The sequence below is a fragment of the Rhizobium sp. S152 genome (assembly GCF_030380735.1).
GTDB lineage: Bacteria > Pseudomonadota > Alphaproteobacteria > Rhizobiales > Rhizobiaceae > Rhizobium.
In genome coordinates, this window is record NZ_JAUDRZ010000002.1 from 1 (window position 1) to 56,816 (window position 56,816).

Here is a 56,816-nt window from a genome sequence, read left to right on the forward strand (position 1 = left end):
CACAGCAATCATGCGAAAACTCATCGTCCTCGCCAATGCACTGCTCAGCAAAGGCAGAAAATGGGTTCCATCCCTGCCTTGACCAACACGGATACTCTAGAGAGGGACCCATGAAGAAACTATTATTGATTCTATGTGCAACGGTGGCTACTACCGGAAGCGTGCACGCTCAGGCAAGAGTAACCGCCACTCATCGCAACGGACTCATCGAGAGCTATCGCGCCTACATTGGCCAAGCAGATCTTTTCAATTCCAATGGCGTCAGGCTGACACAGCCGTGGCAGATCATCCGCCAGGATCGAGCGAATTTCCATCAGTACGGTGTGCGCGACCGCGACGATGAATCCGACTCGTTCTTCGGAGATCCCGTCAATCGACAAGCCCTTGAGCAGATGCTCCGCAACGGCACCATGACCCGAGACGCGGCCAACATGATCGTTCGCGGCAATGTCTGGATCGACGTGGACATCTATGGCGGCCAGGGAACTGGTCGCTGGATAGACGTCTCTGTGTCCGATTGATCCGCCGGAGCCAACCAATGAAAACCGTGGCAGCGATCCTAGTCGCCTTAGTGATCACAGTTGCGCCTAACGCTGGGGCACAGTCGATGTCCGGCGTTTCGATTGGGGGTAGTCGTGACCAGCTAGCCACCCTTGGCAGCCGCCCAATCGCCGCAGAGGCGATGGGTCCGCATAGCCTTGAGAAGTACAAGCTTTCTGGCGGGAATGACCTCTCGGCTACCTACCATCGTGCATCCGGGAAGATCGTCTATCTGGAGACGGATTGGGGAGGCGAGGCAGCCGGAGCATTCTCGGATTTCGAAGGCTTCAAGTACGGCAAGACGACGCTCAACCAAATCCGGACGAAGCTAGGCAGCAATGGACTTGCCTTCAAGGATCGCCCACCGGTGACCCCGACGACAGACGGTGGCCTCTTGCTGTTCAATTCGTACGAGGTCAAAGGTACGGAGACAATCGCGACGTTCGTCACGAGCGTTTCAGCCGCCGCCGTAAAATCCGCCAAGGAAAAGGGCACGAGCCCTGAAATCGGCGATATCGCGACATTGGAAGCGGTCATCCTTGGTGAGACGGATTACCTGGAGACGATCTGGGGCGCAGACAAGATTACGTCTCCCGGTTACGCGCCTATCGAGTGGCCGGGCACTGGTTCAAGTACCCGGGCGATTTCTACGTCGTCCGATTTCAAGAAGCCCAACGCTGCCGATTTTCCCGTTGCGCGGATCTACAGGGGCAAGACCGCGAAGCCTGACTTTACCGGCGAGAACGCACACTTCCGCGATTTCCGCACGCGTATCCAGCAAGGCATGGCGGAGGGTCCGAAATTCGCCGGTGAGTATTCAGTTATCCAGTTCGGCTGCGGAACCGGATGCTCCGCGGTCATCCTTGCCAACAATCGGACCGGGCAGCCCTACTCGTTTCCCAGGGGCGGCGAGGACAACATGTATCTCACTCTGAGGTATCGGCTGGATAGCCGGTTAATGGTCGCGCAGTGGGGCTCATACGACAGCGGCAAATGCTATATGGAATACTTTGATTTCGCCAACGGTGCCTGGAGTGAGCTGGGTAAGCGCGAAATAGGCCCTCTCGATTCCTGCTACAACGACATCGAGCAGAACGGACCATGACGAACTCCCGCTTCCTTAGGAGCCTGGTGGCTGTCTTGGCAACCGGGGTCTTCTTATCTTCGACCCCAGTGATGTCCGCTGAAATCGCGAAGGTAAATAAGAACGCTTGCAAGGTGTCCTTAGCTGGTCCAATCGCGGCTGGGGATCTCTCCAAGCTTAAGAAGGTCGCGTTACCTGGCTCGTCGTTGTGTCTCGACAGCCCTGGCGGTGATTTCATCGAAGGTTTGGCGATCGCGGAGTGGCTGACCGGAAAGAACGTGACGACAGTCATAGATAACGGGGCCTTATGCTATTCGGCTTGCGCTATCGCCTTCATGGGCGGCAGCGATTGGGAAAAGATTTATTCGCCAAGGCGCAAGCTGCATGTCGGCGGGCGGCTGGGTTTCCACGCCCCTTATCTGATAGCGCTCAGCAAGACCTACTCAGGGCCTGACTTGGAGGCAACGTACTCGGAAGGTCTTCAGGCCGTTGCCCGCATGATGAAGCTGGGCGCCGACATGGGTGAAGATGGATTCATTCCGGAACGGGTCATGTTAAAGCTACTAGCAGCGGGTCCGAGTGAACTTTACATGGTCAATGACGTCATAAAGGCTCGGGAGCTGGGTATTGAACTGATCGGCATCCCTCAAGCACGGTGGACAACTGCCGCGCTCTGCAATGCTTGCATAGTCCGAAATGAGCGACGCGCCCGAACCGATGCCTGCGAGCAACCGGTTGCGTCCACGGAGATCTCGAAAGATATCACGCAAACGACGTTCTACGGTTTTGCGGGCGAGGGGTCTTATTACTGCGCGGTCCGGCTGTCCAAGAAGAGCGGCAAGGCATCAATCGCCGCCACTCTGGATGAGGACGAGATTTCCAGTAAGGACACGAAATTCATTCCTCTCGATGATGACGACGCGTTGCCGGTCGGGCTGCAGGAATAACGCATCGATCCCGCTCAAGCTCTTCTAGTCACACACCTAAAAACGATGCGGGCGCTCGACCCGTTAGGGGAGCGCCCGCATGTTGTTGCTAGCGGCAAAAGCCAACTGAATGGCAGGCCGCCTGCGTGGAACGGTCATGTATAGACCTGATCCGAGTCGAGCAACTAACATTTTTGCAGCGCTGCCATGCGACACCGGGACCTCCCCTGCTATTGCCCTCAATCCAATTTGTGCTTGACGCTGTCCCATTTTGTGGACGACAATTCACAGGACGCAATCGGTTCCCCTAAATGAGGATAGCATTTTTTGAGACTGGCTGGCTTTCCGCCATGTTGGTCAAAGCATATATTTTGCTCTTAAATCGAGCACAGAAGTCGCCCTTCAAAGTGTGGAGGGCTTAATGGGACACTGGGAAACCGCTGGCCGTTCAGACGAATGGTACACACCACACAAGGTCTTCGAGGCTTTGGGTGTGACCTTCGATGTCGATGTCGCCGCCCCAAATGGAGTTCGGACGTTTGTACCAGCGAGTGACTTCATCACCGAGGAAAGCCTGGAGCGGGACTGGTCTGGATTTGTCTGGATGAACCCACCATTTGGCGGACGAAATGCCTTGAAGCATGGCTGGACAAGTTCTTTCGCCACGGGAATGGAATTGCCCTGGTGCCCGACCGCACCAGCGCACCCTGGTTTCGGGATGCATGGGACAAGGCTGATCTCGCGCTGTTTACTCCAAAGCTGAAGTTTTACAGGCCTGATGGCTCTCAGGGGAAGGCTCCAGCAAATGGTACTGCGTTGTTCGCAGCTGGACCCAGAGCGGTCGATGCGTTGAAGCGAGCCGCGAAGATGAGGCTGGGAATTTTAGCCGCGCCGGTCACAACTGAGGAGATAAGCGAGATCGAAGTTCGACGGCTCACCGTAGCTCATCTCATTCGCGAGCACATGCGGGAGCAAGGGTTCGAAGCCACAGGCATGGGAGATCAGGCAATGTTGGCTATCGTCAAGGCCTTCGAGGATCAAGGCTACAGACCGAGATCACCAGTGAGCATTTAACGGAGGTTTCGCGCTTTGGCACCGAGTGAAATTACATGGAGCCGTTGCACGAAATTTAATGATCTCAACCTAGTGTAGCTGCCACTCCAGTTACACCAGGTTGAAAATGCTGAACGAAACCGACATTGCCTTCTTCCGGCGACGTATCGAAGAGTTGCTGCGCGACGGGCACCTGACGGATTGGCAGCGACAATTCCTTGGTGACGTCGGCGGCAAAATTTCCCGCTACGGCGTTCGCACAAAGCTGTCCGACAAGCAGTTCGCCGTTCTGCGGCGGCTGACCAATACCGCTATCGAGCGACCTAGACTGGTCGTGGTCAATGACGTGCCTAGCCCTGTATCCGAGCGCTCAGTGACGCGGGTGCCAACCAGACGCGGCAACTCATCCAGAGCAGGAGGATACCTGCGAAATCCGTTCAGGGTGCGAAACCCATTACGCCCGCGCAGACTGTTCCGACGCTCATCATCCTTCAGGTTGATGTCGAGCATGGGCGGAAGGGCGGCAATTGTCCTGCTGGCAGCTCTGATGGTCGTGGGCTTGATCGGCAACCTTTTGGGGCTGTCCCCTGATAAGGTCGATACGTCGCAATCTACTCCTTCCGCCGTCAGCAGTGACGTTGGCGTCAACAAAATCCCGACCGTTGGCAATGCGAGGTTCACCGTCACCGATGGGGACACGATACGGCTGAGCGACGGTACTAGAGTCCGATTGGTGGGTTTCAACACGCCAGAGAAATTCGAGCCTCAGTGTTCCGCAGAGGCGGCCCTTGGCAACCTCGCCTCGGCCCGTTTGAAGGAACTGGTTGCCGGGGCAACCACGACCCAGGTGAGTCTTGTTGACTGCGCGTGCAAGCCGGGAACTGAGGGCACTAAGAAATGTAATTACGGCCGCAGTTGCGGAATGCTTTCGGTCGACGGTCGCGACGTTGGCAAGACACTGATAGCCGAGGGTCTCGCCGTACCGTTTGTCTGTGGCGCCACGGGATGTCCGCCGACCCCACGACCGTGGTGCGGGTAGTACGATGACAGTGATGAAATCTTTGGACGCCTCGCAGAAGCGACCTTGGTCGGCAACGCGGCCAGTGATCGCGATTGCCTTTCTCGCAATGCCCTTGCTTGCATTCCACGCTGCCGTAGCCAACACACCGTGCAGCGGACGGAAAGGTGGGATCGATCACTGCCAGGGCGACACCTTCATCTGCCGCGATGGATCCGTCTCCGCGAGCAAGAAATCGTGCCAGGCAACGATGGGTGCGGTCGGGCTGCTAGGAACCAAAGCTGAAGAAATGCAGCCGAGCCTTACAGGCGAATGCTCTTGCCGGGGTGGAAACTACTGTACCGGGCCACGGGGAGGGCGGTATTGCATCACCGATACCGGCAAAAAGAGCTATCTACGGAAGTGACGCTGCATCTACCAAGATAGTGTGGGAACGGGGCCGATTGCCAGTCGACGGAACTCGTATCCGCCGTGCTCTTCCCAATCGCTAACATACTGGCACCCCATCACGTCTTCGCCGTCGGCTTCCACCACACGCCGCAGCACAATCGCTTTGGCTCCCGTTTTAACGCGATGTCTGTCCTCGAACTGGTGATATGTTCCCTCGTCGAAATCCCCCTTTGGGTCACGCATCTGCATCCAGTAACCACTTGCTGTGGTCGAATTCGCTATCTCGTCGAGGGTCGTCATTCCGCCTGTCGGCATCTCGTTTCGGAAAATCGGATGGCCATTACGAAGGCCAATAGGCGATCGCGATAAAATTTCGAGCATTCGCCCCATTGCCTCTTTGCGAGCTTCTTCTGCCGAATGAGCGGTAACGGCGAGGAACTCCTCTATGGCAAGGCGAAGACCGTCCGTGATTGCATTTTGCTCTGCAGCAGTACGCATCTGCAGCCTAAGTTCGCTGAACAGGCTCGCGAACTGACCAATTTCAACCTGCTGCCGTTCAAAAGCAGCATATTCACCCGTGAAGTGGATGTAGACGGGGGAACGAGTCTTGTCTTCCGGCCTCCAGAGCATGCCTGAAAACGATGGATGCCCCGAAGAAGTTGGGGAAGATCCAAAACGCCACAGCGTGCTCTCAGTTGCACAGCGCAGCCACTCAAGGATCTCACTTTGGTCCAGATCGTCGATCTCAATGGTGGTGTCGCGACCTTCGTTGAGATCATCAGTGTCAAAGAGTTCGATGTCGTAGGGCTGGCTGCGAACAGATCCGTCCACAGCGCGGATATGGATGACATACGGAGCGAATAGCGGCTCGCAATGAAACTCGACGTGATGCCATTTACCGGCAATTACCACCACATCGTCTGGGCTATCTCTTAGCTTTTTCGCCAACTTAACCAAAGCTTTGCGATAGCCATCGACGAAGCTTTTGAACGCCTGATTTTCGGTCGGTGCTCCGTGCATGAAAAGCGAGATGTTCAGCCCACTTATTTCGATGGCAGCGTCTGGACCGCCGAGAACGATCTGGCCCCGATACTCGGTTCCCTGCAGGGCAACCTCATCAGCGAGCATTCTGTTGACGTTCAAAGAATACAGTTCATTTTGTCCGAACATTTCAACTCCGACGCACAGGTATGCCTGCGCGAGATGTTGACAATCTCGCAGGTAACATACGGAAAATGTGCGATTTTTTGTGTGGTACAAGCAGCGAACTCGTCGCTTCTCCACGTTTCGATGACAAAAGTGTTGACCGAAATACTGATGGCCGCAAGCCAAAAAATGCAGCGTTGGAGAAGTTTTCACACTGCTAAGGTCTTGGCCAAATCCGCCTACATCGATTCGTCCGTTGCCTGAAGCCAACTGACAACTGGACGGATCGATGGGCCGATCAGATCGACGCCATGTACGCCTTGATTATTTCGGCGGCCGGGCGTGGATCTACGGCGTTTCCGAGTCCACGCAACTTATCCACTCGGGAGGGTATCCCATTTCCCAACCAGCGAACTCCGGGTGGAGGGAGCGCCCGCCATTTTCCGTCGGGGCACTCAACATATTGCCTGCCGCGAAAACTTGCGACGGAAGCGGTGAACCCCCGGCTCCGAAACTCATGTTCGGTCCACCCTTTTCCCCATCCGAAGCGCGAAGCGTGCTCCACAAAGACAGGACTACGTTTTGAAGTGTGACCTGCCTCTTCTTGCCGTCCGGTGTCTTTCCCGACAGAGACGTTCCCTTCGGGACAGTTTGTCCGCCACTCGGCGTTGTTGTAGTCGGCCACAAACCAATAGCGATCTCGGAAGTGGTCCGCACCCGCGCTCGCGGCTTCCATCGGGACTGCCCCCATGGCGTAACCCATGGTTTCCAGATCACTTCGCACGAGGGCGAGCCAACGAGCTGCCGCCGCAGATTGCTCTCCAAAAACGACTGAAGGCTGTCGCTCCGAGATGAGCCGCTTGAATTCCGGCCAGAGGTGTCGAGGGTCGTCGAAGCCTGCCTGTTTGCCCGAGACCGAGAACGGCTGGCATGGGCAACTCCCCGTCCAGATCGGACGCTCGTCGTCCCATCCAGCAAGCCGTGCTGCAAGGCTCCATCCTCCAATCCCGGCGAAGAAGTGACATTGGGTGTAACCGATGAGGTCTCCTGGTTGGACATCGACGATGCTCCTTTGATCTACATCGCCTGGAGCGATTAGGTTTTTTGCTATGAGCTTGCGCAGCCACTGCGCGGCGAATGGATTGTTTTCGTTGTAATAGGCGGTCATGGAATTGACCGCCGCGCATAAGGAAGCTGCGAGTCTGCGATCTGGGCATCGGCGGTACCCGGATGCCAATGTTCATTGCGTACTGTGTCTAGATACGCTCCGATGATCGCTGCGGCCGGGCGCGGGTCGACCGCATTCCCGAAGCCGCTGATTTTTCCCATTCGGGCGGGTACCCCATGAGCCATCCAATCAATGCCGGGGTTAACGCGCCGCAGTTTGCCATCTTGCCCCCGACGCCAGTCGTCTTCTCGCCCAGCATGAAAAGGATGTGGGATCGGATCAGGTTCAAGTTCCTGCTGTTTCCGGGCTGATGGCTCGCTGCAAAGCTCAGTGACGTCGGTCGAGGCCACAAACCAAAATCGGTCGCCAAGGACGTCCGCACCTGCGCTCGCGGCCTCGATAGGGATTGCCCCCATGGCGAAATCCATGGCTTCCAGATCACTTCGCACAAGTCGGAGCCATTCAGTCGCGTTCGCAGACTGTTCTCCAAAGATGACTGCAGGGCGGCGCTCCTGGATGAGGCGCTTGAATTCCGGCCAAAGGTGACGCTCGTCGTCAAAGCCTTTTCGCGCTCCAATCGCGGAGAAGGGCTGACAGGGGCAACTGCCGGTCCAGACGTGCTGGTCGTCGGACCATCCGGCGAGGCGAAGGGCGCGGGACCACCCACCGATACCGGCGAAAAAGTGACACTGGGTATATCCTTTGAGGTCGTCTGGTTGGACATCGGCGATTGATCTTTCATCGACATCGCCGGGGGCGATTAGGTTTGTGGAAATTAGGTTTCGTAGCCACTGCGCGTGGTAGGGGCTGATTTCGTTGTAATAAGCGGTCACGCGACGACCTCCCGGTGAAGGGCGAGGGACGGCGCGAAAATTTCCAGGGATTTCGGGGAGACCGTAGGAAGCGATCCGTTGTCGAACGGCAGGCAATAGCCGTCGGCAAAGCGCACATCGCAAGCGATGGCCGCACGTATTAGGAAATGCATATGATGGGGGAGCCGGTTAACTTAATAAAATTGTCAGGTCAAAACGGTGTGCCCGGCAAGCGAAAAAAATGAATGCTCGCAATATTTTTGGAGCTGAGATGACTAATCGGGGATCAAAGAATTCTGAGCGTTGAGACTGGGAATGCTGCGGGAGCACAAAATGAGCGACAACATCATCGCCGGTTGGGTCGGCATTTACTCTCGGCTAACGATGGCCAATTTCATACGTGTTGACACACAGAGTTTGGCAGTTGAAAACACCGTTACTATTAGGGGAGAAAACTAATGGCTGACGAACTGAGCACACCGCCTGCATCCGAAGTGGCCGGTGCCGAAAATATTGAAAAGGCGCCTGTCGCCAAAAAAACTCGTGCGCCGCGTCGCGCGAAGGCTGCTGAATCCGAGACGGTAGCTGCACCGAAGACACGACGGGGTGGTCGCAGAAAGGTTGAGGCTGTTGAAACAGCACCTGTTCCTGCGGAGCCGAAGCGTAGAGGACGTGGTCCGACGAAATCTGCAGTAGCTGGGAAGACATCGAAGTCCGCACCGACCGTCACACAGTCCGACGACCTCGCAGAACTCCTTCAGCTTGAGGAAGAAAACAAGCGTCTCCGCAAAGCGCTGGCGGAAAAGCTCCGTGCGGAAAACGCTGATTTGCGCAGGCGTATTGGATCTTGAGCAGCTAGCCGCATACATTTGCTGATGCTCCATGACATGAAGGACTGCACGGAGAGCAATCGTTTATCCGTGCAGTCTAACGTCCTATGCACGGAGACGATATTCAATGAAGATGCCTTGGTCATTCTTGACACGACGTCGCTCGACCGAACCGTCGCCAAATGAGATCGCGGAGGCCAAGGAAGCATTCGAGGCGGGCGACGCGTCGCCCGAACCGGTGGAAAAGCCTGCTGTTGCACTCCAGGACCTGGCGGACAAGGCCCTAGCGACCGGCGTCTATAATACGCCCGAACCTCCCGATCTAGCGGGAAGCGCCGATGCTGAAGAACCGTCGGTCGAAAGCGCCGAGCGCAAAACATCTCGCTCAGAAGCAGAGCCAAATCCGCGAGGTAGCGTTTCAACGCGCCGCAAGCGGCATGGAAGGATAGGGGCACCATCCGTCAATGCTGGTGCGTATCGCTCGAAAGGCACGGGCCAAGACAGGCAGACTTCGGGATCAGAGCCAAGCGCGACCGATGCTGCACATCTAAATCTTTCCGCACTAGACGGAGAGATTAAACAGCTTCGAAGTCAACTTGCGGACAAACTGAGGCTGCAGAACGCTCAGCTCGAACAGATGCTTCAGCGCTTCGATCCGCTCCCACTGCGAACACCGAAACGCCCTTCCGAAAACCTTTAGCATTCCCTTCAAAAGGCCGTGTAATCCAAGGCAGGAGTGATGGCGCCCTCCGCCGATGCGGAAACCACCGTCGCGACCCAAGGAAAACGTGCACGATGGCTCGTGATCGCCCTGCGATTCCAAGGCTTAACCGTGCCATTTGCGGGACAATCTCATTAGCCAGGTTGCTGCTAGCATAAACCGTGCCTTCGGGGCGCGACGATCACCGAACTGGAAGTTTACCTGCGCCGTCTCTCAGAGTCAGAACGCATCGCTGCGTCCTTGGCGAGTTGGATGAGGTAGGCAACAAACCTCCTGTCGCTCAATTCAGCCAATTTCTTCGCGGCATCGAGATGATCGATTAGATGAACCTGCGACATTTGAACCTCCTTACGTCAATTCGCACATTCATGATTTCTAAAAGACCTTAACTGAAGCTTACTTTGAGTGGAGTTGTCCGGTACTGTACAAATAGCCAGAGTAGTGGACCACTCGCTTGCTTCAGCGTTAAATTTTGGATGTGCAAAATTTCTCGATTTACTTACCCAGGTCAGCTCTTAGCGCCGTCTGAACGGATGCTGAAGGAATATCTCGGTTCCAAACTTCGGTTTGTTGATGACCAAGATTCTGCGAACGATTTTCTAAGTGGGCTCCTCTGAGCAAAGCGTGCTTCACGCTTGGTAACGCGGTGGAACCGCGCTGCCATGGCGACGTTCCAGTCTAGTCTTACAAAGGAGATCATCATGGCTAAACGACCGCCCCCCGCTCAAGACGAAACCAAGATTGAAGAAGTTGGTATTCCCGCCCAGTCGTCAATCAGCCCCGAGACGGATGAATCCACGATTGAACGCATTCGGTCCCGCGCGTACGAAATATGGCAAGCCGAAGGCAGCCTAGACGGTAGTCACGAGGATCACTGGCGCCAGGCCGAGCACGAGATAATGCATGAAAATGATCTTCTGGACGGTGACGACGTGCCGAACCTCGCCGCAGTGCGCGAGGCCGCTCGTCAGCATACAGACGCATTCGTCGTTGCAAGCGATCTCGAAGATGCAGACGAGCGCGAAGCCACTCCAGGTGTCCGCGAGCAGCCCTGAGTTTACCGCAGGCTCAGAGCACGACAACGAGCGCCGATGACGCAGTACCCAATAGAAGGGCAGTTGAGCGCTCCATCTGTCCACGATGGTTCAGCTCTTGGGAACTAAGCAACTCAGCGCACGTTGCCGTCATGCAATCTAACTAGAGGAGAAAACACCATGATCTCTGCAGAACAAGTCCGCGAGCATATGGAAGTCATCGGCGCTGATGGAGCGCATGTCGGCACAGTCGACCACATGGACGGCACGTCGCGCATCAAGCTGACGAAGTCGGACTCCGATGATGGTCAGCACCATCTCATTCCGCTAGATTGGGTCGACCACGTCGATGAGCACGTTCATCTGAGCAAAAATGCTGAAGACGTCCGCAGTCAGTGGTCTTCGGTAAACTAACTGCCTCAGGAGCCGCCTCTGCGCGGCTCCTTACCTTATACTCTTCGGCCGCCCCTTCGTTCGAGACCAATCAGCCACTATGCCACGAGTTGCCATTATCGGATCTGGACCCACCGGTCTCTACACGCTCGCCGGATTGATCTCCAGCGCCACGCCGCTTTCTATCACTATCTTTGAGGAAACGCCTGATGCGGGAAAGGGCACGCCCTACCATCCGGCAGTCAACGACCGCGCCATGCTGGCAAATATCGCCAGCATCGAAATCCCTCGAATTGAGCAGACACTCGTCGAATGGCTGTCTTCGCAAAGCGACAGTGAGCTTCAGGAGCTGGGTGTAGAGAAGACAGCGATCGGCGAGCGCGAGTTTTACCCTCGAGTTGTTCTCGGTGAATTCCTGGCAGCACAATTCTGGGCTCTGGTGAGCCGGGGGCTCTCGCGAGGCCATTCCATCGATGTGAAAGCCAGCCACCGCATCCTCGACATCAAGCTTGGCAAGGATGACATATCTCTCAAGTTCAAGAGGCACGGCGGGGAGGATGCAACGATGTCATTCGACCATGTCGTAATGGCCACCGGACACGATTGGCCCGAGAACACGGAAACGGCGCCTGGCTATTTTGTGTCGCCATGGCCAGCGGCGGCGATCAAGAGAATTGGCGCCGTCAATGTTGGTGTCTTGGGCACTTCGCTGAGTGGTATCGACGCCGTTGTTTCCGTCGGCACCGCACATGGCATGTTCCTTCGGGACGATAATGGCACTCTACGATATGAACCTAGACCAGCAAGCACCGGCCTTAACATCACAATGATGTCACGCAAGGGTTTGTTGCCAGAGGCGGACTTCTACTGTCCGATCCCCTACGAGCCTCTCACGTATTGCACTGAAGAGGCAGTAAAACTGCTGATCGAGCAAAAGGGGGAGCGGCTTCTCGACGAAGTTTTCGAGCTGTTCCGGCGAGAGCTTTCCGTGGCCGATCCGGACTATGCTGCCAGTATTGGACTGGCATTGGCGTCGGTTGAGGACATCGCAGATCGCTATTTCCGAGCGCGACAGGCTGCAGACCCTTTCGTTTGGGCAGCGCAGAATCTTGCTGAGGCGAAGAAAAACAAGGCCGAGCGGAAGACCGTCCGGTGGCGTTACGCAATCCTGAGGATGCATGAGGTCATCGCTCTCGCTATCCCTCAACTCAATGACCGGGACCTGAAGCGCTTCCACAAGCACTTCAAGACAGTTTTCGTTGACGACTACGCGACGGTTCCGCACGAATCCGTCGAGCGGCTCCTCGCCCTGCATCAGCAAGGCAAGTTGTCCGTGAAGGCATTGGGCGACGTCTATGACATTCGACAAGATGATAAGCCAGGCGCCGTGGTGATCGGTGATGGAAACGAGAGCAAGTACGACGCCTTCATCGATGCGACCGGACAACACGCGCTCTCCGCTTCTGATCTTCCTTTTCCTAGCCTTCGCCAGAACGGCGCCATCAAGGAAGCGAAAACGGTAAAGGCCGAAGCCAGCACGAACGACGAGACCCGTCGAACAGGCGGCATCGAGATTGACGACGATTTCCGGCCCCGGGTGGAGGCTGGGCTGTGCAATAATCTCTACTGCGTCTCAGTCCCGTTTCTGCTCCACAAGATGCCGTTTGTCCAAGGCATCACCAGTGCCCATGAGATGGGGAATACGGTAGCGGCGGCGATCATCGATGCAGTTGCGAACCCGGACCTTCTCGCGCACTCTAGGTAACGATCACCCGACGAGGACCCTGTCTCCAACGGAAATGACGCCCTTGGAGCCAACGTCGGCATACACACCGAGACACCGCTGGCGGTTCCTGACTATCGTTCGAAGGATTTCGGGATCCTCCGGGAGTTCGGCCTGGGCAAGCATGGTCATACCGCAACGTTTGGTTTTCTCCGTGACCGTACCCCGGTAAGTGCCGATGGCAATTTGGTTGCCGACCCAGTCGTTCTCGTCAGCACTGGTGTCCACGACAATGTTTGGGCGGAACCTGCTAACGTTCAGGACCACCTGGGGCAGGAGCCCAGCCAAGTCAGAAAGTGACCTCGTTGAGAGCAAATGGATAGGGCTAGCGATGTAGCGGGGGCTCAATGTGATATCGCCTGCGTCCGTGGCGAGGTTGCTACCAGCTCGCCGGATTGCGCAGCGGAAGCCGAAATGGTCAGACAGCGCCGTGTCCAACTCACGATCAGCCACGCTGAAGTTCCAAGCGGTGGATGAGACTACAACGTCACCATCGACGATGCGAGCAGCAAGCTGTAGCGCTGGACGCCAGTGGGCGATCTTTTCCGGTGCGGCTATTTCTCCCGAGACGGCATCGACGAGAAGATAACTGCGATCACCGCGAACGCCATCAAAGGTGACGTCCAGGGTGTCGAGGCGTTCCCCGCGCAGCGAACTGACTGGGTAACGCCATAGCTCCTGAACTGTTGCTGGAACCTCTATCGGGTCGCTCCCCAGATCCAGGCTAACGCAGCAACAATACCGACCGCAGTAAGCGGGCGTTCCCTGACCGTGTCTTCAATGCTCTGGATTAGCGATTTGGCTTCAGCCTTTCCAGCAGCAAGCGCACCGCTAGCTACTTCGGAAGCCTGGTCCGACAGGCGACCGGCATCCCGGCGCAGAGAGTCGACACGTCTGCTTTTATCGCCGCCAAGCTCTCCGGTTGCCCTGAGTGCTTCCTCTACAAGCGGATAATCCTCGCGCCCAGTACCTGACTGGCCGTCGATGGAGCTGGCGACGGAGGTTTGAGTGACCGATACAGGATCGGAAGCAGGAAAGGTATCCTCGAGGCCCTGATCAAGAGCTTCCGGCTCGCCAGAGTCCTGCTGGGCCTTTTCGATGTTGTAAGATTGGACTGCCGGGGATTGCTTGGGATCGATCATGGTGTTCCTCCTGTTTGGGTGAGAACATCCAATTGCGAATTCGGTTCCTATTAAATCTCACACCGCGTACGGTTGACGTGCCATATGTGCGCCCTGGTTCGTTAGACTCTCTTGGCTATTTCGTCGAAAGTCATTCTTAGTTCGGTGAGCGGGCCTTTGTCGGCGCCGAAGATCTCAACGGACATCATGGCTCCAGGGGCGTCAGGTAAACCGTTTTGCACCATTTCGCAGAGCAAGGTCTTAGCATGCGAGCGAGCGTCATCGAACGTGTCAAAATCGTGCGCATGCTCGTTCGCGTCTGCGCCGGTCCCATCTAGGAGCTGGAAAATGTACCTTGGCACGTTTTCCTCACACATTCATATCGGAGGCGACGGCTTCGAAAACGGGCTTCCGTTTTTTGGCTGCCATCAACAGATCCAGCTCAACCGATGAAGGTCCAAACCGTTCAAAGAGATTTTCGGCAACGTCGTAATCCAAGCCGTACTTCGCCTGAAACTCCTCGATGGAGTATGGCTTGCCTCGCGCCGGTCGTGCACGCTTTGATACGCAGTCCATCATCAGCAGTCTCCTTCAGTTTGCCGCAGAATGCCTTTGAAAGCCATTTGTTCCGCCGACGGCGTGCCCGTTCCGATTTAAACAGGCGTCGCTACGCGCTTTGAAGAACATCTTTGCGAACCCAAACGCTGACGCTCCCCCCATTTGTTGCGAAATCTGCCCGACCTTGATCGTCGGTGGTGACTTCACCCTCTTTGTGACCCAAGAAGTCGATGAAGACTGCGTTGGAATGGTTGGAACCGAGATCAACGGATAAGTGTCCGGGTTCTCCGTTGGACATGACAACAACGCAACCTGGCTCAGTCTCGGTTCCTTGCCGAGTGAACCCCATTATGCTGTGGTCGTCGAAGTGATCGACCTGGGAACCATTCGCGAACCGCTGTCGTGCTTCGATCAACTTGGGCAAGCAGCCGATTGCTGGCATTTCGACTTTGTGCTGGTTACGGTCCTCGCCTTTGTCGCTGTATTCCGCGCCGTACAAATCGGGATAGAATACGCAGGGGACGCCCTGTTCTCGCAGGAGGATCAGGGCGTAGGCGAGGGGCTTGAACCAAGGCTCGACTGTTGCTTCGAGCGATTGCAAAGGCTGCGTGTCGTGGTTGTCGACCAGGGTCACGGCGTGATCTGGAATGGACGAAACGAGCGATCCATCGAAGATAGTGCGCATGTCGAAGTTTCCACCTGCCTTGGAGGCATCATGGAAGCGGTGATGTAGCGCAACGTCGAAAAGCATCAGCTGTTTGTCGACGAGTTCCAGATAATTGGCGAGCGTTGCCATATCGGGATGCCAATACTCGGCGACTACAAATAGATCTGTGCCGATCGCGTCGCGCATGTGGCCAACCCAATCCTTGAAGAACCAGGCTGGGATATGTTTGGCTGCGTCAAGGCGGAAGCCGCCAACACGCACCTGCGCGGAAAACCAACGTCCCCAGTATTTCAGCTCTTCGTATACAGCCTTGTTGCGAAACTCGACGTCTGCCCCCATCAGGTAGTCGAAATTGCCAAGCTCGTCATCGACTTCGTCGTTCCACTGACCTTCGCCATACTCATTCATGAGCCTGAAGACGCCGGTCTCATCAGGCTGCTCAATCACGTCAACTCCACTGAAGCACTGCTTGTCCCAAATGAATTCTGAATGTTTTCCCTGCCTGCCCGGAAAAGTGAACCGGGTGTAGGCAAGCGCTCTGACGTCCTCTTCTTCGATCTGCGTCCGGTCTTCAGAGTTCACCCGCCTGACAACCACGCTTTCCTCTTCGTCGGCTCCCATTTTGTGGTTCAGCACGACGTCATGAATCGGCCGGATCCCGTGGTCGGTAAGGCTCCTGCAGGCATTTTCGAGGGCTGCTCTGTCACCGTATTTGGTTGCAACGCTTCCCTTTTGTTCGAACTCGCCCAGGTCAAAGAGATCGTAGGTGTCATATCCGACCGAGGCAGCGCCGGACGCGCCTTTATAGGCAGGTGGCAGCCACACGTCTGTGATGCCAATCTTCGCGAGATCGTCAGCTTTCTCGCCCACCTCCTTCCACAGGCGACCATCACCAGGCGAATACCAGTGGAAGAATTGCAGCAGTGTGCGTTTGTTCATGTAGTCCTCGGAAACAGTAAAGGATGCTTGTTCTGCAAGGACGCTGCATGCGTGCCGCGGAAGCGAGCAGGCAGCCGCTCGGTCGCGAATTTCTTATCGATGGTCGCGCGGGACACGACTGTTCGTTACCAACTCTTGGAGCGTGGCGAACTGACCGAAGAGCTTTAGCAGGTCACGGCGCTGTTTATCATCCAGGCGGTAGCGGTCGGCGAAATCTTCGACGCGGAGAACTCTACGAAGCCTGTCGGTCTTGGTGAAGTCGTTCTGGAAATGCGTGCTCATGTAGCCCCTCGAAATTGCGCGAGAGAAATGTCCATCATCGGGTTTGGTTCCAAGGCGTGGGACGAAATTTGCCGGGCCAAGACGCGGCGTACGCATGCGTACAAAATTTTGCCGAGCAAACAACAAGCCCCAGGTAGTCGGCATGTCCAAAGAAGATATCCAGGAAGCAGCACGACGAAAGTCCATGACGGACCAAAAGCGGCGCGAGAAGTTTCAGGCGATCCTCAGGGTGGCGGTTGCGATGATTGAGACTGAAGTCGAAGCTCGCCGCATAAAGACAGAACGCTTACGCGCTGCAAGGACGGCCGCAGCTCGGGACAAGGGGGGCTATAGCTTGTTCGAGGACGGACACACTATTCTCGCTAACAAACCGCCGACCACGAGCGGCCCTGTATCGATCGGGAACTGCGACCGGTTACAACACTGAGGTTTAGACCTTGGATCATCCCCACGAAACTCAGACCGCACCACACGGTCTTCGCCTTGCGAATCTGTATGCACCGTCATATCTATTGAAACGCGGGCCTGTAGCTCAATTGGTCAGAGCCGTCGGCTCATAACCGATTGGTTGCAGGTTCAAGTCCTGCCGGGCCCACCAAGCGACTGCCTCATTATGGTAGGCATTGCGTTAGCTTAGCCGTCAATCAAGATCGCCGATGCTCGCTGCGCGAGGGTCTCCCCGGCCGATCATCCGCATGAATGGGCGAACCAAACGCCCTCTGTCCCAATCGACATGCGTTTATGTAGTGCCCCTTCAGTGGACAAACCGGCACGCTCGAGCAATGCCTGCCGATACGGCTTGCCAGACCTTGCTCGATACCGAAGACCCTCAGGCTGTTTTGGAAGGGCGACACTCTAGAAAAAAACGCGAGAGCGTATTAGACGGAGACCGCCTACCGATCGGTTAGGTATCTCGCTTGCCAACTGCATGTGACAAGCAACATCGAGACGATGCTGTTGTGGTTGCTGCAAGCGGTCAGCTAATGCCAGATAAGAGCTTGTTCGGTATGCCAAAAAGCAATTTGAAGTCCGCGCTCCAAACTATCTACACCCGGCTCAGTGCACTCGGTGACTCAGGCCCGGAGGGTTTCGAAGGCTTATTGCGGGACGTGTTGGCAGACCTAACCAAAACTCCGTTTCATGTGGCGAAATCCGGGCCACAGGCCGGATCAGATGTTCGAAACGAACCTTCGAACGGCTTTCGGGTGGGGTTGGAGGCCAAAAAATACGCGACAAATACCCCCCTTCCATTAGACGCTTTAAAGGCCAAGATATTCGACGCCAGCCTGCAGTCCAACATGGTCGATCTTTGGATTTTGGCTGCTAGCCGGGAGATCACGATCACCAATAGGGAAGCCTTGCATGAAGCAGGCGAGTCAGTCGGCATCAAGGTTATCGTTCTTGATTGGCCAAAGAAGGCAAATAAGCTCCCTGACCTAGCAGTCGTTCTCGCGGCCTCCAAGGCCATGACTTTGAGTCATATGCCAGGGGCGGATCTCGACCAAGCGTTGGATGTCGTATCGGCTGATATCCGATTCAGCTACCGTAGAGTGGGCTTAATCGAAGAGTTCACGACTGCTGACGTAGGGTTTGCCGCAGCCTCCGTGGCCACCGCGAGCTGGATGGATGCGGCTCAGTCAACCAAGGCAAACGCACAGTCGAGGTTGCGTGGTCATAACGATCTAAAGGGCAGTGATAGCCTCGTAGTTGGACGAACTGAAATTAGCGGTCGGTTAGATGACTGGTGGGAAGACAAGGCTGGGACCGCCGCGCTCCTTGGAGATGAGGGCGTGGGAAAAACGTGGTCGGCACTTTCGTGGTGGAACTCCAGGGATTGGGGCGGTAAGCGGCCGTTGACCATCTATGTATCGTCCCGTGACGTGAACGAGAACAATCTGGAGCCGTTGGTTTGTCAGGCGATAGCCAAGCAGACGGGCGTAAAAGACACTGCGTTCTGGGAAAAGCGACTAAAACTCTGGAAAAGTGAGGGATCTCAAGAACGCCGCATCCTGATTATCCTCGATGGTCTCAACGAAAACTTCTTTAAATCCAATTGGCGTGACACTATCCAACCACTATTCGAAACCAGTCTTGGAGCATTTTTTTCTGTTGTTCTAACGTGCTGGCCCTCTCGATGGGCTGAACTGAACCAGCTCAAGCCATTGGAGCCAGCGCCGCGCGAAATCGTGGTGCAAGGTTTTAGCGATAAAGAACTTGATAGCTTCTTGGCGGGGGCGACGCCTGCACGTAACCGCGATGAGTTTTCCCCCGACGTCCTGAAGCTAATGCGGATTCCGCGGTTGTCGCAGCTCGCACTACGATGCTCCAAGGAAATGAAGGATATCGGAGACGTGACCGCCGAGCGAATCGCGTACGAAGACTGGAAGCACAGAGTTGACAGGGGAACGTTGACGACCCCGTGGTCTGATTTTGAGTTTCAGAACTTCATCGCTGAGATTGGCAGCGAGCTGAAAGAGCAACTGGATACGCTTTCAATTTCCCAAAAGGAGCTGATGGAACGGCTTGGGCGCGATAGCGGCGCGGCTGCGGAAAGCCTTCGCGATACCGTAGCCGCACTAGTGGCTGGCCGATGGTTTGAAAACACGGATAAACCCAATCGGTTTCGAGTGAACAAGTCGCTCGCGCCGTTCATGCTGGGGCTTGCTCTATCATCCCAGCTTCGGGCCTTGGACACGAAGGAAGCTGCGGAACTCAAGATTGCCGACTTCATGGACCCATTTAAGGGGCAGTCACTAGCGGCCGCGATTTTGAGATCCGCGACAACCGTGGCGCTCGTAAGTCCGACCGTTTCAAGAAGCTCGCGAAGAGCGTTGGCCGAGAGGTGGCTGCAGGAGCAAAACTTTGGTCGTGCGGATTTCGACGCATGGTGGAAGATCTTAGGCAACGATCCCGAGCTGTTTTGTGACTTGGCTGAGGCGTGGTGGTTAAAGCCTGGATCTGGAGGTCTCATTAGTGACGAAGTGCTCATCAAGGGATTCGCAAATGCGAGCGACTTCGACCACGTCAGAAAATCGCTCCAGAAGAGACTAGAGACCTGGCTGGGATGGGTCTGGCGCGACCCCGATGAGGGCGCATTTCTCGGGCGTGTCGATCATAACAGTGAACGCTCCCGAGCCAACCAAGAGCGGGTTCAGTCAAACTTAACGGGCTGGTTACAGAGAGGCGATCGGGATCAATGGCCCGAAATCGTGATGAAAGACGACGGACACGTCAGTTGGCTGAGTCATCGGGCTGTTGGTGTCCTTTCGTACCTACCGCTCGCCACTTCAATCAACGCTATCGTGGCCTGGGCGATAAGCCGCGCCGTGATGGGACAAGATCGCCACTTTGATGAAATCGCGTGGGTGCTGAGGCTCAATAATCGGAGTTATCCCGAGGGGCGAAAAGCGATCTGGTCGCAGATGACGCGCCTCCTGGAGACCGGCTCACCGCTTGGAAGACAAGCGGCCGTGTGGCTCTTAGATGCCATTGGCGATATTGAAGCGGCTCGGCGTGCAGGGGAAATCCGCGCCGCCGACACCACATTGGCGCACGCCAACGAAATGATAATCGAGCCGCCGCATCTTTTCGCGAGCCCCTTGGACGCGCCCCCATTGCAGGCCAAGCAGATGCTCGAGAGCGCGATAGACAAAGGGATTGCTTTCCACTCGTTGCCGCCGATCCAGGCCCTTTTCGGTCAAGGACGCAGCGTCGAGATCAAACCAGCGCTGCAAGAAATTTTCAATCTCGCTGCATCTGGGTCGAAGCAGGAAGCAAATTTCGCTATGGAGCGTGTCCAGGAAATCGCCCTAATGCTTACTCCACACGAATGTGAGGAACTAGCAAATCGTTTTGACAGCAGTGCGGCAGATCCAGGAGACAGCACCTTTGAAATCGACATGGCGATCCTTAAGATTGCCGGTCGATCCGCTTTAGAGCAGTACAGCTACATCGCCTCGTTGAAATTTCCGTTCAGCCACCTGCACGCTTTGACACCGTTTCTCGTTGAAGCAACGGAAGATGAGACCGAACTGATCGGACGCGCACTGCCCGCTGAAGCTACGCCAGAGGAATTATCGGCCATCCTCAGCTGGATTGAAGCGGGCGATTGGTACCAAGCTGTTCGGAATTGGTCATTCCTCGCGAAGTCGTTGCACCATCCAAACGACGAGTACCGGCAAAAGGTCTTCACGGCAGTCCTGCACAGTGAGAACGAAGAAGCGGCAATAGCGCTTGCGCTCTCCGACTGGAGCGCGACTGCAACGCACCACCGCGTGGTTCGAGCAATTGGGTCGGCAATTCTACTCCGAGCTTACCGTTTGAATGGTGATAGCTCAATTCTGTCCAGGGTCGACCCCGAGGCTTGGGGCTATCTGCTAGGGAATGGTGATACCAGCGATGAAACCTTGGATCACTTTCTTTTCTTCACGAAAGATCAGCTAGCGAAGGTTTTGGCCACTGGTTCGAAGAGCTATCCGCAACGCACATTCCACCTCGACCGAGCATCTAGTTTGCTCGTTCAGCACCGAACGGACGAGGTAATCGTACTTGTTTCCGATTGGTTGAATGCTCACCAACGCGTGATCGGCACCGAGCTGCACGAAGAATTCCCTCTCTATACCCTTTGCAAGGCCATGCTTACCACCGGGCTGCCGGAAGGTCTCGATTTGTGGGCTCGCGTTTCCGAAATTCAAGACAATGGAATCGCAAAAATCGCCGACGTCCCGTTCCTTCCCCTGTGGCTCCCGGTGGGACAGCTAAGCGCGACAATGATTGAAGACTTCACCTTAAAGCTGGTCAACGATTATGACCTCCGGATTTTTATGAAGAATGGCATCAAGCGGGGCCATAACGGCATCCTCGCGCAAACGATCAGAGACGATCTGGCAAGCCCGAACGCCTCCTCTAACGCAAGGGGTTGGAGGCTTCTCGGTTATAGTCATCCAGACCCGGTCTTCGACAGCATATGGAATGATTATGCGCCACCAGAGGTAGGTTGGTTGAAGGAGGTGGCAAGAATATCCCGCCGGGAGTACGATCTCGCGGCATATTCGTTCGCCAGGTTTCGCGAGGCGCTGACGCTTTTCTCGCCGAGCGAGATAGACGGTGCCTTCCACGCTATGATGGACTACTTCGATTACCGCCATTCGGTATGGTTCGAACGGATGTCCGCGACTACAGAACCGCGAAATACCAAATTTGATGTGTTTATGAGTGTTTATCATGATGCGCTCGACACCAAGCTGAAAAAGCACAAGACAGATTCGTCCGACAAGCTTTTCGGGCAAAAAATCATGAAGAATACTCTCTGGCCGTGGGCTTAGGTTCCGCTAGATGGCGCCATTTCTTCAAGGAGATACGCCAAATAGCTTTGAACTGTGCGTCATGACCTAAATTTTGAGTCCTTTGGCGTTGCCCCTTCAATGGTCCCGATCCGATATCCGCTTACGGAGTGCAGTTCCCAGTTTGTTCGGTCGCTGCCTTGGAGGTTTGGCTTCTCTCTATCTCTTTGACCGTCCAGCCGCCCTTGGGCCTCTTCCACCCCTTGCTGGCCGCACGGAAATCAGCCTCGCTTGCTGCCTTCCTTTTCGCTTCTATTAGGCCGGTCGCGTAGACTGTGATGCGGAAGCGGCCAACGGTGAATACATAGCGGTCCAAATTTGCCTGTCTTCCCGTGGCGAACCCATGTCGGAACGATATTTGCGCGACCGCAGCGTCCGCTCGATCCCGAAACGATTGAGGCTGGCTATCCCACCATTTTCGAAACGCGATGTCCGGTCGCTTCATGGCGGGAGATTTTACCCGATCAAGCACCGCTGTCCTGCCTTTCATATTGCGGCGTCCATCCGCGTGTCATCCCACGGCTCAATGCGCATTCTGCAAGGGCGAGCTGCAGGCGCAGGTGTTTGATATCTGCCAAGAGTGTCGCGACGGTCGCTTTGGGATCGTCGTCGTGAAAGGCGAGGGCGGCCTCTACTTCGTACTCCAGGTCCTGCAACTCCTTTAGAGAAGGCGCCCTCATTCGCCTCGCTCCTGGAGAACCCGATGGAAGGCTTCTATCGAGTCTTCACTCGGTCCCGACAATTGAAACGCAAGAGGACGAGTCATCTGGTGATCAGTGTTTCCATGATCGAAATACCCCCACGCAGACCCGGTTGAGGGGTCAAAGGCGACGTCAAAATTTCCTCGTGGGCTCGCCGTCGCTGCGTCGAAAACTTGGCAGGACTGGATGAGCAATTGCGCTCGATTGGCTCGCATCAACAGCACGGCCATCAGTAGCGGGTGGATCTCCGCAAGGCTCGATGCCGATGGAGTGGTCCAGTAAATGTCCTGCGGTTTTCGAGGACGAGCGAAATCCTTCGGCGCACTGGTCATGGCCTACTCCACTTCAAATGAAACAGTACGTTCCTATTTTGTTCTTTTTCGACTGGGAGTCAAGATTGGCCGCGGCTCATTGTTAATGGCGCTACATGAGCAAGGCCAGATAGTATTCGCGGTACCCAACTTCGGGATGGTTGAAATCCAGCTTGCGAATCTCGCGTTAGATCTCTACCCAGATAGATGATCCGCAGGCAGATTTTTCCGCCATGTATTGTGGCGGCTATAAAGAGCGTTGAGTGGGATTTCCTCTACGCGCCTTATCCTTACGGTTCGATAAACCGTGTTCCGACGAAAGAGTGCTTGCGGATCGCCAATCAATGACAGCAGAGATCTATAAGTTTGGACTGAAAGACCTGAAGGCCTGCGTCGATCTCTCCGATGTCGCTTTTCTTCTTGAAGTCGAGCCGAAATTTCTTTCAAAGCAAATCTATAAGACCGATCCAGCAGTTAAATATCACTCGTTCGAGCTTCCCAAGAAGGACGGCTCAAGCCGCCCGATAAGCGCCCCAAACAAGAATCTCAAGTTTATTCAGTCTCGCCTAAGCCGACTTCTCTACCAGTGCTATTTTGACATTCATGGGAAACCCGAATTTCCGGGGCGCGTGATCTCGCACGGTTTTCAGAAACAGCGTGACCTCTCGATCTACACAAATGCTTTGCGCCATATGGGAAAGCGACATGTGTTCAACGTGGATATCGAAGACTTTTTCCCAAGCTTTAACTTCGGCAGGGTCCGTGGATATTTCATAAAGAACGACCGCTTTGCTCTAAACCCCACGGTTGCGACAGTATTGGCTCAAACGGCGTGCCACGCCAATGTTCTGCCGCAGGGCGCTCCGACCTCGCCCATTGTTTCGGAGCTTCTAAGTCAGATCCTCGACCACCGACTCCAAGCGGTGGCGCGAAAGTACCGCTGCACTTACTCGCGATATGCTGACGACATAACGTTCTCAACCAATCTGCCAGAGTTTCCGCCTCAGGTCGGATCACAGGAGGCCGGAGTTTGGACGGCGGGCGCGTCCATTGAAAAAGCCGTAGTATCCAGCGGCTTGAAGTTGAACGCGACCAAGACCCGTATGCAGTCCGGACAGCAACGACAGGCGACTACGGGCCTCACGGTGAACCGAAAGGTCAACGTTGGGCGGCACTATTATAAAGGCGTGCGCTTCTGCGCTCATGCGATGATGACTACCGGGAAAGCAGAGGCTCCCGGATATTTAAAGGTCGACGAAAAGCAACTCAACTCTCATCAGATTTGGGGTATGCTATGCCACCTTCACGACATCAAGGGACGTGAGCACAACCACGCACCTATCCGGCATTTCAGCAGCAGTCGTCCGGCGCCGCATTATCTGAAACTGATGAGGGACTTCTTCCATTTCCATCGAATACATACCAGCCCAAAGCCGCTGATCATATGCGAGGGGAAGACCGACTACATCTACCTAAAGGAAGCCATCCGTTGGAACATTGGTGATCCGATGGTGGCTCCGCTTCTAGATGTCGTTCCACACACTAAGAAATCCAAGGGCGATCACTGGAACGTCGACTTCGTCCGGCACAGCGACATGGCCGGTGATTTACTGGAACTTGCAGGCGGAGGAGGGGACCTTAGAAAGTTCGCCGAATACCATCTTGCAAGGGTCGCCAAGCTTTTCAACGCTGACGCCGCGAAACCAGTCATCATTATCGTAGACAACGATAGTGGAAGCGAGGAATGTGGAGTTGGATCAAGACCGCAACGGGGTCCACCACAAAAATTGATGGATCCAAGCCGTATTACCACGTCGCGCAAAACCTCTACGTCGTACCGATACCAAGTGGCGGCCAGGCTGACTTTTATATTGAGAAGCTATTTCCCGACAATTGGCTCAAGGAAAAGCTTGGCACCAAGAGCCTCAAGCTTAAGCAGAAGAAGAGTGAGAAGCTCGGACCCAATGAGTATGGCAAAGGGGAATTTGCGACGAAAATAATCCGAGCGAACCGGGGCAAGGTCGATTGCTCGGGTTTTGTACCGCTGCTTCATACACTTTTCGAGATTATCCAAAAGTAGTCCAGTGACGCAATCTCGTCATTTTGCTCAGATCGCGTGTTGATTGCGAGTTTGGAGAGACCTTTTGTCGGGCTTGTTCGATACCTATGCCAAAATAGTCTTCATCGACACAATGGTTGTTCTCGAAGGCAAACCGATATCCCAGCTGCCATGGCACGAGATAGATCCGGCAGGCCCAATCCTTGTCATGGTGGTGCCACAAGTCCAGACCGAGATCGACAAGCGCAAGCGTGATGGCCGGTTGGCTGATCGGTCCCGAGCGTTTAGTCGGTTGATTGGTCCTTCGGTAGAGCTGCAACAGACCGTGCGGATCAGCGACAAGAGGGTGGTGGTCGACCTAATGCTGGCATCGTGTGCGCGGGTCGACTACGACGTCCTGGACCTCGACCGGGAGGAGGGCGACCACAAGGTGGTTGGCCAGATCATCAATGCAAAAGGCGTCGATCTGAAACGCTCAATATTGATCAGCCACGATATCAATCCCGTATCCCTCGCCATCCAGCACGGCATTGCTGCCAAGCGTCTTCCGGAGCATTGGTTGCTGCCGCCGGAACCCAGCCCCAAGGAGAGGGAGAACCTTCGGCTCAAGGCCGAGCTGTCTGAGTTGAAAAAGAGCGAACCCGAGATCACGGTGGAGATCACTGTCGATTTACCGGACGGCTTCACTCCCCTACGCATACTTGATCCCGACGACCGCGATAAGAGCAATCTGACTCAGGCAGTCGAAAAGAGGTATTTTGCAAAGCTGCAAAAGCGCGGAACAGAGCAGTTCATGAATCAGCCGCGTTGGGTTCCGCCGGATAGATGGCGCGAGGACAAGGTGCCGAAATATGTTTCGAACCTTCCCAGACACCTCCAGTCGTTATTCAATCAGGTCAGCTTTACGGTGGCAGTCAACAATGTCGGCCCTGTTACCGCGAGCAACCTCGTCGTAGAAATCAGTGTAGAGGGCGGGCGGTTCGACACGTCCTTTCACTATGGAAGGCTGTTCCCACCGAGTCCTCCACAGGCGAACGTCTTAGCCGCTGCGCTTGGGCGTCAGCCCGCATTTCCTCAGATGCCGCGGGTGCCTGGTGACCACGAAGTGCACTGGGGCGTGCCTCCTCGAAGGGGAAACCACGGGGAGCTTCACTGCCGTGAGTTTCGTCAAGGCCGCAGCTGGGTCGGAGAAGGGTTCGCTGAAATCAGCAGTGATTCAGGGGGGACGTTGAGCATCGTCGTCAGGGTGACAGCATCTAACCTACACGGCGATGTCCGTGGATGCTGGACCAGGGAACTGGTTCTGAGGGAGGCAGTGCTAGCTGACGTCTTCGACATCGATAGTTTGCATCTTGTGAGCAAATACCCGCTACAAAAGCGGGTCGATGAATCCACCAGCGATAGTAACCGCAGATGGATCTCGCTTGACGACTGAATGGCACCAAGAGAATTTTCATCCGTCGGCGGGAGTCGTTTCTGGATTGAAAATCCGAAAAACTTCCGAAAAATGCCATGACGGTTTCTTCTCCTGTGGGATAACTGGCTAAACAGCGATTATCGCTATGGTTTTCCTGTCGAGTTCCTCCTATGTTCTGGATCGGATAGGTCGCGAATTCTGCAGGGAGAACCGTGAAAAAGCTGCATCCAAACCAGCTATTGGGCGAGGAAGGTCTTCACCTCTTCGCCAGTCGTGTCTTGAATGCGGGCATCGCTTTCCATCCAACAGGCCCACTCGACGCTGGCGTGGACGGTTTCCTGGAGCTGCGTGATCGCGAAACTGGCGAGGTGAGAGCGCAGTATATCGCTGCCCAGCTCAAAACCACTGATCATCTTGCGGAGGACAGCGGCGAATCCTTCGTTTTCCGGCCGGAACAACGTGATCTCGATTATTGGCAGAACGCCAACGTTCCCGTCATTTTAGTCGTCATCCATCGCAAGAGCGGCCTGGTCTTCTGGAAGTCGATCCAAACCTATCTGCAGGTTCCCGAGAACAAGCTTTCGCGCAAGGTTATTTTCAACCGTCAGTCAGATGCGCTGACAGAGGAGACCGTGCCACGCTTCGCCGCTCTTGTTAGCGACTTCGCCCGTCCGGGAATGGTCGTGCCATCTGTTAGATCGGCTGAACATCTCGAGACAAATCTGCTTCGTGCAAGCTTCCCCTTCCGCATAAATTTGGCAGCGACCGAACTAAACATGGCGGAGGTCCGCAAGGCTCTGTTGCTCCGGGACGAATTCCCGCCGAACGACTGGATCATCCACGATGGTCACATCGTATCTTTCCGAGATCTGGAAGACCCGCTTTTCGAGAAAGCTTGTGATCATGGCAATGTGGACGTCATCGAGACCGAGGAGTGGTTCAATTCCGGCGGAGAGATAACACGGCGGCTATTCGTCCAGCTTCTCAATCGCTGCCTTGGCGAACGCACCCGTGAGCGGTTGGTCTATGACCGATTTAAGAAGTATTTCTTTTTCAAGGGAAAACTGAAAAAGCGCGATCGGGTCATTTACACATTCTTGGACAGACAAGGCGCTGGAAAGCGATCAGTTGTCACCGAGCATGGGAAGCGGCTGGACGGAAGCGGACCTGCTTATGTTCGTCACGCTGCCTTTTATCCGAATTTCATGGAGATCGACGGCGATTGGTATCTCTCTGTTGATCCTACCTATCACTTCACCAGAGATGGTTTTCTCGAGGACAACTATGCGGCGGAGCACCTGACCAAGATCAAAATGATCGAGACAAACTCCAACGTTCGTGGCCACCTGCGCTTATGGAGAGCCCTTCTGACAGAGCAGGGCGACATGCTGAAGTACGAATATCCTTATCTCAGCTTTGAGGTGGTCGATCCGCTAGCCCATGAATTTGGCGTGCCGGATGAGCTTTGGGGCAACCGCGAAGACTCGGAGACGATCAAGGCTAGGAAGGCAGGGCAGGTTGAGTTCGATCTTTAATCTGAAACACTACGGCGAGCCGCTCCTGGAGTTCGGCGGCGAGGGGCGTCATCTGGACGTCCGGTTTGGCCTTATCGATCACGGGCCTGTCGATTTCAGCCTAGACAGAACGAAGTCACTCAAGATCGGCGTAGTCGGCAGTTCTCGCACGGTGGACGGCCTGAGGGAGTGGTTCAGGCAATGTGAGAGTGAGATCGCGGCAAAGCCTAGTCGCCAACCCAATTTATTCCCGGCATTTCCTGGCATTGGTATCGGCGGGCCATTCCGCTGCTGGTTCGAGATCGACGATCAACATCAGCGTATTCTTTCCACATCCGGTATCAGTGAGGTCGTCCGGGAACTTGCGGATCAAGAATCGATCAAGAAGGCGGTAGCGCTCTTCCTGGAGGAAATCCGTGATCTGTCGCAATTGGACCGACCGCCCCAGGTAATCATTTGCGCCTTGCCGATTGAGCTGATCGAACGCGTAAAAAACCTGCAGGTCTCAGAGGACACAGAACACGAGAGCGGCGAGGACGAGGAACCCGTTGATAACGACGAGCCCAAAAGCCGCCTTTACGCGGACTTTCGAGGGGCGCTGAAAGCCGCGTCAATGGCAATGAAGATACCGATCCAGCTTGTCTGGCCTTCAACCTATGACAACAGCGCTGTCATCAAGCGAAAGCTTGCCAAGCTGTCAAACCGGCGTGTTCAGGACGAGGCTACTCGCGCGTGGAATTTCTTCTGTGCCCTCTACTACAAGGCCGGTGGCACGCCGTGGCGAATGATCCGGGATCGAAGGGCCTACGACACGACGTATCTCGGCATCAGTTTCTTTGAAGACCTTTCGGGAAGTTCACTTCGAACCAGCTCCGCCCAGCTATTCGACGAGCGAGGCGAGGGGCTCATCTTGAAAGGCGGCACGGCGCTTGAGGACAAGCATGATCGCCATCCTTATCTGAGCACAGATGATGCCTATTCTCTTCTGAAACGATCCCTGGCCGCGTATAAGCGAGAACATCTAAACTTCCCGGCCCGGCTGGTGATCCATAAAAGTTCTCGGTTTCACGAGGATGAATTTGACGGTCTCAACACCGCGTTGGAAGAGGCGGGCGTCACGATGGCGGATTTCATCTGGATGCCCCGTCGGTCGCCAATCAAGCTGGTCCGGCAGGGCGACTACCCGCCGCTGCGGGGAACCGCGATGCGGATAGATCAGGACACATCGCTGCTGTACACGCGTGGAAGCGTCGACTTCTTCGCGACTTACCCAGGAATGTACGTCCCCAACCCTCTTATCCTGCGTTGCCAGCGTCGTGATCGAACCGAGTGGGACGCGTTGTTGCAGGAGACGTTGGCATTGACCAAGATGAACTGGAACAACACACAGTTCGACGGCGCTTTGCCGATTACGATGCGTGCCGCACGTCAGGTCGGCGAGATATTGAGGTACATCCCCGAGGGCGTCGACGCGGACCCAAGGTATCGCTTCTACATGTAGAAGTGCGCGTGGGCTTATAGTCCGGCGGCTCCATGCCCAGGGAAAGTATAGGCCCCCATGCCTTGCATGTAATCACGCTCAACAGGGCCAATTTTGGGATCGACACTTTCGGCCTTGATTAACCTCTAGCGCGATAACGTAAGCGTCTTGGGCAGCAGTGAGGGGGCCGATGACGAAAATTACGATCCGATGCCAGGCGAAAACGGAGGATGCCTTTCGCCAGATCGTTATCCTGACCGAGGAGCGAGCTGTGACATGCAGCTGTAACAATCACACCATCGGATTGTTTTGCGCTCACATCGATGCTGTCGTGCTTGCCGGTGAGCGCCACATGGTACCCACCGATGATCGCGCAAATGCGGATAAAGCAATGAGCATCATGGCGGGACACTTGGTGCCTCCCACCGGTTGGAAGGGCTCCTGGCGTTCGCAGATGGCTTGGCGGGGGTTGAGCAAGCCCCGGAATGTGATCAATCACAAGGACTTCTACGGTGATGATTACAATGATCGTCCGAGTATTTGCTTTACCGGGCAGGGGCCAATTCCCAGGCCGGAGCTATTGGAGCAAGCCCGAGAGCTGGGGTGGAGGGCGGTCGACACGGTCGTCCGAGGACTCAAGGTCTTGGTGGCGGAAGACCCGACACTGAACACCACTAAGCTACGAGACGCGCGGAAGAAGGGAATTCCGATCATCAGCTATGGAGAATACCAATTGCTGACCGCAGAGGGTGAGTTAATTGACAACTGAACCGGTGTAGTTCTTCCCTTGTAACTAGGGCAGCCGTCGTTCGCGATCTCTCCAAACGCAGCCTATTGCAACTCCTTGAGTAGCGGATCGTCGGGAACGTTCACCGTCTCTATCAGAAAATCCACACGCTTCGAGTGGGCGCGATTCGCGTGCCATACGGATTCATCGGAGTGCACCGCACCTACCACGTACACGAGTCCTTTGCGGGCCAAAGCGGTGAGGCATTGTTCGATAAGCTCACCATCAATACCTGGCATTCCCCGGAAAAACGCACTCTTCTTGCGACCAGACCCTGCTTGCCGGAAGACTTTTCGAAGGACGATTTTTAGCACCTTGAATCCGTCCGGGATCGACATCTCCAGAATATCGGAGTTCGTGCCGTCGACGATCGACCTTTCCTCGATGTCACCAGCGCCAAGCCCCATGCCTTCCAAACGCTTTGAAACCTCACCGGAGCAATGAAGCGTTTCGACGCGGCACCTTTCGAACCTTATCGAGGCGGTCAATTCCTCATCAAAGGCAAGATCGAGCGTTTCGAATATGCAATCTTGGAAATGTAGCTTACGACCCTTGAGCAAGTGGTTGCTGATTTCTAGTTCGGGAAACGCCGCGTCTCGTATCGAGATCTTCTTCAATTCCGAGCGAAGGAAAAGCTCCGGCTCCAGTGACGCGCAGGTGAGCAAATCGGCGGCGAGATTTCCTGAAGCATGGTCCTCCTTGCTCAGGCATGTTTCCAACGCGAAACTCAGCTTTGCCGCATAGTCACGTTTCTTGAGCGCGGATGCGGCAACCTGCGCCGTGAGCTGCGTGATTGAGGATCTCGTTCGCCTGAAAGCAGTCAAAAGCCGAGTGACTTCGTCAGAGCGAAGATACTTGTCGTTCCGGCTTGCGAGGGCTTCGATTGCATCAACGATCGTTCCAGCTTGGGCTGCCTCGTAAATGCTGTCATCGATGAAACTGCGTTCCTCGTTAGCGTGTCCGGTCGTCAATCCGGGGAACCGCATGAGGACCTGTTGGACCGAGAGGTCAGGCTCCATACCCATGACATCTCTGTAGGCATCTGCGACATGCAGGCTTGTAATACGGCCAGCCTCGGCGATGTTCGTCCGCGCGTGAAGTGCGATGCGCTCGAGTAGTCTGCGTATCTGGCTCGGCTCCGCGCCGCGGGCGACCTTGGTCTCGCGAGCGCAGAGCTTGTCGAGGAGGATGTCCCATCCAACTCCTGGAGACAGCGGATTGAGTAGGTCGCTGTCACTGCCGATTTTGTCCCCCAATTCGAAATAAATGTAGGACAAGAGAAGTGGTCTTTGGGGAAGCCAGTCCATGATCACCGGCTGCTGGCCATGAGGGTTGATCTTCCGGTAGAGAGCTTTAACCTCACTTTCCTTGAGATCTTGCAAGGAAACGTGCGCGAATTTAGTCGCCCCAAGGGATTGCCGCATTTCCGCGAAGTTTGGGAAGTAGCTCTGGCGGCCAGAAATCAGGATAGGGGTGTCGCGCGGGGACTGCTCAATCGCAGATCGAATAATATGCGATGAAGCATACCTGATATCGCGAGATGAAGTCGTAAGGCGGGTGAAACCAGCTCGGATGAGTTCGTCGAAACCGTCAAGGAAGAGAATACTGCAATCAGTCGTCCAAGCATGGACCAGTTTGTCACGATCTGACCTTAGCCCAACCCATTTTGCATGCCGCTCCAGGAGGTCAATGAAGTCGTCCCCATCGTCGGAATTTGCTTCGTTCAGGTTAATGTAGATAGGAAAGCGATAAAGCTCGCCGGATTCGTACTGCTCGGCGAACCTAAAAAACATTTCCCGGAACGTCATGCTCTTGCCGACGCCGAAGTCACCCGTTGCCACGAACCTGGTACGACGTTTCTGGGAGATATCGTCGACAATGCGGTCAATACTCGTCTCGCTTGTGTCCTCGATATTGCGGAACGGGACCTGGACGTAGCGTTTCCGATCAAGATGGATGCTGTCATCTTCGGGGTTGCGCACGCTTCCGAAGGGACGCTTCATCCGCTCGATAAGATAAGTGGAACTGCAGTTGAAACGATTGACGAAGGTTGGAAATGAGCATGCCTCGATCCAAGATCCGTTAGCCGAGGCGACCTGGTGTATCTCAGGGGTGGGGTCACCCTGCGTGATGAAAAATCCCGTGACCGGACGGGTGTTTAGGTCCCCGGCGATCACCCGTCGTGTATTCCTGAGCTTCAGGATGTCGTGTTCAGCTTTCTTTTTCGAGCGGTCAATCGTGCACTCGATGAGGATCAGTTGATCCTTGGCGTCAATTACGACATCCACCTCACGGCCATCTACCATCCGGTTTGTTTGAACGACCTCAGGGGGCCAGTTCCGCCTACAGAACTCCGCGACCTTGCGCTCAAATTCATTACCCGGCTGTATCACCCAATCTCTCCCCACCGAAGACAAATACGACCTATAGCTGCTTTTTAAACAGATCGGCAGGGATTTTTTAGGATGTGTTGCGCTAGACGCCAGATGGGAGAAGCCAACTGGCTCGTGCTAAACGTTCGATTTCAATTCTCCATGTCCCTGGTCGGGAACAACGAGGAATAAGCGTGAAGAAACCTAGACCGGTGAAAAGAGTATTCGAGGTCCGGATTGATGTTGCGGCTGCATCCCGCTCCGAAGCTTACACGCGGTGGCTTCACAAGATGAGCGAGATGCGTAGCTCCTCATTTGACGACGGATTGCGGAGTGGTATCGCGCTGGTGTCCTATTCGGGAAATGAAGAGCACGCGCGACAAATGGTAGTTTCTGGCCAGGATGAGGATGACATTGATCTTATCCGCGTCGTCCATATCCATTCCAAACATCCCGATTTTGATCTGTGGAGAGAGAAAATCGAGATGAGCTTCCGTGATGCAGTGACGGCTCCGCCCAAACGATGGTCCAAATAGCCTATTTGGTCTCAGCCATCACGCGCTGAGCCAACGGTTGCCAGTTCGCGCACTTTTGCTCTGCGGAGTCGACGCGACCTCTGGCGCCTTTTTGTAAATGGCCCGGTGATCCCCTAGCCTACACCCTATCCTGCTATGGAATAGCGGCATCGAGATCTCGACGCGCTTTGAGAATGAGGATGGTGGTACGACCGGGTGGTATCGAACCACCGTCCCTGATGCCACAAATCAGTGCTCTGCCATTGAGCTACAGCCGCATTCAATCAATCCGCCTGCTTCGCCGGATTCGAGGATCGTCGAAGGCTGTCGCCTTCGTGAGTAGGCGCCGCCCAGCGCCGGTCTTTGGAGAGGCAGGCGGTCTACCGATTCAGGTAGGGTTCGGAGGGGAAACAGCGCTCAAAGGGCCCCCGGTCGATTGGGTCGGCAAAGCCCCTCGGTAGGACGATCTTCCTGGGATGCACTTTTCGGGATTTCTTACGGCCAGTTTTCAGTTTTCGCCCCGGATTTTCGGGAAAAGGTTATCCACTCTACAGCTAATAGGCACTTGACGCACAACGCACGTTCATAAATGGTAAGATGTCAGACCAATTCAGCGAGTCTGGCTGCCTATAATAATCTGGGGAACCATGAAGGCACCGAACGACAACAGGCCGATGATGCGGCCGCTTCCGGCGTTGGATCGCGCCCGTCAGGTGACGGATGCGCTGGCCGATTACGTCGAGAGCGCGCGGCTGCAGGCGGGCGAGCGGTTGCCGACCGAGCGGGCGCTGATGGAGCAGCTACAGGTCGGCCGTTCGACGATCCGCGAGGCGATCAGCCATCTGCAGGCGCTTGGGGTGATCGAGACCCGCAAGGGCAGCGGCACCTATCTCCTGAAGCCGGTTTCCAAGGCCACCATCCACATGCCCCTGTCGCTCGACGCCGGTACCCTGCGCGATGCGCTGCTGCAGACGCTGGAGGTCCGTCGCGGCATCGAATGCGAGGCCGGCATGGTGGCGGCTGCCAAGCGGACAGCGCAGGATCTCGCATTAATCGAGCGGAACCTCGACGAGATGGAGCGCGTCCATATCGAGAAGGGCACCTCCGGCCCCGAGGATCTCGCCTTCCACCTGGCAATCTACGACGCCACCCATAATCCGCTGTTTCGCCAGCTTCTCGAGCAGATGCGGGAGACCTTCTGGCAGTTCTGGCAGCATCCCTTCGAGCGGCAGGATTTTGCCCGCCGCTCCTTTCCCTTTCACCGCACGCTCTTCAACGCGATTGCCGCGCGCGATCCCGAAGCGGCGCGCGAAGAGACACTGAAAATCCTCGCGGTCGTCGAGGAAGACATCAAGGAAATGTCCAAATGAGCAACGGCGCAGACCCGTTCGAACTTGCCTCCATCATCACCGCGCACGACGAGGGGAACTTCGCCGAGGCCGTGGTGCCGCCGATCTTCCAGACCTCACTGTTCACCTTCTCCGACTATGACGACATGATCGCCTCCTATCGCGGCGAGAAAGTGCGGCCGATCTATACGCGCGGCCTCAATCCGACGGTGCGCATGTTCGAGGAGATGCTGGCGAAACTCGAGGGCGCCGAGGATGCGCTAGGCTTTGCGAGCGGCATGGCGGCGATCTCGTCGGCGGTGCTCGCCTTCGTCGAGCCGGGCGACCGCATCGTTGCCGTCAAGCATGTCTATCCCGACGCCTTCCGCCTGTTCGGCACCATCCTGAAGCGGATGAAGGTCGAGGTCACCTATGTCGATGGTCGTGACGAGGAAGCGGTCGCCAAGGCGCTGCCCGGCGCCAGGCTTTTCTACATGGAAAGCCCGACGAGCTGGGTCATGGAGGCGCACGACGTCGGCGCGCTGGCAGCGCTCGCCAGGAAGCACGGCGTCGTCTCGATGATCGACAACAGCTGGGCGAGCCCGGTCTTCCAGAAGCCGATCACGCTCGGCGTCGATCTCGTCATCCACTCGGCCTCGAAATATCTCGGCGGCCACAGCGATGTCGTCGCCGGCGTCGTGGCGGGATCGAAGGAAATGGTCGCGCGGGTGAAGGCGGAATCCTATCCCTATCTCGGCGGCAAGCTGTCGCCCTTCGATGCGTGGCTGCTGATCCGCGGCATGCGGACGCTGCCGATCCGCATGAAGGCGCACGAGGCGGCCGGCATGACCATCGCCAAGCGCCTGCAGGAACTGGATGTGGTCGAAACCGTCTGCCATCCGGGCCTGGCCAACCGCCTGCCGGCGGGCCTCATGGGCACCTCCGGTCTATTCTCGTTCATATTCCGCGAAGGCGTCGATATCCGCGCCTTCGCCGATCACCTCAAGCTCTTCAAACTGGGAGTGAGCTGGGGTGGACATGAAAGCCTGATCGTACCAGGCGAGGTCGTCCTTCAGCAGAAGGCGCAACCGAATTCCGCGCATACCTTCGGGATCCATGCGCGGTCCGTACGCCTCCATGTCGGTCTCGAAGGAACCGAGGCGCTGTGGAGGGATATCGAGGAGGCGCTTGCCGTCGCTTAGTAAGGCAAGACTTAGAGGAAAAAACCTGGAAGGGGGAATGAGCATGAAAAGACTGATCACCGCAACGCTGCTGGCCACGATGATGGCGGGTACGGCGATGGCCGACACGACGCTGAAGCTCGTCGAGGTCATCACCAGCCCGGAGCGCACCGAGACCTTGAAATCGCTCGTCGGCAAGTTCGAGGCCGCCAATCCCGGCACGAAGGTCGACATCATCTCGCTGCCGTGGAACGAGGCGTTCCAGAAGTTCGCGACCATGGTCTCGGCCGGCGATACGCCCGACGTCATGGAAATGCCGGATACCTGGCTCTCCCTCTATGCCAATAACGGCATGCTCGAAAGCCTTGAGCCCTATCTCGAAAAATGGGAATACACCAAGGGTCTGACCCCGCGCGCGCTGGAGCTCGGCCGCGACGTCAAGAACACCGCCTACATGCTGCCATACGGCTTCTATCTGCGCGCGCTGTTCTACAACAAGAACCTGTTCAAGGAAGCCGGCGTTTCCGAGCCGCCGAAGACGATGGACGAATTCGTCGCCGCCTCCGAAAAGGTCTCCAAGCTTCCCGGCAAGTCCGGCTACTGCCTGCGCGGTGGACCGGGCGGCCTGAACGGCTGGGTGATGTTCGGCGCAACGATGGCCGGCTCCAACAAGTTCTTCAACGACGACGGCACCTCGACCATGAACAGCGAAGGCTGGACCAAGGGTCTCGAATGGGTGGTCGATCTCTACAAGAAGGGCCTGGCGCCGAAGGACAGCGTCAACTGGGGCTTCAACGAGACCGTCGCCGGCTTCTATTCCGGCACCTGCGCCATGCTCGACCAGGATCCGGATGCCCTGATCGCGGTTGCCCAGCGCATGAAGCCCGAGGATTTCGGCGTGACCAAGATGCCGGTCGGACCGAGCGGCAAGGGCTTTACGACGATCGGCTTCGCCGGCTGGTCGATGTTCACGACAAGCCAGAACAAGGATCTCTCCTGGAAGCTGATCGAAACGCTGGAATCGCCCGAAGGCAACATCGAGTGGAACAAGCGCACCGGCGCTCTGCCAGTTCACACCTCGGCCGAGAAGGATCCCTTCTACGCCAGCGAACAGTTCAAGGGCTGGTTCGACGAACTGGCCGACAAGAACATCGTTCCGACCGTGATGCCGACTTACCTCGAGGAATTCGCCTTCTTCAAGGATTCGCTCGCCATCAAGACGACGCAGCAGGCGCTTCTTGGCGATATCACGCCGAAGGAACTGGCTGACCAGTGGGCGGAATACCTGACCGCCGCGCAGCAGAAGTACCTCGCGAAGAAGTAAGCGGGCTAAACTGAGCAAGCAGCCCCCTCATCCGCCCTACGGGCACCTTCTCCCCGAGGGGAGAAGGGGTACCGAGACGTTGCGGCATATCTCTTCTCCCCACCGGGGAGAAGGTGCCGGCAGGTCAGGCGCAACTTATTGCACCGGGGATGAGGGGGCCGCGGGCACTGCTGGCAAACTGAACGTAACCATGAAAGCCGCACCCAGATGACCATGACCGCCGATACGCTGGACAGACGCCATGACCGCAGGTCGTGGCTGAAGCGCGTCGCCGATGCCTCGGAACCCTATCTCTACAGCGCCCCATCGCTCGTGCTTATCATCGCCGTGATGCTGGTGCCGCTGGTGATCGGCGTGTCCTATGCGTTCCGCGATATCCAGTTGCTAAACCCTTTTTCTGGCGGCTTCATCGGGCTGGATCATTTCCGGGCGCTGGCCAAGGACGCCGCGTTCTATGGCGCGCTGAAGAACACCTTGCTGTGGACCGGCGCGTCCGTCGCGCTGCAGTTCATCTTCGGCCTCATCCTGGCGCTCCTTCTCGACAAGCCCTTCTGGGGACGAGGGCTCGTGCAGGCGCTGGTCTTCCTACCCTGGGCGGTGCCGTCCTTCCTCGCCGGCCTCAACTGGGCATGGCTCTTCAATCCCGTCATCGGCCCCATCCCGCACTGGCTTTATGCGTTGGGGCTGATGAGCGAGCCGGGCAATATCCTCTCCGATCCGCATTATGCGATGTGGGGACCGATCATCGCCAACGTCTGGTGGGGCATTCCCTTCTTCGCCATCACGCTGCTCGCCGCCCTGCAGGCGATCCCACGCGATCTCTACGAGGCCGCGTCGATCGACGGCGCCGGCTGGTTCCAGCGCTTCCGCTCGATCACGCTGCCGTTCCTGGCGCCGACGATCGCGATTACCGTGCTGTTGCGCACCGTCTGGGTGTCGAACTTCGCCGATCTCATCGTCGTCATGACCGGTGGCGGACCGGCGGATCGCACGCAGATCGTCGCCAGCTACATCTTCACCCAGGCCTTCAAGCGGCTGGATTTCGGCTATGCCTCGGCGATCGCGCTGGTGCTGCTCGTGCTGCTGCTTGCCTATTCGATGCTGATCATCCTGCTGCGGCAGAGCCTGCTGAACAAGGATTGAGGCCATGAGACGCATTCTTCCCACCATCGCGCACCGCCTGGCGATCCTCTGCTACATCGTCTTCGCGCTGTTTCCGCTGTTCTGGTTGCTCAAGGTCTCGGTAACGCCGAACGACCTCCTCTATTCCGAGGGCGTCCGGATGTGGCCATCGCGCACGACCTGGGAGCACTACTCCTTCGTCATCCAGCACAGCGCCTTTCCGACCTTCTTCAAGAACAGCCTGATCGTCTCGGCCTCGACGGCGATCGTCGTCACCATCTGTGCCTCGCTCTCTGGATACGCGCTGTCGCGCTTCAATTTCCGGGCGAAGTACTGGATCGTGGCGTTGATGCTGCTCACCCAGATGTTCCCCTTGGTCATGCTGGTGGCGCCGATCTTCAAGATCCTGACGCCGCTGCACCTGACGAACAGCCTCACCGGTCTCGTTGTCGTCTACACCGCCTTCAACGTTCCCTTCGCTACCTTCCTGATGCAGTCCTTCTTCGACGGCATCCCGAAGGACCTCGAGGAAGCGGCGATGATCGACGGCGCCACGCAGTTCACCGCTTTCCGGCAGATCATCCTGCCGCTGACGCTGCCGGGGATCGCCGCGACGCTCGGCTTCGTCTTCACGGCGGCATGGAGCGAGCTTTTGTTCGCGCTGATGCTGATCAACGGCAACGACGCGGCGACCTTCCCGGTCGGGCTTCTCACTTTCGTTTCCAAATTCTCGGTGGATTTCGGGCAGATGATGGCGGCGGGCGTTCTCGCGCTCATTCCGGCCGGTCTCTTCTTCCTTCTCATCCAGCGTTATCTCGTCCAGGGCCTGACGGCCGGCGCGGTCAAGGGTTAGTCACATGGCATCGATCGATATCAAGAACATCCAGAAAGCCTACGGCCATGTGCAGGTGCTGCACGGCGTCGATCTCGAAATCAGGGACGGCGAGTTCGTCGTGCTGGTCGGCCCGTCGGGCTGCGGCAAGTCAACGTTGCTGCGCATGATCGCCGGCCTTGAGGGCGTCACCGCCGGCGAGATCCAGATCGACGGAAACCGTGTCAACGAGTTGCATCCAAAGGACCGCGACATCGCCATGGTGTTCCAGTCCTACGCGCTCTATCCGCACATGAACGTCGCCGGAAACATGAGCTACAGCCTGAAGCTCAGGAAGACGGCCAAGGAGAAGATCGCCAGCGCCGTCGGTGCCGCCGCATCGAAGCTCGGCCTCGATCCGCTGCTCGAACGCCGGCCGAAAGCCTTGTCCGGCGGCCAGCGCCAGCGCGTCGCCATGGGTCGCGCCATCGTGCGCCAGCCCAAGGCCTTCCTCTTCGACGAGCCGCTGTCGAATCTCGACGCCCGCCTGCGCGAGCAGATGCGCGCGGAGATCAAGAAACTGCATGGAGATCTGAAAGCGACCTCGATCTACGTCACCCACGATCAGATCGAGGCGATGACGCTCGCCGATCGCATCGTCGCCATGCATGGCGGCGTGGTGCAGCAGGTCGGCAGTCCGCTGGAGCTATACGATCGCCCGGCCAATCTCTTCGTTGCCGGCTTCATCGGCTCGCCCGGCATGAACTTCCTCGATGCGACCTATCAGGCCGGCGGCGTCAAGCTCAAGGACGGCACCGTGGTCGCCCTGCCGGTGCCGCTATCGCTTGCCGATGGCGCCAAGGTCACGCTGGGCATCCGCCCGGAGCACGTGACCATCACCAGTGACGCCACGGGAATGCAGGCCAATGTCGAATTGATCGAGCCGACCGGCTTCGGCATTATCCTGCACCTGTCGCTGCATGGCCTGCCATTCAAGGTCTTCACGCTGAACCGCGAGGCGCTGACCGCCGGCCCGACGCTCAACGTTTCGTTCCCTGCCCAGCATCTGCATGTCTTCGACGACAGCGGCAAGCGGGCAGGCTAGGCGGTGGTCTCTGAGTAGGGCGGAGGTCCGCCCTGATTACCTGAACTTGGGCAGTCTGGGTGGAGCGTTGGCCTGTATCTCGTGAAGGGGCGCATGCTTGCCGAGCAGCTTCTGCAGCTTGCGCTCCTCAATCGGTCCGATGCCGAATTTCTTGCAGTGCTCCGCGACATCCCGATCGTTCGGACCGGGAATGCGTACCTGGCGGTTATCTCGTGAATGGGACATGGTCATTTCCTCCTCAAGGACAACGTCCGCAGCACGTTGAAGTTTCGAGCAAACGAAACCGTGATCAGGATGGCGACCGCTGGCGAAACCCAACTACGCAGCGGTGCCATGACGATGCTGCACCCGGCAACTATATCATGATCTCGCCACCAGTCACGGGAACGACCGCGCCCGTCATGAAACTCCCGAGATCGGATGCGAGAAGCACGTAAGTGCCTGCCAGTTCCGCAGGCTGCCCGGCTCGACCGATCAACGTCTGCTGGCCAAACTTCGTGGTCTTTTCGGGCGGCATCGTGGAAGGGATCAGTGGCGTCCAGATCGGGCCCGGCGCCACGGCATTTACCCTTATGCCCTTCTCGGCCACCATTTCGGCCAGTCCCGCCGTGAAGTTCGAAACCGCGCCCTTGGTTGATGCATAGGCAAGCAGGTGAGACGATGGCTGGCGCGACTGGATAGACGTGGTGTTGATGATCGAGCTGCCGGGCCGCATGTAGGGGATCGCCGCCTTCGAAAGAAAGAACGGCGCACGGATATTCGTGTTGAACGTACGATCCCATTCCTCGGCCGTGATGTCGCCGATATCGGCGTAGGTCCGTTGAAACGCCGCGTTGTTCACAAGGATGTCGATGGAGCCGAGTTCGCGGACCGTATGCTGCACGAGGTCCCTGCAGTGATCTTCGGAGGTGATGTCGCCAGGTGCGATCACCGTCCGTCGACCGGCGTCCCGGATCCACCGTGCGGTGTCTTCGGCATCCTCGGTCTCGTCGAGAAATGAGATGACGACGTCGGCGCCTTCACGGGCGAAGGCAATCGCGACGGCCTTGCCGATCCCGGAATCGGCGCCGGTAATCAGCGCGACCTTGCCTTCGAGCCTTCCATTGCCGCGATAGGAATGCTCCCCGTGGTCGGGCACGGGCTGCATGCGGGCGGTCTTTCCTGGAGGCTGCTGCTCTTGCTCAGGATAAGGCGGTGTCGGGCGGCGCTCCTCGCTCATCGTATTCTCCTCGTTGGCTAACGGGAACTAAACCACGATGGGGGGAAACAGTTCCTCGATGTCGGGACATCTGCCGAAGACGAGACAACCGAGGATCAGCCGCCCGCGAAATCCACCGAGGAGATATCGACCGACCACTCGAATTCCGAAGGCGCGGGCTTGCCGGGCAAGGTTTCGAGACCGCGGTACTGGTTCAGCGTCCAGCACGTCTCGAAGGTGCCGTGCGGCTCGATGATCTTGCTGCTGGTGAAATAGTCGGAATAGGCCTCGTCGCTATAACCGGGGCGCTTGGCGATCAGCCGGAAACGGACCACGTTCACCTGCCGGTCGCTATCGTTTGAGAGTTTCACCGCGACGGTCTTGGCGGGATCGCTGCAGGATGCGGCGCCGCTGCTTGTCCCGTGGACCTCGCTCGCCAGACCGTTCTGGCCGGTCTGCTGCAGGTAGACATAGGCGCCGACGACCGCGACGGCGGCGATCACGGCGAGCAACGTTGCAAGCGTCGACCGCGGAGACAGCAGAAAACAGATGAAAATGATCGGGATCGCGACCAGGAGATAAATCATCAGACATGTTCCAATTCACATCTGAGCTAAGACAACCACTCGGCGGAGACAAGGCTGGTATTTGTCCGATGACGCGATTAGGTCCGATTTATCCGCTGAAGGGAACGAGTTTACCGCAGTAAACTTTCACCGCCGCAGACCGCGCACGGATGGAATTTCAGATTTTTACGCCATGCCCTTGTTTCCGACACAATGCTCACCCATATAACTCTCATCGGCATTGCTGGTTGAGCGTCCCACAGAATTCGCGGATGTTCGCAATCGTCGTAATCGCTTTAGTCTTTGACCACGGATGTACTGGCACTGGTGAATAGCGATGTTGAGAAGGTCGGTGCAGTTTTGCCCCGGCCTTTTTTATTGCCCGCACGATAGCCGCTGCGTGGCGGAAGGCAGGGCGCATCTGCGCCGTGCCACCTTTTCCATTAGAATGAGCCTCCTCAGGCGCTGCGAAACAGCTTCCAGCGGCTCGGCCGGAAGGCGATGCGGCTGCGGTCGAGGCCATCGGCCTCAGATGGCGGCAATTCCAGTTCGATCGGCGGATGGCCCTTGCCGATATCGACCTCGATATGGCGGGTGCCGGCGACACGGCGGCTCGTCGTCATCAGGCCGGCAATGCAGCCTCCGCAACCGTCGCGCAGCTCGATATCATGAGGACGGAAATAGAGCTGGGCCTCGCCATCGAGCTCGCCTTCGGCCTTGAGACCGAGCGGGCGGTCCTCGAACCAGATCTCGCCATCGGTGATACGGACATTCAGACAGTTCGACTGGCCGACGAAGCCGAAGACGAAGGGCGAGTTCGGGCGGTCGTAGACCTCGTCCGGCGTGCCGACCTGCTCGATCGCGCCCTGGCTCATGACGACCACGCGATCGGCGAGCTCCATCGCCTCGTCCTGGTCGTGGGTGACGAAGACGGTGGTGTGGCCGGTGCGGTCGTGGATCTCGCGCAGCCATTTGCGCAGGTCCTTGCGCACCTGCGCGTCGAGCGCGCCGAAGGGCTCGTCGAGCAAAAGCACGTTCGGCTCCACCGCCATGGCGCGGGCGAGCGCCACGCGCTGGCGCTGGCCGCCCGAGAGCTGGGCCGGATAGCGCTTTTCGAGGCCCGGCAACTGCACGAGCTCCAGCAGCTCCAGCGCCCGACGCTTGATCTCCTCCTTCGGCGGACGGCGCGAGGCGTTCCTGACCTTCAGGCCGAAGGCCACATTATCGAGCACGGTCATGTGCCGGAACAGCGCGTAGTGCTGGAACACGAAGCCGATATTGCGCTCCTGCACGGTCTTGCTGGAAGCATCCTCGTCGCCGAAATAGATGCGGCCCTCGGTCGGGCTTTCGAGGCCGGCGATCAGCCGCAGGAGGGTGGTCTTGCCCGAACCCGACGGTCCGAGCAGGGCGATCAGCTCGCCGGAGTGGATATCGAGGGAAACATCGTGCAGCGCCGGAAAGCGATCGAATTCCTTGCGCAGGTTTTGGACGCGAACTTCCATTCTAATTCCTCAGTGTCGCCGGCTGGCGGCAATTTCTTCGCTGTATCGCATTTCGAGCAGCGTCTTCAAAACAAGGGTGACGAGAGCAAGCAGGGCAAGCAGGGTGGCGACAGCGAAGGCACCGGTGAAGTTATACTCGTTGTAGAGAATTTCCACCTGCAGCGGCATGGTGTTTGTCTCGCCGCGAATATGCCCCGAGACCACCGAAACGGCGCCGAACTCGCCCATGGCGCGGGCGTTGCAGAGCAGCACGCCGTAGAGCAGGCCCCATTTGATGTTCGGCAGCGTCACATGCCAGAAGGTTTGCCAACCACTCGCACCGAGCGAGATCGCCGCCTCTTCGTCGCCGGTGCCCTGCTCCTGCATCAGCGGGATGAGTTCACGCGCGACGAAGGGAAAGGTGACGAACATCGTCGCCAGGATCAGGCCCGGAACGGCGAACAGGATCTTGATGTCATTGGCGCTGAGCCACTCTCCAAGATGCGTCTGGGCGCCGAAGAGCAGCACGAAGACAAGGCCGGAAATGACCGGCGACACCGAAAACGGCAGGTCGATCAGCGTCGTCAGGAATGCCTTGCCCTTGAACTCGAACTTGGCGATCGCCCAGGCTGCCGCCACGCCAAAGATCAGGTTCAGCGGAACGCTGACGCAGGCGACGATCAACGTCAGCCGGATGGCCGAGAAGGTCTCGGCGTCCTGCAGCGCCTCGAGGAAGTCGCCGGGCCCCTTGCGGAACGCCTCGACGAAGACTGCGGCCAGCGGCAGAAACAGGATCAGCAGCAGGAAGACCAGCGACGCCAGGATCAAGGTCCAGCGCGCGATCCTGTTTTCGGTCACGACGGACCGGACTTTCGTCGGTTGCGCGGTTGCGTCAAGCGCCATAGCCGTACCTCCGCCTGCTCCAGCTTTGAATGAGATTGATGACGAGCAGCATGACGAAGGAGAGGATCAGCATCACCGCCGCGATCCCGGTCGCCGCCGCGTAATTGTACTCCTCGAGCTTGATCACGATCAGCAGCGGTGCGATCTCCGACTTGAACGGCAAATTGCCGGCGATGAAGATCACCGATCCGTACTCGCCGACGCCGCGGGCAAAGGCGAGCGCGAAGCCGGTGAGTGCCGCCGGGGCCAGGCCGGGGAGAAGCACGCGGAAGATCGTCTGCAGGCGATTGGCGCCGAGCGTGGCGGCGGCTTCCTCCACCTCCTTGTCGATCTCCTCCATCACAGGCTGCACCGTGCGCACCACGAAAGGCAGGCCCACGAAGATCAAGGCGATGATGATGCCCAGAGGCGTGAAGGCGATCCTGATGCCAAAGGGCGTCAGGAACTGGCCGATCCAGCCGTTGGGCGCATAGAGCGTCGCAAGCGCGATGCCGGCGACCGCCGTCGGCAGCGCGAAGGGCAGGTCCACCATCGCGTCTATGATGCGCTTGCCGGGAAAGCGGTAGCGCACGAGGACCCAGGCGAGCACCACGCCGGACACGGCGTTGACGCAGGCCGCCGCGAAGGCGGTGCCGAAGCTGATGCGCAACGCGTTCAGCGTGCGCGCATCAAGCGCGATGGCCAGGAATTTCTCCCAGCCGAGTTCGCTCGACCGCCAGGCGAGGCCCGACAGCGGGATGAGGATGAGGAGGGTCAGCCAGATCAAGGTAAAGCCGAGCGCCATTCCAAATCCTGGAATGACGCTCGGCCGCTTGAACCGCCACCGCGTGGGGCTATGTGCTTTCATGCGGTGTATTATTGTGCCGGCTTGTAGATTTGGTCAAACACGCCGCCGTCGCCGAAGAATTTCGGCTGAGCTTCCTTCCAGCCGCCGAAGTCGTCGATGGTGGCGAGCTTCACGTCCTGGAAGCGGGCGATGTCGGCCTTATCGGCTGCTTCGGGCTTGATCGGGCGATAGAAGTGCTTGGCGGCAATCTTCTGGCCTTCATCGGAATAGAGATAGTTGAGATAGGCTTCGGCGACCTTGCGGGTACCCTTCTTGTCGACATTGCCGTCGACTACGGCGACCGGCGGGTCGGCGCGGATCGAGAAGGACGGCGTCACGATCTCGAACTGGTCCGGACCGAGTTCCTCAAGCGAGAGATAGGCTTCGTTTTCCCAGGCGAGCAGAACGTCGCCGAGGCCGCGCTGGACGAAGGTGGTGGTCGCGCCGCGCGCACCGGTGTCGAGAACAGGAACATGCTGAAGCAGCGTGGTCACGTATTCCTGCGCCTTGGCGTCGTCGCCGCCGTTCGCCTGCTTGGCCCATGCCCAGGCGGCAAGGAAGTTCCAGCGTGCGCCGCCAGAGGTCTTCGGGTTCGGCGTGATGACCTGGACATCATCCTTGACGAGATCGGCCCAGTCCTTGATGCCCTTCGGGTTGCCCTTGCGGACGAGGAAGACGATCGTGGAGGTGTACGGAACGGAACTGTTCGGGAACTTGGTCTTCCAGTTCTCCGGGATCTTGCCGGTCTTCTTGGCAATGGCGTCGATGTCGCCTTCCAGCGCCAGCGTCACAACGTCGGCGTCGAGACCGTCGATGACGGACCGCGCCTGCGCGCCGGAACCGCCATGCGATGCCTTGATGGTAACGGCCTCGTTGCCGTCCTTTTTCCACTTGGCCGCGAAGGCGGCGTTGAAGTCCTTGTACAGTTCTCTGGTCGGATCATAGGAAACGTTCAGAAGTGTCTGATCCGCGAATGCGGGAGCCACGGCGCCGATCGCGACGCTGCCGGCGAAGACTGCGGCCGCGAGAAGCCGTGTGATCCGTATTGACTGCATGGGAACCTCCTTGGTGCGTGAGTTAAACTCTACCAACTCGGTCGTATAATGAAACGAAGATTGTTTCGGTTCCAGCCGCTTGCCCGAAATGCCATGCCATTTGAGCGGCTGTTTTGAAATGGACTTGCTCGGTTTCGGGGCAGGGAGCGATTGCGCAGTCGCGCCTTCGTCCTCTTCCGCTTTCGTCAGGGGCGGGAATCGGCGAGGAAGTCGGAATAGAATTCCTCCGCGCTTCTCGCCGCACGCATGGCGGCCACCACCTGCGGAGACTGCAGCTTGCGGGCAATCGCGGCCAGCACGTTCAGATATTCGCCGCGGTTGCTCTCACCGAATAGAAGTGCGAAGGCGATATCGGCAGGCACGTCGTCCAACGCCTCGAAATCGAGCGGCCGCGAGAACCGCACGAGAAGCCCTCGCGGATGCGTCATGCCCTCGATGACAGCATGCGGCACGGCAATGCCGTTGCCAATGCCGGTCGAGCCCAGGCCCTCACGGCTTTCCAACGCAGTGATGATCTTCCGTTCGTCGACGTCGAATGCCTTGGCGGCCTTCTCGGCGATCACCTGCAGGGCACGCCACTTGGTCGTGACAGCGATGCCGATGAAGGTGTGCTCGGGCCGGATGATGGTGGAAAGGTCCATGAGATTCTCGTGCGTTCCTGAAAGCCCGCGCCGTAGCCGGACGACAAGCGGCTTCTTACGGCCACTCCGATAAATGTTCGAGGTGACAAGAGGTCGCCTCGTATAAGAAGACCATAGGTATCCGTTGGTTCACGGGAAGCGTTCAACAAATTGTGGGCCACCCATGAAGTACAATCTAACTGTTGGCATCGCACGCGAAATATGAGAGTGGAGGTCACGTTTCGCGCGCCCGACCCGGTCCGGCCGCCCTTCATTCGCTTAAACGATTATTCAAGGTCGCAATGCTGAGCCGCTTCTTTTCCTATTACCGTCCCTATCGCGGCCTGTTTCTGCTGGATTTCGGCTGCGCCATTCTTTCCGGCCTGCTTGAGCTCGGCTTCCCGATGGCGGTGAAGCTCTTCGTCGACAGGCTGCTGCTCAGCCACGACTGGCTGCTGATCCTGCTCGCCTCCGCCGCGCTGCTGGTGGTCTACGCCATCAATACCGGCCTGATGGCGGTCGTCACCTATTGGGGCCACATGCTCGGCATCAATATCGAGACCGACATGCGCCGCGCGGCGTTCGACCATCTGCAGAAGCTGTCCTTCAGCTATTTCGACAACCAGAAAACCGGCCATCTCGTCGGCCGTCTGACCAAGGATCTGGAAGAGATCGGCGAAGTCGCGCATCACGGACCGGAAGACCTGTTCATCGCCCTGATGACCTTCGTTGGCGCGCTTATCCTGATGCTCTCGGTCAACTGGCAGCTCGGCCTGATCACCGCCGCGGTCGTGCCGCTGACGGCCTGGGTTACCAGCCGCTATGGCGGCCGTATGACGATCAACTCGCGCGCTCTCTTCGGCCGCGTCGGCAATTTCAACGCCCGCATCGAGGAAAGCGTCGGCGGCGTGCGCGTCGTTCAGGCCTTCGCCAACGAGGACCACGAGCGCGCCCTGTTCGAGACCGACAACCAGAACTATCGCCGCACCAAGCTGGAGGCCTACCGCATCATGGCGGCCAGCACCTCGCTCAGCTATATGGCGATGCGCCTGACGCAGATGGTCGTCATGATCGCCGGCAGTTACTTCGTGCTCGCCGGCCAGTTGACCGCCGGCGGCTTCATCGGCTTCCTGCTTCTGGTCGCGGTGTTCTTCCGCCCGGTCGAGAAGATCAATTCGGTCATCGAATCCTATCCCAAGGGCATTGCCGGCTTCCGCCGCTTCACCGAGTTGCTGGACACCGAACCCGATATCGCGGATGCGCCTGGAGCGAGGACGATCGAGCATCTCAAGGGCGAGGTCGTCTATCGCAACGTCTCCTTCGGCTACAGCGACGCCAGACCGGTGCTCAAGGACGTCAACCTGACGATCCGCGCCGGCGAGACCATCGCCTTCGTCGGCCCCTCGGGTGCCGGCAAGACCACGATCTGTTCGCTGCTGCCGCGCTTCTACGATGTCACCGGCGGCGCCATCCTGGTTGATGGCATCGATGTGCGCGACATGACGCTTGCCTCGCTGCGCCGACAGATCGGCATCGTGCAGCAGGATGTCTTCCTCTTCGCCGGCACCATCCGCGAGAACATCGCCTACGGCCGCCTCGGCGCCAGCGAAGCCGATATCAGGGATGCCGCGCGCCGGGCCCGGCTGGAGGAAATGATCGCGGGCATGCCGCAGGGGCTGGATACCGTCATCGGCGAGCGTGGCGTCAAGCTCTCCGGCGGGCAGAAGCAGCGGCTCGCCATCGCCCGCATGTTCCTGAAGAACCCGCCGATCCTCATCCTCGACGAGGCCACCTCGGCGCTGGACACCGAGACAGAGCGCGCCATCCAGCAATCGCTGGCGGAACTCGCCAAGGGCCGCACGACGATGATCATCGCTCACCGTCTCGCCACCATCCGCGCCGCCGACCGTATCGTCGTCATCGATGGCAGCGGCATTCTCGAGCAGGGTACGCACCAGGATCTGGTGGCCCGCGACGGCGCCTATAACCGGCTGCACAAGGCGCAGAGCTGACGCTGTCGCCGTCGGATGATCGCTTGAGCATTTTATCAATTCGTGAGCAGAAGCCTGCCTTTGCGGAATTGAATTCGGGCGGCTTCGCGCCCTATAATCCCTCCCATGGTCCGGCCCGATTCAGCGGCCGGACACCAGGGAAGGAAACAGACAATGACCAAAGTCCGTGCGCTGGTGCTCGAGCGCCAGCATGAGCTTGCGCTTCGCGATATCGATCTGCCGATGGAAACCGGTCCGGGGCAGGTGAAGATCAAGATCCACACGGTCGGCGTCTGCGGTTCGGATGTGCATTACTACACGCACGGCAAGATCGGTCCCTTCGTGGTCAACGAGCCGATGGTGCTCGGCCACGAAGCGGCGGGCACAGTCGTCGAGGCCGGCGAAGGCGTCACGCATCTGAAGGTCGGCGACCGCGTCTGCATGGAGCCCGGCATTCCCGATCCCAACTCCAAGGCAAGCCGGCTCGGCATGTACAATGTCGATCCCGCGGTGACCTTCTGGGCGACGCCGCCCGTGCATGGCGTGCTGACGGCTGAAGTGGTGCATCCCGCCAACTACACGTTCAAGCTCCCCGATAATGTGAGCTTCGCCGAGGGCGCCATGGTCGAGCCCTTCGCCGTCGGCATGCAGGCCGCGTCGAAGGCGAAGATCGCGCCCGGCGATACCGCTGTCGTGCTTGGCGCCGGCCCGATCGGCACCATGGTGGCGATCGCCGCCCTTGCCGGCGGCTGCGCCCGCGCCATCGTCGCCGATCTCGCCCAGCCGAAGCTCGACATCGCCGCCCAGTACCAGGGCGTCATCCCCGTCAACATCCGCGAGAAGAACCTTGCGGACGAAGTCGCGCGGCTCACCGACGGCTGGGGCGCGGATGTCGTGTTCGAATGCTCGGGTTCGCCCAAGGCCTGGGAAACGATCATGCAACTGCCGCGTCCCGGCGGCGTCATCGTCGCCGTCGGCCTGCCGGTCAATCCTGTCGGCTTCGACGTCTCCACCGCCTCGACCAAGGAAATCCGCATCGAAACGGTCTTCCGCTACGCCCACCAGTACGAACGCTCGATCGCGCTTCTGGGCTCCGGCCGAGTCGACCTGAAGCCGCTGATCTCGGAAACGTTCAAATTCGAGGATTCCATCAAGGCCTTCGACCGCGCCGTCGAGGCGCGCCCCGACGACGTAAAGCTGCAGATCGTGCTGGACTAGCCGCTGCGGCGCGCATCCCCGCCCTACGCGGGGATGCGTCGCGGTGCCGGGGCCGAGATCGGCCTTCACGCGGATAATAATCTTGCGCGGCAACAGATGTCGCGGCGATTTCAATCGCTTGCCGATCTCATCGTCCCCGTGCATCCCCGCGATTGTTTTCTCTCCCATACTGATGGCGTCATTGGACAGGGAGCCGGGTCGCGAACCGGAACTGACAAGTCCGGGGCGATGAGCCCGGCGTCCGGTGATGGTTGTATGAGGTGGATATCGAGGTCGTCAGGATCTCCTATTCATCCGGAAGCGAAAGGCCGAGAGACGCTCCTGTCGGTCTGGATATCCGGAAGCCTTGATGCGATCGGGCAGGCGATATTGCCTGACTTTACTATTCTATACCGACCGTCGCCTGCCCATTCCCAGCATGCCTATCACCGTCGCGGAGAGGTCTCCGGCGCGGGGTTTTGTCGTGTTTGAAAGACGCGCTGCGGACCATCGCACGGTCAGCACCCGCGGCCCCCTCATCGCCTCGCTAACGCTCCGCCACTTCTCCCCGTTGGGGAGAAGTGGCTGGGTGCATCGCTGCGCCCGTCTTGGACATCCGGTTCCCAGGCGTGTACGTCTGCCCTTTGGGTGAGCGGCTTGGCGCGGGTCTCTTCTCCCCAGCGGGGAGAAGGTGGCGGTGCGACAAGTCGCACCGGGGATGAGGGGGGCCCACGGCACAACGTCACCAATTGCCAAATCCCATCCGTAGTTTCCTACCCCGCCTTCAAATCCCCCAGCAGCGTCGGGATCAGCTCCGACACCGTCGGATGGATCGGCACCGACCATTTCAGCACCGGGTAGGGCGTTCTGGCGTTCATGGCGTCGATGAAGCCATGGATCGCCTCGTCGCCCTCGATGCCGAGGATCGCGGCGCCGAGGATCTGCTTGCTGTCGGCGTCGGCGATCACCTTCATGAAGCCCTGTGTTTCGCCGCGCTCGTTGGCGCGGCCGACGCGGCTCATGGGGCGGGTGGAGATCAGGATCGGGCGGCCGGAGGCGCGGGCGTCGCGCTCGCTCATGCCGACGCGGCCAAGCGGCGGGTCGATGTAGAGCGCGTAGGCAAGGATCCGGTCGCTCAGCTTGCGGTCCTCGCCGTCGAGCAGGTTAGCGGCGGCAATCTCGAAGTCGTTGTAGGAGGTGTGGGTGAAGGCGCCGTGGCCATTGCAATCGCCGAGCGCCCAAATGCCCTCGACATTCGTCGCCAGCCGGTCGTCGACGGTGATATAGCCGCGCTTGTCGGTAGCGACGCCGGCACGGTCGAGCCCGAGATCGTCGGTGTTGGGCGTGCGGCCCGTCGCGACCAGCACATGGCTGGCGTCGATATCGGCGACACCCTTGCCGATCGTGACCCTTGTGCCATCATCCGATCTCGAAAAGCCGGTATTGTCGGCATCGGTGTGAACGGCAATACCCTCGGCGCGCAGGATATCGGCGATCGCGTCGGAGATATCGGCATCCTCGCGTGACGCGAGCTTCGGCCCGCGCTCGATGACAGTCACCTCGGCGCCGAAGCGGCGGTACATTTGCGCGAACTCCAGCCCGATATAGCTGCCGCCGATCACCGCGAGGTGGCGCGGCAACCGGTCTAGATGGATTATCGAAGTGCTGGTGAGATAGTCGATATCCCTGAGCCCCGGCAGATCGGGTATGGTCGGCCGGGCGCCGACATTGAGGAAGATCTTCGGCGCCGTCAGCTGCTCGCCGTTGACGCTGACGGTACTCTTATCCTCGAAGCGGGCATGGCCGTAGATCACGGTCACGTTTGCCATGCCGCCGAACCAGCCGATCAGGCCGTCGCGGGCATTCATGGTCACCGTCTCGGCCCGCTTGCGCACGATGCTCATGTCGACGTCGATCGGGCCGTTGACGACCACGCCGTAGGGGCCGCCCGTGCGGGCGACGTGGGCGGCGCGGGCACTCGCCACCAGCGTCTTGGTCGGCATGCAGCCGGCGTTGACGCAGGTGCCGCCGAGAAACTTGCGCTCGATCAGCGCCACCTTCATGCCGGCGTCGGCCATGCGGGCTGCGAGGAAGGGGCCGGCCTGTCCGGCGCCGATGACGATTGCGTCGAAGCTCCGCATCACACGGCCGCCACGATCAGAAGTGCTGCGATGATGGCCACTGCATCCTCGATCAGCGCCGCCGGCCTGTCGCTGCCGAAGGCTGCCGCCATCCTGCCACGGGCCGCGGCACCGCCGAACGTGCCGGCAACGGCGCCAATGACGCCGGCGACAAGCCCCGCCAACAGCGAGCCGCCCGAGGCGCCGATCACTCCGCCGCTCAAGCCGCCCATGATCACGCGGGCCGAAAACTGCATCGGCACCTTGCGCGACGGCGTCGAGGGCAGCTGGTCGGTGATCAGTTCCACCAGTGCGAAAAGCGTGAACACCCAGGGCGTCCAGCGGTATCCCATGAATGCGAGCGGGGTCGACGAGACGTCGAACCAGCCGAGCGATGCGCCCCAGGCGACGGCGGCGGGCGCCGTCATGGCCCGCAGGCCTGCAATGATGCCGATCAGAAATGCCAGAAACAGAAGCATGTGCGATCCCCCGCGTCCGCCGCCAATTCGGCGCGACGAGCGAAAGCTTGCACATTGTCGTGCAAGTTTCAATTTGGACCGGAGTATAGGTTCGTCAGTTGGCGAAGGCGGCGATGCCGGTGATGGCCCGTCCGAGGATCAGTGCGTGGATGTCGTGCGTACCCTCGTAGGTGTTGACCACCTCGAGGTTGACCAGATGCCGGGCGATGCCGAATTCGTCGGAAATGCCGTTACCCCCCAGCATGTCGCGGGCCATGCGGGCGATATCGAGCGCCTTGCCGCAGGAGTTGCGCTTGAGGATTGAGGTCAGCTCGACGGGCGGATGCCCGTCCTCCTTCATCCGGCCGAGCCTCAGGCAGCCCTGCAGGCCAAGCGAGATCTCGGTCGCCATGTCGGCGAGCTTCTTCTGGACCAGCTGGTTGGCGGCGAGCGGCCGGTCGAACTGCTTGCGGTCGAGCGTGTACTGCCGCGCCCGGGTGTAGCAATCCTCGGCGGCGCCGAGCGCGCCCCAGGCAATGCCGAAGCGGGCCGAGTTCAGGCAGGTGAAGGGACCCTTGAGGCCGGAAACGTCGGGCAGCAGGTTTTCCTCGGGAACGAAGACGCTTTCCATGACCACCTCGCCGGTGATCGAGGCGCGCAGCCCGACCTTGCCGTGGATGGCAGGGGCCGACAGGCCCTTCCAGCCCTTCTCGAGGATGAAGCCGCGGATGACGCCGTCTTCGGTCTTCGCCCAGACGACGAAGACATCGGCGATCGGCGCGTTGGAAATCCAGGTCTTGGAACCGCTCAGGCTGTAGCCGCCGTCGACCTTCCTGGCGCGCGTCGCCATCGATCCCGGGTCGGAGCCGTGATTGGGTTCTGTCAGGCCGAAGCAGCCGATCCATTCGCCGGTCGCGAGCTTCGGAAGGTACTTCTGCTTCTGCGCCTCGGAGCCGAAGGCATCGATCGGCACCATGACCAGCGACGACTGCACGCTCATCATCGAGCGATAGCCGCTGTCGACGCGCTCCACCTCGCGGGCGATAAGGCCGTAGGCGACGTAGCCGAGGCCGGCACCGCCATATTCGGGTGATATCGTCGGGCCGAGCAGGCCGAGCTCACCCATTTCGCGGAAGATCGCAGGGTCCGTCTTTTCGTGGCGGAACGCTTCGAGCACACGCGGCGCCAGCTTCTCCTGCGCGTAGGAATGGGCCGTGTCCAGCACCATGCGCTCCTCTTCGGTCAACTGCTCCACGAGCCGGAAGGGATCGGCCCAGTCGAAGGTTTCGCGGATGTGCTGCATGGTCTTTCCTCCACAGTTCGGCATGTCCTCATGGGCATTGGGCTTAGACCGCCAGGCGGAAAGCGTCAACAGTCGGGCGTGTAGGTGGAGACGGCTATCGACGCCGGGAAATCGTGACATAGCTAGTTTCGATAGGCATCTGGCGCGGGAGAGAGGCATGGCACGGATCGCATTCATCGGACTGGGCAACATGGGCGGGCCGATGGCGGCCAATCTCGTCAAGGCGGGTCACGAGGTAATCGGCTTCGATCTGGTGGCGGCCCTCCTGAAGGCCGCCGAGGCTTCGGGCGTAACCGCCGCAAGCCATATAAGCCAGGCGATAGGGGAGGCCGATGTGGTGGTCTCGATGCTGCCGCAGGGCCGGCACGTGCTCACCGCCTGGACGGATATCCTGGCGTCGGTCCCCGCTGGCCGGCTGGTGATCGACTGCTCGACCATCGATGTCGAGAGCGCCCGCAAGGCGCACGAGATGGCGAGAGCGGCCGGGTGTCTGTCGCTCGACGCTCCGGTTTCCGGCGGCACCGCGGGCGCCGAAGCGGGCACGCTGACCTTCATGGTCGGCGGCAGCACGGAAGCCTTTGCCAAGGCGGGGCCGGTGCTGGAGGCTATGGGCAGGAAGATCGTCCATTGCGGGGAGGCCGGCGCCGGGCAGGCGGCGAAGATCTGCAACAACATGATCCTCGGCATCTCGATGATCGGCGTCTGCGAGGCTTTCGCGCTCGGCGAAAAGCTCGGACTGTCGCACCAGGCGCTGTTCGACGTGGCATCCACCTCGTCGGGGCAATGCTGGTCGCTCAGCACCTATTGCCCGGTGCCGGGTCCGGTTCCTGCCTCGCCGGCCAACAGGGACTACAAGCCCGGTTTTGCCGCGGCGTTGATGTTGAAGGATCTGCGCCTGTCGCAGGAGGCGGCACTTGCCACCGGCGCCTCGACGCCGCTTGGCGCCGAAGCGGCCCAGCTCTATTCGCTGTTCGAGAAACAGGGAAACGGCCCCCGCGATTTCTCGGCCATCATTGAAATGTTGCGTTGATGGGATAGCCGGAGCCGCTGCCGTCGCTTGACACGACAACGTATATAAGCGACGGCGGGACACGCCGTCCGGCGCCCTCCGAAACAGGAATTTCACATGCAGTCGCAGCCCGTCGCCCTGGGTGCCAGGAACCTCGTGATGGTGGGGGTCGGGCTGATGTTGCTCGGCGATTTCCTGTTCTCGCTGAACGATGCGATGGGCAAGTGGCTGGTGGCGAGCTTCTCGGTCGGGCAGGTGCTGCTGATCCGCTCGCTGGGGTCTTTTCTGCTGCTTCTGCCGATGATCGTCAGGCAGGGCCCGATGCGGATCTTCCGGGTCGAGCGCAAGGATCTGCAGCTGGCGCGCGTGGTGCTGGCAACGCTCGATGTCACCCTGTTCTACGCCGCTGTCGCCTATCTGCCGCTGGCCGATGTCATGACGTTCTACATGGCCGGCCCGATCTATATCGCCGCGCTGTCGCATTTCTTCCTGAACGAGCGGATCGGCTGGCGTCGCTGGCTTGCGGTCCTTGTCGGCTTCTGCGGTGTCCTCATCGCGCTGCGTCCGTCCACCGCGATGTTCTCGCTGCCTTCATTGTTCGGCGTGGTCGGCAGTCTTTCCTTCGCGCTGTCGCTGGTGCTCAGCCGCCACCTGCGCGGCACCAGCGATACGACGCTCGTCACCTGGCAGATGATCGCGGCACTCGTGGTCGGAGCGGCGATGTCTGTCGGCGACTGGCGCCCGGCAACGACGGTCGAGTTCACAGGCATGGTCGCGCTCGGCGTCGTCGCCTCCTGCGCGCATCTCCTGATCACGCGCTCCCTGAAGCTCGCACCCGCCTCGCTATTGGCGCCGCTGCAATACACGCTGCTGATCTGGGCGGTCGTGCTCGGTTATATCTTCTTCGGCGACATACCCGATGCGCCCGTCATTATCGGCGGCACGATCATCGTGATCGCCGGGCTCTTCATCTTCCACCGCAAGAACCTGCTGGAGACGATCCCGCCCGAGGCGGTTTCCCCGGATGGGCACTAGGGCTTACAATGGCAGTGTTGCTGCTGAACGTGTGCGGCAAGCGGTGGCTCCTTCTTTTTAGTTCAGGTTTTACCCCGGCTTGACAGCCCGTTTTGCTCATGTCAGTTATGTAACTAACTAGTTATTTATCGGGAGGAAGACGGAAATGGCTACGAAATCGATCGGCATCATCATGCACGGCATCACCGGCCGCATGGGCTACAATCAGCACCTCGTGCGCTCCATCCTGGAAATCCGCGAGCAGGGTGGCGTGCAGCTTTCCAATGGCGATCGCCTGATGCCGGAGCCCATTCTCGTCGGCCGCAACGCCGAGAAGATCGAAGCGATCGCCCGCAAGCACGGCCTGACGCGCACGACCACCGATCTCGACGCAGCACTCGCCGATCCTCAGAACACCATCTTCTTCGACGCCGGCTCCACGCAGATGCGTGTCGATCTGCTGAAGCGTGCGATCGAGGCCGGCAAGCATGTCTATTGCGAAAAGCCGATCTCCGAGACGCTGGAGGAAGCGCTTTCGGTGGCCGATCTCGCCGAGCGGCGCGGCGCCAAGAATGGCGTCGTGCAGGACAAGCTCTATCTTCCCGGGCTGCGCAAGATCGCGCTGCTCAAGGACAGCGGCTTCTTCGGCAAGATCCTGTCGGTGCGCGGCGAATTCGGCTATTGGGTGTTCGAGGGCGACTGGGGCGTCAAGGCGCAACGACCGTCCTGGAACTACCGCGCCGCCGATGGCGGCGGGATGATCCTCGACATGCTACCGCACTGGCGCTACGTGCTCGACAACCTGTTCGGCGAGGTCAAGGCCGTCAGCTGCTACGCTTCGACCCATATTCCGAGCCGCGTCGATGAGAACGGCAAGACCTACCGCGCCGATGCCGATGACGCGGCCTATTCGACCTTCGAGCTCGAGGGCGGTATCGTCGCCCATATCAATTCTTCCTGGGCGGTGCGGGTGCGTCGCGACGACCTCGTCACCTTCCAGGTCGACGGCACCCATGGATCGGCGGTCTGCGGCCTGACGAAATGCTGGACGCAGCATCGGGTCAACACGCCGAAGCCGGTCTGGAACCCCGACCAGCCGCAGACGATCGATTTCTACAAGACCTGGGACGAAGTGCCGGAAACCCAGGTGTTCGACAACGGCTTCAAGGCGCAGTGGGAGGATTACCTGCGCTATGTCGCCGAGGATGCGCCATGGAAATTCACGCTACGTGAAGGCGCCA

53 protein-coding genes and 2 tRNA genes (1 of these 55 running past the window's edge) are annotated in these 56,816 nt (G+C 58.4%); 31 read left to right on the forward strand and 24 right to left on the reverse strand.

Annotation, left to right across the window (positions count from 1 at the left end; translation table 11 throughout):
• Positions 1-110: 110 nt before the first annotated feature.
• The 6 genes from QTL95_RS01475 to QTL95_RS01495 all read left to right on the forward strand — a co-directional run bounded on the left by QTL95_RS01475 (position 111) and on the right by QTL95_RS01495 (position 4,642).
• Complete coding sequence (locus tag QTL95_RS01475; RefSeq protein WP_289718193.1) at positions 111-521, forward strand: hypothetical protein; 411 nt, start codon at positions 111-113, stop codon at positions 519-521.
• A 17-nt stretch (positions 522-538) separates the two neighbouring features.
• Positions 539-1,645 carry a hypothetical protein gene (locus QTL95_RS01480; RefSeq protein WP_289718194.1) on the forward strand — a complete coding sequence of 369 codons (1,107 nt, stop codon included), beginning with the start codon at positions 539-541 and terminating at the stop codon, positions 1,643-1,645.
• Entirely contained in the window at positions 1,642-2,571 is a 930-nt protein-coding gene (locus QTL95_RS01485) for a hypothetical protein (RefSeq protein ID WP_289718195.1), read from the forward strand. The genes QTL95_RS01480 and QTL95_RS01485 overlap by 4 nt, the downstream gene beginning before the upstream one ends.
• 400 nt (positions 2,572-2,971) lie before the next feature.
• Entirely contained in the window at positions 2,972-3,313 is a 342-nt protein-coding gene (locus QTL95_RS28545; RefSeq protein WP_336622270.1) for a DNA N-6-adenine-methyltransferase, read from the forward strand.
• On the forward strand, positions 3,235-3,624 hold the full coding sequence (locus QTL95_RS01490) for a hypothetical protein (protein ID WP_289718196.1): 390 nt from the start codon (positions 3,235-3,237) through the stop codon (positions 3,622-3,624). Before QTL95_RS28545 ends, QTL95_RS01490 begins: the two co-directional genes overlap by 79 nt.
• A 106-nt stretch (positions 3,625-3,730) precedes the next feature.
• Complete coding sequence (locus tag QTL95_RS01495) at positions 3,731-4,642, forward strand: thermonuclease family protein (protein ID WP_289718197.1); 912 nt, start codon at positions 3,731-3,733, stop codon at positions 4,640-4,642.
• Positions 4,643-5,035: 393 nt separating this feature from the next.
• Here the strand turns inward: QTL95_RS01495 and QTL95_RS01500 are convergent, their stop codons facing one another.
• From QTL95_RS01500 to QTL95_RS01510, 3 genes are all read right to left on the reverse strand, one after another.
• The gene (locus QTL95_RS01500; protein WP_289718198.1) at positions 5,036-6,181 is read right to left on the reverse strand and encodes a hypothetical protein; all 1,146 of its coding nucleotides are present in this window, start codon (positions 6,179-6,181) and stop codon (positions 5,036-5,038) included.
• A gap of 274 nt (positions 6,182-6,455) precedes the next feature.
• Positions 6,456-7,325 carry a DNA cytosine methyltransferase gene (locus QTL95_RS01505; protein ID WP_289718199.1) on the reverse strand — a complete coding sequence of 290 codons (870 nt, stop codon included), beginning with the start codon at positions 7,323-7,325 and terminating at the stop codon, positions 6,456-6,458.
• Entirely contained in the window at positions 7,322-8,158 is an 837-nt protein-coding gene (locus tag QTL95_RS01510; RefSeq protein ID WP_289718200.1) for a DNA cytosine methyltransferase, read from the reverse strand. The genes QTL95_RS01505 and QTL95_RS01510 overlap by 4 nt, the downstream gene beginning before the upstream one ends.
• A 437-nt stretch (positions 8,159-8,595) precedes the next feature.
• Here QTL95_RS01510 and QTL95_RS01515 point away from each other — a divergent pair, with 437 nt between their 5' ends.
• The 5 genes from QTL95_RS01515 (at position 8,596) to QTL95_RS01535 (ending at position 12,880) form a co-directional block, all read left to right on the forward strand.
• The gene (locus QTL95_RS01515) at positions 8,596-8,988 is read left to right on the forward strand and encodes a SyrB-like regulator (RefSeq protein WP_289718201.1); all 393 of its coding nucleotides are present in this window, start codon (positions 8,596-8,598) and stop codon (positions 8,986-8,988) included.
• Positions 8,989-9,094: 106 nt separating this feature from the next.
• Positions 9,095-9,667: a hypothetical protein gene (locus QTL95_RS01520; protein ID WP_289718202.1), complete on the forward strand. Its 573-nt coding sequence runs from the start codon at positions 9,095-9,097 to the stop codon at positions 9,665-9,667.
• 722 nt (positions 9,668-10,389) lie between these two features.
• Positions 10,390-10,743, forward strand: coding sequence for a DUF2934 domain-containing protein (locus tag QTL95_RS01525; protein ID WP_289718203.1), 354 nt, complete (start codon positions 10,390-10,392; stop codon positions 10,741-10,743).
• 159 nt (positions 10,744-10,902) lie between these two features.
• Positions 10,903-11,136, forward strand: a complete 234-nt coding sequence (locus tag QTL95_RS01530; RefSeq protein WP_289718204.1) for a DUF2171 domain-containing protein — start codon at positions 10,903-10,905, stop codon at positions 11,134-11,136.
• Between the two features lie 79 nt (positions 11,137-11,215).
• Positions 11,216-12,880 carry an FAD/NAD(P)-binding protein gene (locus QTL95_RS01535; protein ID WP_289718205.1) on the forward strand — a complete coding sequence of 555 codons (1,665 nt, stop codon included), beginning with the start codon at positions 11,216-11,218 and terminating at the stop codon, positions 12,878-12,880.
• 3 nt (positions 12,881-12,883) lie between these two features.
• Here the strand turns inward: QTL95_RS01535 and QTL95_RS28605 are convergent, their stop codons facing one another.
• The 6 genes from QTL95_RS28605 to QTL95_RS01560 all read right to left on the reverse strand — a co-directional run bounded on the left by QTL95_RS28605 (position 12,884) and on the right by QTL95_RS01560 (position 16,465).
• A complete protein-coding gene (locus QTL95_RS28605; protein WP_442981248.1) occupies positions 12,884-13,621 on the reverse strand; it encodes an MOSC domain-containing protein in 738 nt (245 codons plus the stop codon).
• Positions 13,597-14,040, reverse strand: a complete 444-nt coding sequence (locus QTL95_RS01545) for a DUF883 family protein (RefSeq protein WP_289718207.1) — start codon at positions 14,038-14,040, stop codon at positions 13,597-13,599. The genes QTL95_RS28605 and QTL95_RS01545 overlap by 25 nt, the downstream gene beginning before the upstream one ends.
• A gap of 101 nt (positions 14,041-14,141) precedes the next feature.
• Entirely contained in the window at positions 14,142-14,396 is a 255-nt protein-coding gene (locus QTL95_RS28610) for a DUF6894 family protein (RefSeq protein ID WP_442981241.1), read from the reverse strand.
• Entirely contained in the window at positions 14,389-14,598 is a 210-nt protein-coding gene (locus QTL95_RS01550) for a hypothetical protein (protein ID WP_289718208.1), read from the reverse strand. Before QTL95_RS01550 ends, QTL95_RS28610 begins: the two co-directional genes overlap by 8 nt.
• An 88-nt stretch (positions 14,599-14,686) precedes the next feature.
• On the reverse strand, positions 14,687-16,183 hold the full coding sequence (gene amyA, locus QTL95_RS01555) for an alpha-amylase (protein WP_289718209.1): 1,497 nt from the start codon (positions 16,181-16,183) through the stop codon (positions 14,687-14,689).
• A gap of 93 nt (positions 16,184-16,276) precedes the next feature.
• Positions 16,277-16,465 carry a hypothetical protein gene (locus QTL95_RS01560; protein WP_289718210.1) on the reverse strand — a complete coding sequence of 63 codons (189 nt, stop codon included), beginning with the start codon at positions 16,463-16,465 and terminating at the stop codon, positions 16,277-16,279.
• 142 nt (positions 16,466-16,607) lie between these two features.
• On the opposite strand from QTL95_RS01560, the gene QTL95_RS01565 reads away from it, so the two are divergent.
• The 3 genes from QTL95_RS01565 to QTL95_RS01575 all read left to right on the forward strand — a co-directional run bounded on the left by QTL95_RS01565 (position 16,608) and on the right by QTL95_RS01575 (position 21,789).
• Positions 16,608-16,892 (forward strand): hypothetical protein, encoded by a 285-nt coding sequence (locus QTL95_RS01565; RefSeq protein ID WP_289718211.1) that lies wholly within the window; start codon positions 16,608-16,610, stop codon positions 16,890-16,892.
• Positions 16,893-16,986: 94 nt separating this feature from the next.
• Positions 16,987-17,063: transfer RNA gene (locus QTL95_RS01570), tRNA-Ile, on the forward strand.
• Between the two features lie 385 nt (positions 17,064-17,448).
• Positions 17,449-21,789: an NACHT domain-containing protein gene (locus QTL95_RS01575; protein WP_289718212.1), complete on the forward strand. Its 4,341-nt coding sequence runs from the start codon at positions 17,449-17,451 to the stop codon at positions 21,787-21,789.
• A gap of 482 nt (positions 21,790-22,271) precedes the next feature.
• On the opposite strand, the gene QTL95_RS01585 is transcribed toward QTL95_RS01575, so the two are convergent.
• Positions 22,272-22,487 carry a hypothetical protein gene (locus QTL95_RS01585; RefSeq protein WP_289718213.1) on the reverse strand — a complete coding sequence of 72 codons (216 nt, stop codon included), beginning with the start codon at positions 22,485-22,487 and terminating at the stop codon, positions 22,272-22,274.
• Positions 22,484-22,840 (reverse strand): hypothetical protein, encoded by a 357-nt coding sequence (locus QTL95_RS01590; protein WP_289718214.1) that lies wholly within the window; start codon positions 22,838-22,840, stop codon positions 22,484-22,486. The genes QTL95_RS01585 and QTL95_RS01590 overlap by 4 nt, the downstream gene beginning before the upstream one ends.
• Before the next feature lie 323 nt (positions 22,841-23,163).
• Between QTL95_RS01590 and QTL95_RS01595 the strand changes: the two genes are divergently transcribed.
• The 5 genes from QTL95_RS01595 (at position 23,164) to QTL95_RS01615 (ending at position 30,058) form a co-directional block, all read left to right on the forward strand.
• The gene (locus QTL95_RS01595) at positions 23,164-24,819 is read left to right on the forward strand and encodes a retron Ec67 family RNA-directed DNA polymerase/endonuclease (RefSeq protein WP_289718215.1); all 1,656 of its coding nucleotides are present in this window, start codon (positions 23,164-23,166) and stop codon (positions 24,817-24,819) included.
• A 144-nt stretch (positions 24,820-24,963) separates the two neighbouring features.
• Positions 24,964-26,313 carry a hypothetical protein gene (locus QTL95_RS01600; RefSeq protein ID WP_289718216.1) on the forward strand — a complete coding sequence of 450 codons (1,350 nt, stop codon included), beginning with the start codon at positions 24,964-24,966 and terminating at the stop codon, positions 26,311-26,313.
• Between the two features lie 194 nt (positions 26,314-26,507).
• Complete coding sequence (locus QTL95_RS01605; RefSeq protein WP_289718217.1) at positions 26,508-27,830, forward strand: DUF4365 domain-containing protein; 1,323 nt, start codon at positions 26,508-26,510, stop codon at positions 27,828-27,830.
• On the forward strand, positions 27,814-29,310 hold the full coding sequence (locus tag QTL95_RS01610; RefSeq protein WP_289718218.1) for an argonaute/piwi family protein: 1,497 nt from the start codon (positions 27,814-27,816) through the stop codon (positions 29,308-29,310). Before QTL95_RS01605 ends, QTL95_RS01610 begins: the two co-directional genes overlap by 17 nt.
• Positions 29,311-29,479: 169 nt before the next feature.
• A complete protein-coding gene (locus QTL95_RS01615) occupies positions 29,480-30,058 on the forward strand; it encodes a hypothetical protein (RefSeq protein ID WP_289718219.1) in 579 nt (192 codons plus the stop codon).
• A 62-nt stretch (positions 30,059-30,120) separates the two neighbouring features.
• Here the strand turns inward: QTL95_RS01615 and QTL95_RS01620 are convergent, their stop codons facing one another.
• Entirely contained in the window at positions 30,121-32,469 is a 2,349-nt protein-coding gene (locus QTL95_RS01620) for an NACHT domain-containing protein (RefSeq protein ID WP_289718220.1), read from the reverse strand.
• A 173-nt stretch (positions 32,470-32,642) separates the two neighbouring features.
• Between QTL95_RS01620 and QTL95_RS01625 the strand changes: the two genes are divergently transcribed.
• Complete coding sequence (locus tag QTL95_RS01625; protein WP_289718221.1) at positions 32,643-32,984, forward strand: hypothetical protein; 342 nt, start codon at positions 32,643-32,645, stop codon at positions 32,982-32,984.
• A gap of 183 nt (positions 32,985-33,167) precedes the next feature.
• On the opposite strand, the gene QTL95_RS01630 is transcribed toward QTL95_RS01625, so the two are convergent.
• Positions 33,168-33,241 (reverse strand) — tRNA-His (locus tag QTL95_RS01630).
• 369 nt (positions 33,242-33,610) lie between these two features.
• Between QTL95_RS01630 and QTL95_RS01635 the strand changes: the two genes are divergently transcribed.
• The 6 genes from QTL95_RS01635 to QTL95_RS01660 all read left to right on the forward strand — a co-directional run bounded on the left by QTL95_RS01635 (position 33,611) and on the right by QTL95_RS01660 (position 39,834).
• Positions 33,611-34,333 (forward strand): FadR/GntR family transcriptional regulator, encoded by a 723-nt coding sequence (locus QTL95_RS01635; protein WP_289718222.1) that lies wholly within the window; start codon positions 33,611-33,613, stop codon positions 34,331-34,333.
• Complete coding sequence (locus QTL95_RS01640) at positions 34,330-35,493, forward strand: PLP-dependent transferase (protein WP_289718223.1); 1,164 nt, start codon at positions 34,330-34,332, stop codon at positions 35,491-35,493. The genes QTL95_RS01635 and QTL95_RS01640 overlap by 4 nt, the downstream gene beginning before the upstream one ends.
• Positions 35,494-35,536: 43 nt before the next feature.
• Positions 35,537-36,796 carry an ABC transporter substrate-binding protein gene (locus tag QTL95_RS01645; protein WP_037180036.1) on the forward strand — a complete coding sequence of 420 codons (1,260 nt, stop codon included), beginning with the start codon at positions 35,537-35,539 and terminating at the stop codon, positions 36,794-36,796.
• Positions 36,797-37,003: 207 nt separating this feature from the next.
• Positions 37,004-37,939, forward strand: a complete 936-nt coding sequence (locus QTL95_RS01650) for a carbohydrate ABC transporter permease (RefSeq protein WP_289718224.1) — start codon at positions 37,004-37,006, stop codon at positions 37,937-37,939.
• A 4-nt stretch (positions 37,940-37,943) separates the two neighbouring features.
• Entirely contained in the window at positions 37,944-38,771 is an 828-nt protein-coding gene (locus tag QTL95_RS01655) for a carbohydrate ABC transporter permease (RefSeq protein ID WP_037179336.1), read from the forward strand.
• A gap of 4 nt (positions 38,772-38,775) precedes the next feature.
• Entirely contained in the window at positions 38,776-39,834 is a 1,059-nt protein-coding gene (locus QTL95_RS01660; protein ID WP_289718226.1) for an ABC transporter ATP-binding protein, read from the forward strand.
• 36 nt (positions 39,835-39,870) lie between these two features.
• Here QTL95_RS01660 and QTL95_RS01665 read toward each other — a convergent pair whose 3' ends face one another.
• The 8 genes from QTL95_RS01665 to QTL95_RS01700 form a co-directional block, all read right to left on the reverse strand.
• Positions 39,871-40,059 carry a hypothetical protein gene (locus tag QTL95_RS01665; RefSeq protein ID WP_289718227.1) on the reverse strand — a complete coding sequence of 63 codons (189 nt, stop codon included), beginning with the start codon at positions 40,057-40,059 and terminating at the stop codon, positions 39,871-39,873.
• 130 nt (positions 40,060-40,189) lie between these two features.
• Positions 40,190-41,053, reverse strand: a complete 864-nt coding sequence (locus QTL95_RS01670; protein WP_289718228.1) for an SDR family oxidoreductase — start codon at positions 41,051-41,053, stop codon at positions 40,190-40,192.
• A gap of 95 nt (positions 41,054-41,148) precedes the next feature.
• Positions 41,149-41,619, reverse strand: a complete 471-nt coding sequence (locus tag QTL95_RS01675) for a hypothetical protein (protein ID WP_289718229.1) — start codon at positions 41,617-41,619, stop codon at positions 41,149-41,151.
• A 437-nt stretch (positions 41,620-42,056) separates the two neighbouring features.
• Entirely contained in the window at positions 42,057-43,100 is a 1,044-nt protein-coding gene (locus QTL95_RS01680; protein WP_289718230.1) for a sulfate/molybdate ABC transporter ATP-binding protein, read from the reverse strand.
• Positions 43,101-43,109: 9 nt separating this feature from the next.
• Positions 43,110-43,982: a sulfate ABC transporter permease subunit CysW gene (gene cysW / locus QTL95_RS01685; protein ID WP_289718231.1), complete on the reverse strand. Its 873-nt coding sequence runs from the start codon at positions 43,980-43,982 to the stop codon at positions 43,110-43,112.
• Complete coding sequence (gene cysT, locus QTL95_RS01690; protein WP_289718232.1) at positions 43,972-44,829, reverse strand: sulfate ABC transporter permease subunit CysT; 858 nt, start codon at positions 44,827-44,829, stop codon at positions 43,972-43,974. Before cysT ends, cysW begins: the two co-directional genes overlap by 11 nt.
• A gap of 8 nt (positions 44,830-44,837) precedes the next feature.
• The gene (locus QTL95_RS01695) at positions 44,838-45,863 is read right to left on the reverse strand and encodes a sulfate ABC transporter substrate-binding protein (RefSeq protein WP_289718233.1); all 1,026 of its coding nucleotides are present in this window, start codon (positions 45,861-45,863) and stop codon (positions 44,838-44,840) included.
• Between the two features lie 185 nt (positions 45,864-46,048).
• Entirely contained in the window at positions 46,049-46,504 is a 456-nt protein-coding gene (locus tag QTL95_RS01700; protein ID WP_289718234.1) for a PTS sugar transporter subunit IIA, read from the reverse strand.
• Positions 46,505-46,785: 281 nt separating this feature from the next.
• Here QTL95_RS01700 and QTL95_RS01705 point away from each other — a divergent pair, with 281 nt between their 5' ends.
• Both QTL95_RS01705 and QTL95_RS01710 read left to right on the forward strand, forming a co-directional pair.
• Positions 46,786-48,495 carry an ABC transporter ATP-binding protein gene (locus QTL95_RS01705; protein WP_289718235.1) on the forward strand — a complete coding sequence of 570 codons (1,710 nt, stop codon included), beginning with the start codon at positions 46,786-46,788 and terminating at the stop codon, positions 48,493-48,495.
• A gap of 153 nt (positions 48,496-48,648) precedes the next feature.
• On the forward strand, positions 48,649-49,692 hold the full coding sequence (locus QTL95_RS01710) for an NAD(P)-dependent alcohol dehydrogenase (protein ID WP_289718236.1): 1,044 nt from the start codon (positions 48,649-48,651) through the stop codon (positions 49,690-49,692).
• A 752-nt stretch (positions 49,693-50,444) separates the two neighbouring features.
• On the opposite strand, the gene QTL95_RS01715 is transcribed toward QTL95_RS01710, so the two are convergent.
• The 3 genes from QTL95_RS01715 to QTL95_RS01725 form a co-directional block, all read right to left on the reverse strand.
• On the reverse strand, positions 50,445-51,812 hold the full coding sequence (locus QTL95_RS01715; protein WP_289718237.1) for an FAD-containing oxidoreductase: 1,368 nt from the start codon (positions 51,810-51,812) through the stop codon (positions 50,445-50,447).
• A complete protein-coding gene (locus QTL95_RS01720; RefSeq protein ID WP_289718238.1) occupies positions 51,812-52,270 on the reverse strand; it encodes a DUF4126 domain-containing protein in 459 nt (152 codons plus the stop codon). Before QTL95_RS01720 ends, QTL95_RS01715 begins: the two co-directional genes overlap by 1 nt.
• Before the next feature lie 94 nt (positions 52,271-52,364).
• On the reverse strand, positions 52,365-53,552 hold the full coding sequence (locus tag QTL95_RS01725; protein ID WP_289718239.1) for an acyl-CoA dehydrogenase: 1,188 nt from the start codon (positions 53,550-53,552) through the stop codon (positions 52,365-52,367).
• A 157-nt stretch (positions 53,553-53,709) separates the two neighbouring features.
• Here QTL95_RS01725 and mmsB point away from each other — a divergent pair, with 157 nt between their 5' ends.
• From mmsB to QTL95_RS01740, 3 genes are all read left to right on the forward strand, one after another.
• Positions 53,710-54,582: a 3-hydroxyisobutyrate dehydrogenase gene (gene mmsB, locus QTL95_RS01730; RefSeq protein ID WP_289718240.1), complete on the forward strand. Its 873-nt coding sequence runs from the start codon at positions 53,710-53,712 to the stop codon at positions 54,580-54,582.
• 96 nt (positions 54,583-54,678) lie between these two features.
• Positions 54,679-55,596, forward strand: coding sequence for a DMT family transporter (locus QTL95_RS01735; protein WP_289718241.1), 918 nt, complete (start codon positions 54,679-54,681; stop codon positions 55,594-55,596).
• Positions 55,597-55,741: 145 nt separating this feature from the next.
• Positions 55,742-56,816, forward strand: the 5' portion of a protein-coding gene (locus tag QTL95_RS01740) for a Gfo/Idh/MocA family protein (RefSeq protein WP_112532798.1). It continues 101 nt past the right edge of the window; 1,075 of the gene's 1,176 nt are visible here — the first part of the coding sequence; the start codon lies at positions 55,742-55,744; its stop codon lies off the right edge, out of view.

What these genes read in the sequence shown, in the direction of transcription:
- QTL95_RS01560 (WP_289718210.1), bottom strand. Translation starts at nt 16,465, where the DNA reads ATGAGCACGCATTTCCAGAACGACTTCACCAAGACCGACAGGCTTCGT.
- QTL95_RS01715 (WP_289718237.1), bottom strand. Translation starts at nt 51,812, where the DNA reads ATGCGGAGCTTCGACGCAATCGTCATCGGCGCCGGACAGGCCGGCCCC.
- QTL95_RS01565 (WP_289718211.1), top strand. Translation starts at nt 16,608, where the DNA reads ATGTCCAAAGAAGATATCCAGGAAGCAGCACGACGAAAGTCCATGACG.
- QTL95_RS28610 (WP_442981241.1), bottom strand. Translation starts at nt 14,396, where the DNA reads ATGTGTGAGGAAAACGTGCCAAGGTACATTTTCCAGCTCCTAGATGGG.
- QTL95_RS01710 (WP_289718236.1), top strand. Translation starts at nt 48,649, where the DNA reads ATGACCAAAGTCCGTGCGCTGGTGCTCGAGCGCCAGCATGAGCTTGCG.
- amyA (WP_289718209.1), bottom strand. Translation starts at nt 16,183, where the DNA reads ATGAACAAACGCACACTGCTGCAATTCTTCCACTGGTATTCGCCTGGT.
- QTL95_RS01735 (WP_289718241.1), top strand. Translation starts at nt 54,679, where the DNA reads ATGCAGTCGCAGCCCGTCGCCCTGGGTGCCAGGAACCTCGTGATGGTG.
- cysW (WP_289718231.1), bottom strand. Translation starts at nt 43,982, where the DNA reads ATGGCGCTTGACGCAACCGCGCAACCGACGAAAGTCCGGTCCGTCGTG.
- QTL95_RS01635 (WP_289718222.1), top strand. Translation starts at nt 33,611, where the DNA reads ATGAAGGCACCGAACGACAACAGGCCGATGATGCGGCCGCTTCCGGCG.
- QTL95_RS01535 (WP_289718205.1), top strand. Translation starts at nt 11,216, where the DNA reads ATGCCACGAGTTGCCATTATCGGATCTGGACCCACCGGTCTCTACACG.
- QTL95_RS01505 (WP_289718199.1), bottom strand. Translation starts at nt 7,325, where the DNA reads ATGACCGCCTATTACAACGAAAACAATCCATTCGCCGCGCAGTGGCTG.
- QTL95_RS01525 (WP_289718203.1), top strand. Translation starts at nt 10,390, where the DNA reads ATGGCTAAACGACCGCCCCCCGCTCAAGACGAAACCAAGATTGAAGAA.
- QTL95_RS01660 (WP_289718226.1), top strand. Translation starts at nt 38,776, where the DNA reads ATGGCATCGATCGATATCAAGAACATCCAGAAAGCCTACGGCCATGTG.
- QTL95_RS01680 (WP_289718230.1), bottom strand. Translation starts at nt 43,100, where the DNA reads ATGGAAGTTCGCGTCCAAAACCTGCGCAAGGAATTCGATCGCTTTCCG.
- QTL95_RS01530 (WP_289718204.1), top strand. Translation starts at nt 10,903, where the DNA reads ATGATCTCTGCAGAACAAGTCCGCGAGCATATGGAAGTCATCGGCGCT.
- QTL95_RS01665 (WP_289718227.1), bottom strand. Translation starts at nt 40,059, where the DNA reads ATGTCCCATTCACGAGATAACCGCCAGGTACGCATTCCCGGTCCGAAC.
- QTL95_RS01475 (WP_289718193.1), top strand. Translation starts at nt 111, where the DNA reads ATGAAGAAACTATTATTGATTCTATGTGCAACGGTGGCTACTACCGGA.
- QTL95_RS01585 (WP_289718213.1), bottom strand. Translation starts at nt 22,487, where the DNA reads ATGAGGGCGCCTTCTCTAAAGGAGTTGCAGGACCTGGAGTACGAAGTA.
- QTL95_RS01500 (WP_289718198.1), bottom strand. Translation starts at nt 6,181, where the DNA reads ATGTTCGGACAAAATGAACTGTATTCTTTGAACGTCAACAGAATGCTC.
- QTL95_RS01705 (WP_289718235.1), top strand. Translation starts at nt 46,786, where the DNA reads ATGCTGAGCCGCTTCTTTTCCTATTACCGTCCCTATCGCGGCCTGTTT.
- QTL95_RS01645 (WP_037180036.1), top strand. Translation starts at nt 35,537, where the DNA reads ATGAAAAGACTGATCACCGCAACGCTGCTGGCCACGATGATGGCGGGT.
- QTL95_RS01520 (WP_289718202.1), top strand. Translation starts at nt 9,095, where the DNA reads ATGAAGATGCCTTGGTCATTCTTGACACGACGTCGCTCGACCGAACCG.
- QTL95_RS01640 (WP_289718223.1), top strand. Translation starts at nt 34,330, where the DNA reads ATGAGCAACGGCGCAGACCCGTTCGAACTTGCCTCCATCATCACCGCG.
- QTL95_RS01485 (WP_289718195.1), top strand. Translation starts at nt 1,642, where the DNA reads ATGACGAACTCCCGCTTCCTTAGGAGCCTGGTGGCTGTCTTGGCAACC.
- QTL95_RS01590 (WP_289718214.1), bottom strand. Translation starts at nt 22,840, where the DNA reads ATGACCAGTGCGCCGAAGGATTTCGCTCGTCCTCGAAAACCGCAGGAC.
- QTL95_RS01545 (WP_289718207.1), bottom strand. Translation starts at nt 14,040, where the DNA reads ATGATCGATCCCAAGCAATCCCCGGCAGTCCAATCTTACAACATCGAA.
- QTL95_RS01700 (WP_289718234.1), bottom strand. Translation starts at nt 46,504, where the DNA reads ATGGACCTTTCCACCATCATCCGGCCCGAGCACACCTTCATCGGCATC.
- QTL95_RS01495 (WP_289718197.1), top strand. Translation starts at nt 3,731, where the DNA reads ATGCTGAACGAAACCGACATTGCCTTCTTCCGGCGACGTATCGAAGAG.
- QTL95_RS01695 (WP_289718233.1), bottom strand. Translation starts at nt 45,863, where the DNA reads ATGCAGTCAATACGGATCACACGGCTTCTCGCGGCCGCAGTCTTCGCC.
- QTL95_RS01615 (WP_289718219.1), top strand. Translation starts at nt 29,480, where the DNA reads ATGACGAAAATTACGATCCGATGCCAGGCGAAAACGGAGGATGCCTTT.
- cysT (WP_289718232.1), bottom strand. Translation starts at nt 44,829, where the DNA reads ATGAAAGCACATAGCCCCACGCGGTGGCGGTTCAAGCGGCCGAGCGTC.
- QTL95_RS01650 (WP_289718224.1), top strand. Translation starts at nt 37,004, where the DNA reads ATGACCATGACCGCCGATACGCTGGACAGACGCCATGACCGCAGGTCG.
- QTL95_RS01595 (WP_289718215.1), top strand. Translation starts at nt 23,164, where the DNA reads ATGACAGCAGAGATCTATAAGTTTGGACTGAAAGACCTGAAGGCCTGC.
- QTL95_RS01720 (WP_289718238.1), bottom strand. Translation starts at nt 52,270, where the DNA reads ATGCTTCTGTTTCTGGCATTTCTGATCGGCATCATTGCAGGCCTGCGG.
- QTL95_RS01515 (WP_289718201.1), top strand. Translation starts at nt 8,596, where the DNA reads ATGGCTGACGAACTGAGCACACCGCCTGCATCCGAAGTGGCCGGTGCC.
- QTL95_RS01725 (WP_289718239.1), bottom strand. Translation starts at nt 53,552, where the DNA reads ATGCAGCACATCCGCGAAACCTTCGACTGGGCCGATCCCTTCCGGCTC.
- mmsB (WP_289718240.1), top strand. Translation starts at nt 53,710, where the DNA reads ATGGCACGGATCGCATTCATCGGACTGGGCAACATGGGCGGGCCGATG.
- QTL95_RS01670 (WP_289718228.1), bottom strand. Translation starts at nt 41,053, where the DNA reads ATGAGCGAGGAGCGCCGCCCGACACCGCCTTATCCTGAGCAAGAGCAG.
- QTL95_RS01480 (WP_289718194.1), top strand. Translation starts at nt 539, where the DNA reads ATGAAAACCGTGGCAGCGATCCTAGTCGCCTTAGTGATCACAGTTGCG.
- QTL95_RS01655 (WP_037179336.1), top strand. Translation starts at nt 37,944, where the DNA reads ATGAGACGCATTCTTCCCACCATCGCGCACCGCCTGGCGATCCTCTGC.
- QTL95_RS01675 (WP_289718229.1), bottom strand. Translation starts at nt 41,619, where the DNA reads ATGATTTATCTCCTGGTCGCGATCCCGATCATTTTCATCTGTTTTCTG.
- QTL95_RS01575 (WP_289718212.1), top strand. Translation starts at nt 17,449, where the DNA reads ATGCCAGATAAGAGCTTGTTCGGTATGCCAAAAAGCAATTTGAAGTCC.
- QTL95_RS28545 (WP_336622270.1), top strand. Translation starts at nt 2,972, where the DNA reads ATGGGACACTGGGAAACCGCTGGCCGTTCAGACGAATGGTACACACCA.
- QTL95_RS01550 (WP_289718208.1), bottom strand. Translation starts at nt 14,598, where the DNA reads ATGATGGACTGCGTATCAAAGCGTGCACGACCGGCGCGAGGCAAGCCA.